At 64.8% G+C, this 57671-nt stretch carries 49 protein-coding genes and 1 riboswitch (2 of these 50 cut by a window edge); of the genes, 15 read left to right on the plus strand and 34 right to left on the minus strand.

The window, feature by feature from the left end:
* From hemE to ACIPK7_RS25885, 11 genes are all read right to left on the minus strand, one after another.
* Positions 1–190, minus strand: partial view of a uroporphyrinogen decarboxylase gene (gene hemE, locus ACIPK7_RS25835; RefSeq protein WP_401091045.1) — the 5' portion only. Its footprint begins 875 nt before the window's first position; 190 of the gene's 1065 nt are visible here — the first part of the coding sequence; the start codon lies at positions 188–190; its stop codon lies off the left edge, out of view.
* A gap of 157 nt (positions 191–347) precedes the next feature.
* A complete protein-coding gene (locus tag ACIPK7_RS25840) occupies positions 348–1766 on the minus strand; it encodes an FAD-dependent oxidoreductase (protein WP_138213938.1) in 1419 nt (472 codons plus the stop codon).
* A 27-nt stretch (positions 1767–1793) separates the two neighbouring features.
* Positions 1794–6239, minus strand: a complete 4446-nt coding sequence (gene gltB, locus ACIPK7_RS25845) for a glutamate synthase large subunit (RefSeq protein WP_401091047.1) — start codon at positions 6237–6239, stop codon at positions 1794–1796.
* 461 nt (positions 6240–6700) lie between these two features.
* Entirely contained in the window at positions 6701–8383 is a 1683-nt protein-coding gene (locus tag ACIPK7_RS25850; protein WP_401091049.1) for an AAA family ATPase, read from the minus strand.
* Positions 8384–8389: 6 nt separating this feature from the next.
* Positions 8390–9496 (minus strand): 3-dehydroquinate synthase, encoded by a 1107-nt coding sequence (aroB, locus tag ACIPK7_RS25855; protein ID WP_401091051.1) that lies wholly within the window; start codon positions 9494–9496, stop codon positions 8390–8392.
* 50 nt (positions 9497–9546) lie between these two features.
* On the minus strand, positions 9547–10065 hold the full coding sequence (aroK, locus tag ACIPK7_RS25860; RefSeq protein WP_401091053.1) for a shikimate kinase AroK: 519 nt from the start codon (positions 10063–10065) through the stop codon (positions 9547–9549).
* A gap of 8 nt (positions 10066–10073) precedes the next feature.
* Positions 10074–12152 (minus strand): type IV pilus secretin PilQ, encoded by a 2079-nt coding sequence (gene pilQ / locus ACIPK7_RS25865; protein WP_401091055.1) that lies wholly within the window; start codon positions 12150–12152, stop codon positions 10074–10076.
* Between the two features lie 53 nt (positions 12153–12205).
* Entirely contained in the window at positions 12206–12730 is a 525-nt protein-coding gene (gene pilP, locus ACIPK7_RS25870; RefSeq protein WP_138213933.1) for a type 4a pilus biogenesis lipoprotein PilP, read from the minus strand.
* Entirely contained in the window at positions 12727–13389 is a 663-nt protein-coding gene (gene pilO, locus ACIPK7_RS25875) for a type 4a pilus biogenesis protein PilO (RefSeq protein WP_401091057.1), read from the minus strand. Before pilO ends, pilP begins: the two co-directional genes overlap by 4 nt.
* Complete coding sequence (gene pilN, locus ACIPK7_RS25880; RefSeq protein WP_192435943.1) at positions 13386–13979, minus strand: type 4a pilus biogenesis protein PilN; 594 nt, start codon at positions 13977–13979, stop codon at positions 13386–13388. The genes pilO and pilN overlap by 4 nt, the downstream gene beginning before the upstream one ends.
* Positions 13979–15043 (minus strand): pilus assembly protein PilM, encoded by a 1065-nt coding sequence (locus ACIPK7_RS25885; protein ID WP_017520515.1) that lies wholly within the window; start codon positions 15041–15043, stop codon positions 13979–13981. The genes pilN and ACIPK7_RS25885 overlap by 1 nt, the downstream gene beginning before the upstream one ends.
* A 186-nt stretch (positions 15044–15229) precedes the next feature.
* Here ACIPK7_RS25885 and ACIPK7_RS25890 point away from each other — a divergent pair, with 186 nt between their 5' ends.
* Together ACIPK7_RS25890 and ACIPK7_RS25895 are read left to right on the plus strand one after the other, a co-directional pair.
* On the plus strand, positions 15230–17659 hold the full coding sequence (locus ACIPK7_RS25890) for a penicillin-binding protein 1A (RefSeq protein ID WP_401091060.1): 2430 nt from the start codon (positions 15230–15232) through the stop codon (positions 17657–17659).
* 176 nt (positions 17660–17835) lie between these two features.
* A complete protein-coding gene (locus ACIPK7_RS25895) occupies positions 17836–18303 on the plus strand; it encodes a hypothetical protein (protein ID WP_401091062.1) in 468 nt (155 codons plus the stop codon).
* Here the strand turns inward: ACIPK7_RS25895 and ACIPK7_RS25900 are convergent.
* From ACIPK7_RS25900 to tkt, 8 genes are all read right to left on the minus strand, one after another.
* Positions 18279–18791: a YgjP-like metallopeptidase domain-containing protein gene (locus ACIPK7_RS25900; protein WP_401091064.1), complete on the minus strand. Its 513-nt coding sequence runs from the start codon at positions 18789–18791 to the stop codon at positions 18279–18281. The genes ACIPK7_RS25895 and ACIPK7_RS25900 overlap by 25 nt on opposite strands.
* A gap of 49 nt (positions 18792–18840) precedes the next feature.
* On the minus strand, positions 18841–19611 hold the full coding sequence (locus tag ACIPK7_RS25905) for a class I SAM-dependent methyltransferase (protein ID WP_151188553.1): 771 nt from the start codon (positions 19609–19611) through the stop codon (positions 18841–18843).
* A 42-nt stretch (positions 19612–19653) separates the two neighbouring features.
* Positions 19654–20082 (minus strand): hypothetical protein, encoded by a 429-nt coding sequence (locus ACIPK7_RS25910; RefSeq protein ID WP_081515413.1) that lies wholly within the window; start codon positions 20080–20082, stop codon positions 19654–19656.
* Positions 20083–20155: 73 nt separating this feature from the next.
* Positions 20156–21220, minus strand: coding sequence for a class II fructose-bisphosphate aldolase (fba, locus tag ACIPK7_RS25915; protein ID WP_401091066.1), 1065 nt, complete (start codon positions 21218–21220; stop codon positions 20156–20158).
* Between the two features lie 120 nt (positions 21221–21340).
* Positions 21341–21676 (minus strand): MliC family protein, encoded by a 336-nt coding sequence (locus ACIPK7_RS25920; protein WP_192435937.1) that lies wholly within the window; start codon positions 21674–21676, stop codon positions 21341–21343.
* Between the two features lie 424 nt (positions 21677–22100).
* Positions 22101–23264 carry a phosphoglycerate kinase gene (locus ACIPK7_RS25925; protein ID WP_401091069.1) on the minus strand — a complete coding sequence of 388 codons (1164 nt, stop codon included), beginning with the start codon at positions 23262–23264 and terminating at the stop codon, positions 22101–22103.
* A 28-nt stretch (positions 23265–23292) separates the two neighbouring features.
* Positions 23293–24339, minus strand: a complete 1047-nt coding sequence (epd, locus tag ACIPK7_RS25930) for an erythrose-4-phosphate dehydrogenase (protein WP_192293181.1) — start codon at positions 24337–24339, stop codon at positions 23293–23295.
* 57 nt (positions 24340–24396) lie between these two features.
* Complete coding sequence (gene tkt / locus ACIPK7_RS25935; protein WP_401091071.1) at positions 24397–26394, minus strand: transketolase; 1998 nt, start codon at positions 26392–26394, stop codon at positions 24397–24399.
* A gap of 224 nt (positions 26395–26618) precedes the next feature.
* Here tkt and ACIPK7_RS25940 point away from each other — a divergent pair, with 224 nt between their 5' ends.
* The 3 genes from ACIPK7_RS25940 (at position 26619) to ligB (ending at position 30644) form a co-directional block, all read left to right on the plus strand.
* A complete protein-coding gene (locus ACIPK7_RS25940; RefSeq protein ID WP_192435934.1) occupies positions 26619–27620 on the plus strand; it encodes a metalloregulator ArsR/SmtB family transcription factor in 1002 nt (333 codons plus the stop codon).
* Between the two features lie 17 nt (positions 27621–27637).
* The gene (metK, locus tag ACIPK7_RS25945) at positions 27638–28828 is read left to right on the plus strand and encodes a methionine adenosyltransferase (protein WP_192435933.1); all 1191 of its coding nucleotides are present in this window, start codon (positions 27638–27640) and stop codon (positions 28826–28828) included.
* A 148-nt stretch (positions 28829–28976) separates the two neighbouring features.
* Entirely contained in the window at positions 28977–30644 is a 1668-nt protein-coding gene (gene ligB / locus ACIPK7_RS25950; protein WP_401091074.1) for an NAD-dependent DNA ligase LigB, read from the plus strand.
* A 5-nt stretch (positions 30645–30649) separates the two neighbouring features.
* Here the strand turns inward: ligB and ACIPK7_RS25955 are convergent, their stop codons facing one another.
* On the minus strand, positions 30650–31954 hold the full coding sequence (locus ACIPK7_RS25955) for a ferric reductase-like transmembrane domain-containing protein (protein WP_401091076.1): 1305 nt from the start codon (positions 31952–31954) through the stop codon (positions 30650–30652).
* Between the two features lie 173 nt (positions 31955–32127).
* On the opposite strand from ACIPK7_RS25955, the gene ACIPK7_RS25960 reads away from it, so the two are divergent.
* On the plus strand, positions 32128–32874 hold the full coding sequence (locus tag ACIPK7_RS25960) for a metallophosphoesterase family protein (protein ID WP_401091078.1): 747 nt from the start codon (positions 32128–32130) through the stop codon (positions 32872–32874).
* Here the strand turns inward: ACIPK7_RS25960 and ACIPK7_RS25965 are convergent.
* Positions 32871–33869, minus strand: coding sequence for an alpha/beta hydrolase family esterase (locus tag ACIPK7_RS25965; protein WP_401091080.1), 999 nt, complete (start codon positions 33867–33869; stop codon positions 32871–32873). The genes ACIPK7_RS25960 and ACIPK7_RS25965 overlap by 4 nt on opposite strands.
* Before the next feature lie 162 nt (positions 33870–34031).
* Here ACIPK7_RS25965 and ACIPK7_RS25970 point away from each other — a divergent pair, with 162 nt between their 5' ends.
* The gene (locus ACIPK7_RS25970) at positions 34032–34430 is read left to right on the plus strand and encodes a DUF1090 domain-containing protein (protein WP_192435928.1); all 399 of its coding nucleotides are present in this window, start codon (positions 34032–34034) and stop codon (positions 34428–34430) included.
* Positions 34431–34497: 67 nt separating this feature from the next.
* On the opposite strand, the gene ACIPK7_RS25975 is transcribed toward ACIPK7_RS25970, so the two are convergent.
* The 3 genes from ACIPK7_RS25975 to ACIPK7_RS25985 form a co-directional block, all read right to left on the minus strand.
* Entirely contained in the window at positions 34498–34965 is a 468-nt protein-coding gene (locus tag ACIPK7_RS25975; protein WP_401091082.1) for a c-type cytochrome, read from the minus strand.
* A gap of 144 nt (positions 34966–35109) precedes the next feature.
* Entirely contained in the window at positions 35110–35496 is a 387-nt protein-coding gene (locus ACIPK7_RS25980) for an MAPEG family protein (RefSeq protein WP_259757786.1), read from the minus strand.
* Between the two features lie 99 nt (positions 35497–35595).
* Positions 35596–36426, minus strand: a complete 831-nt coding sequence (locus ACIPK7_RS25985; protein WP_401091084.1) for an EamA family transporter — start codon at positions 36424–36426, stop codon at positions 35596–35598.
* A 146-nt stretch (positions 36427–36572) separates the two neighbouring features.
* Between ACIPK7_RS25985 and ACIPK7_RS25990 the strand changes: the two genes are divergently transcribed.
* Both ACIPK7_RS25990 and ACIPK7_RS25995 read left to right on the plus strand, forming a co-directional pair.
* On the plus strand, positions 36573–37187 hold the full coding sequence (locus ACIPK7_RS25990; protein ID WP_192435924.1) for a LemA family protein: 615 nt from the start codon (positions 36573–36575) through the stop codon (positions 37185–37187).
* Complete coding sequence (locus tag ACIPK7_RS25995; RefSeq protein WP_401091086.1) at positions 37184–38173, plus strand: TPM domain-containing protein; 990 nt, start codon at positions 37184–37186, stop codon at positions 38171–38173. Before ACIPK7_RS25990 ends, ACIPK7_RS25995 begins: the two co-directional genes overlap by 4 nt.
* A gap of 19 nt (positions 38174–38192) precedes the next feature.
* Here ACIPK7_RS25995 and ACIPK7_RS26000 read toward each other — a convergent pair whose 3' ends face one another.
* The 5 genes from ACIPK7_RS26000 to gcvA all read right to left on the minus strand — a co-directional run bounded on the left by ACIPK7_RS26000 (position 38193) and on the right by gcvA (position 42481).
* Positions 38193–38969 carry an ABC transporter ATP-binding protein gene (locus ACIPK7_RS26000; RefSeq protein ID WP_401091088.1) on the minus strand — a complete coding sequence of 259 codons (777 nt, stop codon included), beginning with the start codon at positions 38967–38969 and terminating at the stop codon, positions 38193–38195.
* Positions 38969–39775 (minus strand): ABC transporter permease, encoded by an 807-nt coding sequence (locus ACIPK7_RS26005; protein ID WP_401091090.1) that lies wholly within the window; start codon positions 39773–39775, stop codon positions 38969–38971. Before ACIPK7_RS26005 ends, ACIPK7_RS26000 begins: the two co-directional genes overlap by 1 nt.
* 83 nt (positions 39776–39858) lie before the next feature.
* The gene (locus tag ACIPK7_RS26010) at positions 39859–40866 is read right to left on the minus strand and encodes an ABC transporter substrate-binding protein (RefSeq protein WP_192402769.1); all 1008 of its coding nucleotides are present in this window, start codon (positions 40864–40866) and stop codon (positions 39859–39861) included.
* A gap of 193 nt (positions 40867–41059) precedes the next feature.
* The gene (locus ACIPK7_RS26015; RefSeq protein WP_138213907.1) at positions 41060–41467 is read right to left on the minus strand and encodes an acyl-CoA thioesterase; all 408 of its coding nucleotides are present in this window, start codon (positions 41465–41467) and stop codon (positions 41060–41062) included.
* A gap of 105 nt (positions 41468–41572) precedes the next feature.
* The gene (gene gcvA / locus ACIPK7_RS26020) at positions 41573–42481 is read right to left on the minus strand and encodes a transcriptional regulator GcvA (protein WP_401091093.1); all 909 of its coding nucleotides are present in this window, start codon (positions 42479–42481) and stop codon (positions 41573–41575) included.
* A 228-nt stretch (positions 42482–42709) separates the two neighbouring features.
* On the opposite strand from gcvA, the gene ACIPK7_RS26025 reads away from it, so the two are divergent.
* From ACIPK7_RS26025 to ACIPK7_RS26050, 6 genes are all read left to right on the plus strand, one after another.
* Positions 42710–43891 carry an acyl-CoA dehydrogenase gene (locus ACIPK7_RS26025; RefSeq protein WP_192435917.1) on the plus strand — a complete coding sequence of 394 codons (1182 nt, stop codon included), beginning with the start codon at positions 42710–42712 and terminating at the stop codon, positions 43889–43891.
* A 135-nt stretch (positions 43892–44026) separates the two neighbouring features.
* Positions 44027–45250 (plus strand): CaiB/BaiF CoA-transferase family protein, encoded by a 1224-nt coding sequence (locus ACIPK7_RS26030; protein WP_192435916.1) that lies wholly within the window; start codon positions 44027–44029, stop codon positions 45248–45250.
* Between the two features lie 215 nt (positions 45251–45465).
* Positions 45466–45578: riboswitch (S-adenosyl-L-homocysteine riboswitch) on the plus strand.
* A 22-nt stretch (positions 45579–45600) separates the two neighbouring features.
* Positions 45601–47010: an adenosylhomocysteinase gene (gene ahcY / locus ACIPK7_RS26035; RefSeq protein WP_192435915.1), complete on the plus strand. Its 1410-nt coding sequence runs from the start codon at positions 45601–45603 to the stop codon at positions 47008–47010.
* 53 nt (positions 47011–47063) lie between these two features.
* Positions 47064–47594, plus strand: coding sequence for an HD domain-containing protein (locus ACIPK7_RS26040; protein ID WP_401091095.1), 531 nt, complete (start codon positions 47064–47066; stop codon positions 47592–47594).
* 54 nt (positions 47595–47648) lie between these two features.
* On the plus strand, positions 47649–48497 hold the full coding sequence (metF, locus tag ACIPK7_RS26045) for a methylenetetrahydrofolate reductase [NAD(P)H] (RefSeq protein ID WP_081515389.1): 849 nt from the start codon (positions 47649–47651) through the stop codon (positions 48495–48497).
* Between the two features lie 154 nt (positions 48498–48651).
* The gene (locus tag ACIPK7_RS26050) at positions 48652–50742 is read left to right on the plus strand and encodes a DEAD/DEAH box helicase (protein WP_401091097.1); all 2091 of its coding nucleotides are present in this window, start codon (positions 48652–48654) and stop codon (positions 50740–50742) included.
* Positions 50743–51008: 266 nt separating this feature from the next.
* Here ACIPK7_RS26050 and ACIPK7_RS26055 read toward each other — a convergent pair whose 3' ends face one another.
* The 5 genes from ACIPK7_RS26055 to ACIPK7_RS26075 all read right to left on the minus strand — a co-directional run.
* Positions 51009–51743 (minus strand): amino acid ABC transporter ATP-binding protein, encoded by a 735-nt coding sequence (locus tag ACIPK7_RS26055; RefSeq protein WP_401091099.1) that lies wholly within the window; start codon positions 51741–51743, stop codon positions 51009–51011.
* A complete protein-coding gene (locus ACIPK7_RS26060) occupies positions 51736–52698 on the minus strand; it encodes an amino acid ABC transporter permease (RefSeq protein WP_401091101.1) in 963 nt (320 codons plus the stop codon). Before ACIPK7_RS26060 ends, ACIPK7_RS26055 begins: the two co-directional genes overlap by 8 nt.
* A gap of 73 nt (positions 52699–52771) precedes the next feature.
* Positions 52772–53569, minus strand: a complete 798-nt coding sequence (locus ACIPK7_RS26065) for a transporter substrate-binding domain-containing protein (protein WP_192435910.1) — start codon at positions 53567–53569, stop codon at positions 52772–52774.
* Positions 53570–53797: 228 nt separating this feature from the next.
* Entirely contained in the window at positions 53798–56371 is a 2574-nt protein-coding gene (gene mdoH / locus ACIPK7_RS26070; RefSeq protein WP_401091104.1) for a glucans biosynthesis glucosyltransferase MdoH, read from the minus strand.
* Positions 56364–57671, minus strand: partial view of a glucan biosynthesis protein G gene (locus ACIPK7_RS26075; protein ID WP_401091106.1) — the 3' portion only. It continues 261 nt past the right edge of the window; the window shows 1308 of its 1569 coding nt (coding positions 262–1569); the start codon falls outside the window, past its right edge; its stop codon occupies positions 56364–56366. Before ACIPK7_RS26075 ends, mdoH begins: the two co-directional genes overlap by 8 nt.

A 57671-nucleotide genomic window follows, 5' to 3' on the forward strand; every position in this document is an offset into this window, starting at 1 on the left:
GCGGCTGCAGGGTCACTTCGCAGGCCATCTGCGGGTTCATGCACAGGCTCATGAAGTCACCGGCCTTGGCGCGGGTGGCGCGGTACTCCGGCAGGTAGCGGCCGGCCTGGCGCATCATCCAGACAGGAGTGACATCGACGGGCTGCTTGAGCAGGGCGCGGAGGAAGCGATCGTTCTTCAAGGCAGTCATAACGGCATCCGGCAAAAAAGTGCGGGTATTTTCGCAAAGCCCAAAAGAAAAGGCACGGCGGGTGCCGTGCCTTTTGTCTATCGCGACAGTTTGTCGCTGCGTCATCCACGAAGGGCGCATAACGCCAGAGGCGTTACCCGCCCTTCGTGGATCGCACTCAGACGCCCAGGTAGTCCAGGATGCCTTCGGCGGCGGTGCGGCCTTCGAAGATCGCGGTCACCACCAGGTCGGAACCGCGGACCATGTCGCCACCCGCGAAGATCTTCGGGTTGCTGGTCTGGTGCTTGAACTGCGAGGCAGCCGGGGCGATGACGCGGCCCTGGCTGTCGATTTCCACCTGGTGCTGGTCGAACCACGGGGCCGGGCTCGGGCGGAAGCCGAAGGCGATCAGCACGGCTTCTGCCGGGATGATTTCCTCGGAACCCGGGATCGGCTCGGGGCTGCGACGGCCACGGGCGTCCGGCTCGCCGAGGCGGGTCTCGACCACCTTCACGCCTTCCACCTTGTCCTCGCCGACGATGGCGATGGGCTGGCGGTTGAAGAGGAACTTCACGCCTTCTTCCTTGGCGTTCTTCACCTCTTTGCGCGAGCCGGGCATGTTCTCTTCGTCACGGCGGTAGGCGCAGGTCACGCTCTTGGCGCCCTGGCGGATGGAGGTGCGGTTGCAGTCCATCGCGGTGTCGCCACCGCCCAGTACCACGACGCGCTTGCCCTTCATGTCGACGAAGTCTTCCGGCGACTTCTCGAAGCCCAGGTTACGGTTCACGTTGGCGATCAGGAAGTCCAGCGCATCGTGCACGCCGGGCAGGTCTTCGCCAGGGAAGCCGCCTTTCATGTAGGTGTAGGTGCCCATGCCCATGAACACGGCATCGTACTCATCGAGCAACTGCTCCATGGTGACGTCCTTGCCGATCTCGGTGTTCAGGCGGAACTCGATGCCCATGCCGGTGAAGACTTCACGACGGCGCGAGAGCACCTGCTTCTCCAGCTTGAACTCGGGGATGCCGAAGGTCAGCAGGCCGCCGATTTCCGGGTTCTTGTCGAACACCACAGGGGCCACGCCATTGCGCACCAGCACGTCGGCGCAGCCCAGGCCCGCCGGGCCCGCGCCGATGACGGCGACGCGCTTGCCGGTGGGCTTGACCTTGGACATGTCAGGGCGCCAACCCATGGCGAAGGCAGTGTCGGTGATGTACTTCTCCACCGAGCCGATGGTGACCGCACCGAAGCCGTCGTTCAGGGTGCAGGCGCCTTCGCACAGGCGGTCCTGCGGGCACACCCGGCCGCAGACTTCCGGCAGGGTGTTGGTCTGGTGGGACAGTTCGGCGGCGGCGAGGATGTTGCCTTCGGAGACCAGCTTCAACCAGTTGGGGATGAAGTTGTGTACCGGGCACTTCCACTCGCAGTACGGGTTGCCGCAGCCCAGGCAACGGTGGGCCTGGTCAGCCGCCTGCTGCGGCTTGAACAGGTCGTAGATTTCCACGAACTCGCGCTTGCGCTGGCGAAGAAGCTTCTTCTTCGGATCCTTGCGCCCGACTTCGATGAACTGGAAGTCATTGTTAAGACGTTCAGACATTTTCAGACCTCATCAAACTTCAGGCGCTTATTGCGGGTTGGCACGAGTGCTGGTCAGCAGGGAACCGAGGCTTGCGGCCTTCGGTTTCACCAGCCAGAACCGACGCAGGTAGTCGTCGAGGTTCTCCAGCAGATGTGCGCCCCACTCACTCGCCGTTTCCGCCACGTACTCGACCAGCACCTTGCGCAGATGGTTGCGCTGGGCCTCCATCGCTTCGCCGCTGATGCGCTGGATTTCCACCAGCTCATGGTTCACGCGGTCGACGAAGGTGTTGTCCATGTCGAGGACATAAGCGAAGCCGCCGGTCATGCCGGAGCCGAAGTTGTAGCCGGTCTTGCCCAGTACGCAGATGAAACCGCCGGTCATGTATTCGCAGCAGTGGTCACCGGTGCCTTCAACCACGGCATGGGCGCCGGAGTTGCGCACGCCGAAACGCTCGCCCGCGGTGCCGGCGGCGAACAGCTTGCCGCCGGTGGCGCCGTACAGGCAGGTGTTGCCGACGATGGCCGATTCCTGCGACTTGAACGGGCTGCCCTTGGGCGGAGTGACGACCAGCTTGCCGCCGGTCATGCCCTTGCCGACGTAGTCGTTGGCATCGCCTTCCAGGTACAGGTGCAGGCCGCCGGCGTTCCACACGCCGAAGCTCTGGCCCGCGGTGCCCTTGAAGCGGAAGGTGATCGGCGACTTGGCCATGCCCTGATTGCCGTGGACCTTGGCGATCTCACCGGAAATCCGTGCGCCAATGGAACGGTCGCAGTTGCAGATGTCCAATTCGTACTCGCCGCCCTTGGCGCCTTCGATGGCCGAACGCGACAGCTCGACCATCTTCTCGGCCAGCAGGCCCTGGTCGAACGGCGGGTTCTTCTCGACTTCGCAGAACTGCGGCTTCTCGGCCGGGATCAGGTCGCTGCCCAGCAGCGGCGTGAGGTCGAGGTTGCCCTGCTTGGGCGTTTCGCCCGGCAGGATCTCCAGCAGATCGGTACGGCCGATCAGTTCTTCCAGGCTGCGCACGCCGAGCTTGGCCAGCCACTCACGGGTTTCGCTGGCGATGAAGGTGAAGAAGTTCACCACCATGTCCACGGTGCCGATGAAGTGGTCCTTGCGCAGCTTGTCGTTCTGGGTGGCCACGCCGGTGGCGCAGTTGTTCAGGTGGCAGATGCGCAGGTATTTGCAGCCCAGGGCGATCATCGGCGCGGTGCCGAAGCCGAAGCTCTCAGCGCCGAGGATGGCCGCCTTGATCACGTCCAGGCCGGTCTTCAGGCCACCGTCGGTCTGCACCCGGACCTTGCCGCGCAGGTCGTTGCCGCGCAGGGTCTGGTGCGCCTCGGCGAGGCCCAGCTCCCACGGGGAACCCGCGTACTTGATGGAGGTGATCGGCGATGCGCCGGTACCGCCGTCATAGCCGGAGATGGTGATCAGGTCGGCATAGGCCTTGGCCACGCCGGCGGCGATGGTGCCAACGCCCGGCTCGGATACCAGCTTCACCGATACCAGCGCCTGCGGGTTGACCTGCTTGAGGTCGAAGATCAGCTGGGCGAGGTCTTCGATGGAGTAGATGTCGTGGTGCGGCGGCGGCGAGATCAGGGTCACGCCGGGCACTGCATAGCGCAGGCGGGCGATCAGGCCGTTGACCTTCCCACCGGGCAGCTGGCCACCTTCGCCAGGCTTGGCGCCCTGGGCCACCTTGATCTGCAGGACTTCGGCGTTGACCAGATATTCCGGGGTCACACCGAAGCGGCCGGTGGCCACCTGCTTGATCTTCGAGCTCTTCAGCGTGCCGTAGCGCGCCGGGTCTTCGCCACCCTCACCGGAGTTGGAGCGGCCGCCCAGGCGGTTCATCGCTTCGGCCAGGGCCTCGTGGGCCTCCGGCGACAACGCGCCGAGGGAGATGCCGGCAGCGTCGAAGCGCTTGAAGATGGACTCCAGCGGCTCGATCTCGTCCAGGCTCAGCGGCTGCTCGCTGGTCTTCACCTTGAGCAGGTCGCGCAGCATGGAGACCGGGCGCTGGTCGACCAGCGCGGTGTATTCCTTGAATTTGGCGTAGTCGCCCTGCTGCACGGCGGCCTGCAGGGTGTTCACCACGTCCGGGTTGTAGGCGTGGTACTCGCCACCGTAAACGAACTTCAGCAGGCCACCCTGCTGGATCGCCTTGCGGTTGTTCCAGGCTTCATTGGCCAGCAGCTTCTGCTCGTTCTCGATGTCGAGGAAGCGCGCCCCCTGGATGCGGCTCGGGGTACCCGGGAAGCACAGGCCGGTGACTTCGTCGGCCAGGCCGATGGCTTCGAACAACTGGGCGCCACGGTAGGAGGCGATGGTGGAGATGCCCATCTTCGAGAGGATCTTCAGCATCCCCTTGGAGATGCCCTTGCGGTAGTACTTGAAGACCTCGTAGAGATCGCCCAGCACTTCGCCGGTGCGGATCAGGTCGGCCAGCACTTCGTAGGCGAGGTACGGGTAAACCGCGGACGCGCCGAAGCCCACGAGAACCGCGAAGTGGTGAGGGTCACGGGCGGTGGCGGTTTCCACCAGGATGTTGGAGTCGCAACGCAGACCGGTCTGCACCAGGCGGTGATGCACGGCGCCGACGGCCAGGGCCGCATGCACCGGCAGCTTGCCGGGGGCGATGTGACGGTCGGACAGCACCAGCAGCACCTTGCCGGCGCGCACGGCTTCCTCGGCCTGATCGGCGATGTTGCGCACGGCCGATTCGAGGCCGACGGACTCATCGTAGTTCAGGTCGATGTGGTGCAGGTCGAAGCCCGGACGCTCCAGGTTCATCAGGGTCCGCCACTTCGCCGGGGAGATCACCGGGGTGGTCAGGATCGCCTGGTTGGCGTGGTGCGGGGACTCTTCGAAGATGTTCTGCTCGATGCCCAGACAGGTTTCCAGGGACATCACGATCGCTTCGCGCAGCGGGTCGATCGGCGGGTTGGTGACCTGCGCGAAGACCTGACGGAAGTAGTCGTACGGCGAGCGGATGCGCTTGGACAGCACTGCCATCGGGGTGTCGTCGCCCATCGAGCCGACAGCTTCCTGGCCCTGCTCGGCGAGCGGGCGCAGCACCTGGTCACGCTCCTCGAAGGTGACCTGGAACATCTTCATGTATTGCTTGAGCTGGTCGCCGTCGTAGCTGGCAACGCCCTGGTCATCGTCCAGAGTGGCCTGGATGCGCAGCGCGCTCTGGCGCAGCCACTGCTTATAGGGGTGGCGCGACTTCAGGCGGTTGTCGATGTCCTCGGTCTGCAGCAGCTGGCCGGTCTCGGTGTCCACCGCGAGGATCTGGCCCGGGCCGACACGTCCCTTGGCGATGACGTCCTCAGGCTTGTAGTCCCACACGCCGATTTCCGAGGCGAGGGTGATGTAGCCGTTCTTGGTGGTGACCCAGCGCGAGGGACGCAGACCGTTGCGGTCGAGCAGGCAGACGGCGTAGCGGCCGTCGGTCAGCACGACGCCGGCGGGGCCGTCCCACGGCTCCATGTGCAGCGAGTTGAACTCGTAGAACGCGCGCAGGTCGGCGTCCATGGTCTCGACGTTCTGCCAGGCCGGCGGAATGATCATGCGCAGGCCACGGAACATGTCCATGCCGCCGGTAACCATCAGCTCGAGCATGTTGTCCATGCTGGAGGAGTCCGAACCCACGCGGTTGACCAGCGGGCCGAGCTCGTCGAGATCGGGCATCCACTCGTTGGCGAACTTGGCGCGACGGGCCTGGGCCCAGTTGCGGTTGCCGGTGATGGTGTTGATCTCGCCGTTGTGCGCCAGCAGGCGGAACGGCTGGGCCAGCGGCCACTTCGGCAGGGTGTTGGTCGAGAAGCGCTGGTGGAAGACGCAAATGGCGGTCTTCAGGCGCTCGTCGGAGAGGTCCGGATAGAAGGCGGCGAGGTCCGCCGGCATCATCAGGCCCTTATAGATGATGGTCTTGTGCGAGAAGCTGCAGATGTAGTGATCGGCGTCCTCGGCGTTGGCCACGGAGGAGCGGCGACGGGAGCTGAACAGCTTGACCGCGAATTCCTGGTCGGACAGGCCTTCACCACCGATGAACACCTGCTCGATCTGCGGCAGGCGCTCCAGCGCCAGGCGACCCAGGACGCTGGTGTCGATCGGCACCTTGCGCCAGCCGACCAGCTTCAGGCCGGCGCGCTCGATCTCGCGATTCATGTTCGCGCGGGCGGCTTCGGCTTTCACCGGGTCCTGGTTGAAGAAGACCATGCCCACGGCGTACTGGGCGGGCAGCTCGGCGCTGAAGGACTCTTGGGCCACGGCGCGCAGGAACTGGTCGGGCTTCTGGATCAGCAGCCCACAGCCGTCCCCGGTTTTCCCGTCCGCGTTGATCCCACCTCGGTGGGTCATGCAGGTCAGTGCTTCGATGGCGGTTTGCAGAAGTTCGTGGCTTGCCTCGCCCGTCATATGGGCGATCAGACCGAATCCGCAGTTATCCTTGAACGTCTCAGGATGGTACAGACCTGCTTTCATAGGGAACTCTCACCGGCAAAACTTTTATAAATTCCAGGGTCTGCTGACGTTTCGCCATCGCCCTGTTTCGCCGTGCAGGCTCGTTTCCCGCGCACCCCAAAGGCTCGGGCCGCATCTATCGTGCAGCGCCGTTGTAGCCCCTGGTTCACCTGGAATGACCGTTCCGCGCGAGGTGCCACGTCTTACCCAACGTGGCGGCGGTTCCGGCCCTGGCCATGACGAAACGTCAGCAGACCCTCTTCAAGCACTTCGCCTGTCTACTCGCTCAAGCGGCAAGTTTCCGATAGGCAAAGGGAGGTCATTGTACACATGGGGAAAGCGACGTCACTGTTTTTTTTGACGCACTGCTGACACCCGATGTCGCATTTTTATAAGAACGCAGCAAAAGACACAAGCCAATAAAAAAGCCGAGCCCCGTGGTACGGGGCTCGGCTTTTTCAGGATTGCGGCAGTGCGACCTTTCAGCGCGCCCCGGCGATGTCCTGCTGGATGCTGGAGAACGGACGGGCCCAGGGCTTGGAGGCCTGGATCTTCGCCGGCAGCTTCTTGATCGCAGCCTGCGCAGCAGTGCGGTCGGCAAAGTTGCCATAGGTCACCACATAGAAGGGCTTGCCCTGCAGGTTCTTGCGGAAGTAGCGATAGTCGCCACCGCCCTGCTGGCTGATGAAGGCCTTGGCGCTGGCTTCGGAGCCGGTGCCAAGCACCTGTACCGAATAGCGCGAACCGGACTGGGCCTGGTACCAGCTGCTGCCGCCGGCACTGCCACCGGTCGCAGCCGCAGGTTTGCTGGCAGCGGTTGCCGGCTTGGCGCTGGCAACGGTAGTAGCGGGCTTGGTCGCAGCCGGCTTGGCAGCCTGGACGGGCTTGGCCGGCGCGGTGGCGGCAGGCTTGACCGGCTCCGGACGCGGCGTGGGCGCAGGCGTCGGGGCTGGCTGGATCGCGACCTGCTGCTGGACGGGAGCCGCCGGCACCGGGTTCAGCGGTTTCGGGCCATTGTTCGCCAGCGGGGTCACCGGCGGCGCGGTGGTGGTCACGGTCGGCGGGATGGCGGCAGAGGGCATGGCGCCTTCGTCAGCATCTTCCTGGCCACCGGCCTGGGCCATGGGTTCACGGATCACCGGCTGGCTTTCACCTACTAGCGGCAGCGGCAGCGGCTGGTTGGAGCCGGCGAATTCCACCGAGGGGCCATTGCCCTGGGCATCCGGCTGCGGCTGCGGAGCAGCGGTGCCGCCCAGCGGCAATTGCGACGAAGTCTGCGCGGCGGCGTTGTTCGCCGTCTCCGGCTTGGTGGTCTTGCCTTGCATGAACCAGGCAGCGATGACGCCAATGGCGACCACGCCGAGGATCGCCAAGTGCTTCTTCGGCAGCTTGAAGCCGGCACCGGCGGCTTTGCGCTCGCCACTGCGGTCAGCCAACATCGCCTCGATCATGGCGTCGCGGGCGGTCTGGTTGATGGTGCCGGGCCAGCCGCCGGATTGCTCGTGGATGTCGGCCAGCAGGTCGGCCGAGATTAGCTCAATGCCCTGCCCCGCACCCTCGAGGCGCTGCGCCAGGTACTCGCGGGTTTCTTCCTCGCCGTATGGCTGCAGCTCGATTGCGTGGAAGCGCTCCTCGCCTTCGGACAGCACTTCGAGGCGCGACAGCAGCTCGGGCTCGCCGAACAGGAAGACGTGCAGGCGCGCTTCGGAGTTGCCAGCCGCGAGCAGCAGGAGGACTTCGAGGGCGTCGTCGCGTAGTTGCTCGGCGTCATCCACCAGCAGGTAGACGTCCTGGCCGGTGATCGCCAGCTGGGCGACCTTGGCGAGGATCGCCTCGATGCTGGTCTGGGTGATGCCCAGGCCTTGCGCGAGCTGGCGCAGCAGAGTGGCTTCATCGGTCACTGAGCGACCGGAAATCACCACACTGGAGACGGCGTCCTTGTTGGTACTGGCCACAAGGGCCTGGCGCAACAGGGTCTTGCCGCTACCCAGCGGACCGGTGACGGCCAGCAGCAGCTGGCTGTAACGCGCCAGGTGGTGCAGCTGCCCCAGTACGGGCTTGCGCTGCGCCGGGAAGAACTTGAACCCCGGAACCCGCGGTGCGAACGGATCGTGGCTGAACTGGTAGTGGGCCAGGAAGGCCTCATCGGCATGCAAGCTGGACATGGGACCTCAGTGTTCTCCTGCCTGACCGACCAGTGTCTGGTAGTCAGCGCGCAGTGTTTCTTCCAGAATCTCACGGGGGAATTCGGCAGTGACGACCGCGCCCCCCAGCCCTTGGAGCAGTACCAGACGCAGACGGCCATCGAGCACTTTCTTGTCGACGGCCATGTGCTCGAGAAAATGCTCGGCGCTCATTTCTTGCGGCGGGACCACCGGTAGCTTCGCCGCGGCGAGCAGGCGGACTCCGCGATCGAGTTCGGCCTTTGTCAGCCATCCCAGCCGATGCGACATCTCAAGCGCCATCACGGTTCCCGCACCCACGGCTTCGCCGTGCAGCCAGACGCCATAACCCATGTGAGTCTCGATGGCGTGGCCGAAGGTATGACCCAGGTTGAGGGTGGCGCGCACGCCGGTCTCCTTCTCGTCGGCGCCGACCACACGGGCCTTGGCCGCGCAGGAGCGCTCGATGGCCTCGGTCAACGCTGTCGCTTCCAGCGCCAACAGAGCATCCATGTGCGCTTCCAGCCAGGTGAGGAAAGGCTCGTCGCAGATGAAGCCGTACTTGACCACTTCCGCCAGGCCCGCCGACAGCTCGCGCGCCGGCAGGGTCTTCAGGGTGGCGGTATCGATGACCACGGCCTGGGGCTGGTAGAAGGCCCCGACCATGTTCTTGCCCAGCGGGTGGTTGATGCCGGTCTTGCCGCCCACCGAGGAATCCACCTGGGACAGCAGGGTGGTCGGCACCTGGATGAAGTCGACGCCACGCTGGTAGCAGGCCGCGGCGAAACCGGTCATGTCGCCGATGACGCCGCCGCCGAGGGCGATCAGAGTGGTCTTGCGGTCGTGGCGCGCAGTCAGCAGGCCATCGAAGATCAGTTGCAGGGTTTCCCACTGCTTGTAGGCCTCGCCGTCGGGGAGCACGACCGTGGTGACCTTGTAGCCGGCCAGGGTCTTCTGCAGTCGATCCAGGTACAGCGGCGCGATGGTTTCATTGGTGACGATGGCTACCTGACGGCCGCGGATGTGCGGCTCGAAGTAGTGCAGATCGTCCAGCAGCCCCTCGCCGATATAGATCGGGTAGCTGCGATCGGCCAGATCGACGTTGAGTGTGCGCATGAAACCCCCGGACAGGAAAGGGGACTAGGATACCGCAGATTGCAGCGCCGTTAATGGCGCTCCAGCTCACGCAGGCGCTCGATGATCTCCAGCACGACGAGCCGCGGAGGCCGCTCGTCGGTTTCGATGATCACATCGGCAATTTCGCGATAAAGCGGGTCGCGCATCTGCATGAGATCACGAAGGATCTGCTCCGGATTGGGCTTCTGCAGCAACGGGCGATTCTTGTCGCGCGCCGTGCGGGAAATCTGCTGCTCGACTGAAGCGTGCAGGTAGATCACCTTGCCGCCGCTTTTGAGGATGAGCCTATTGGCGTCGCGCATGACGGCGCCGCCGCCCGTGGCGATGACCATGCCCCCTTCATCGCACAGCTCGGCCAGCATCGCCTGCTCACGCTCACGGAAGCCAGCCTCGCCCTCGACATCGAATATCCAGGGGATGTTGGCTCCGCAGCGCTGCTCGATCTCTTTATCCGAATCTTTGAAGACGAGGTGAAGCTCTTTGGCGAGAAGACGCCCGATGGTGCTTTTACCAGCACCCATCGGGCCTACCAGAATCAAATTGGACACGACATTGATCAACGGCCGATGGCAATGGCCTGATTATTCATGATCCGCGGGGTAAGGAAAACCAGCAGCTCATTCTTGCTGTCGGTCACATAGTCGTTCTTGAACAGGCGGCCGATCATCGGCACATCGCCCAGGAACGGCACCTTGGCCGTGGACTTGGTCTGGGTGTTGGAGAACACGCCACCGATCACGATGGTTTCACCATCGTTGACCAGCACTTTAGCGTTCACCTCGTTCTTCTTGATCGGCGGTACGCCGTTCAGGGCGTTGGCGTAGTCCGGCTCGTCCTTGTTGACCTTCACTTCCATGATGATGCGGTTGTCAGGAGTGATCTGCGGAGTCACTTCCAGCGACAGTGCCGCCTCCTTGAAGGACACCGAGGTTGCGCCGCTGGAGCTGGCTTCCTGGTAAGGAATTTCCGAGCCCTTCAGGATCTTCGCGGTTTCCTTGTCCGAGGTGACCACCTTCGGCTGCGACACCACTTCACCGTTACCGGTTTTCTCCATGGCGTTGAGCTGGAGATCCAGGATGGTGTTGTTGGTGGTGAAGCCGATGCTGATGCCCGAGGTCGGAGTGGTATTGGAGGTACCCAGGTCAACGAAGGTGTTGCCGGTGCTGTTGGTGCCGCCGGAGACATCGAAGTTGCCGTGACCGGAGAGCGAGCCGCTCCAGTTCACACCCAGCTCCTTGGTGTAGTCGACGTTGGCTTCGACGATGCGCGCCTCGATCATCACTTGGCGCACCGGGATGTCCAACTGGGCGACGATGCGACGCAGCTCGTCCAGGCGATCCTGGGTCTGGTAAGCGATGATGCTGTTGGTGCGGTCATCCACGGTGATCGAGCCGCGGTTGTCGCCCTGCGCAGCCGCCGCAACGCCCGGAGCGCCACCACCACTGCCGGTCACGGAGCTGAACAGCTTGGCAATGTCCGCCGCCTTGGCGTAGTTCACCTGAATCAGCTCACGACGCAGCGGAGCCAGTTCGGAGATCTGCTTCTGCGCTTCCAGCTCCTGACGCTCGCGAGCGGCGATCTCGTCAGCCGGCGCGACCAGCAGTACGTTGCCGACCTTGCGCTTGTCCAAGCCCTTGGTCTTGAGTACCAGGTCCAGCGCCTGATCCCACGGCACGTTCTGCAGGCGCAGGGTGATGTTGCCCTGCACAGTGTCCGAAGCCACCAGGTTCAGGTCAGTGAAGTCAGCGATCAGCTGCAGCACCGAGCGCACGTCGATGTCCTGGAAGTTCAGCGACAGCTTTTCACCGGTGTAGGCGAAGGTGTCCTTCTTGCGCTTCTCGGCATCGTCCTGGGTCAGCGGCTTGATGCTGACGGTCATGCGGTTGTCAGTCTGGTAGACGAGGTAGTCGTATAGGCCGGTCGGTTCAATGGTGATGCTGGCCTTGTCACCCACCGCGGAGGCGTTGACCAGCTGTACCGGGGTAGCGAAGTCCTTCACATCCAGGCGGACGCGCAGATTGTCCGGTAACTGGGTACGCGGGAAGTCCAGGCGAATCTTGCCGCCCTGCTCCTGGATGTCCGGGCTGACAGTCGGATCGGACAGGTCGATGACAACGTTGCCTTCACCCTGCTCGCCACGCTGGAAGTCGATGTTGCGGATCGCCTTGCCAACCGGGACGTAAGGCTTGGGCGCCGCAGGCTTGGCCGCCGGTTCCGAAGTCGGCGCCGCGGAGGCGTAGGAGCTGGAAGTCGCTGCGCCTGCGCCGACCACGACGTACAGGTTCGAACCTTCCGCACGGGTGCTGTAGGGCACGAGGGTCGCCAGATTCACGATCAGACGAGTACGGTCCTTCGCCTCGACCACGGTCAGGCTGCGGGCATTGCCCACGCCCAGTTCGCGGTTCTTGCTGCCCAGTTTGTTCTGCACTCCCGGCAAATCCAGCGCGATACGCGCCGGCTGCTCGATGGTGTAGCCACGCGGCGCGGCCACCGGCTCGTCGAAGCCCAGCTTCAGCTCCACGCGATCGCCCGGCAGTGCCGCCACATCGACACTCTGCAGGTTCGCAGCCAGCAGAGCCGGCGCGAATGCGGCCGCGAGCACGGAAATGCCGAGGCGGGAAAGCTTTCTATTCATCGTCTGAATCCGTCGTGCAGACTGCTGTTTGTTATCCATGTTCATCCCCGCCCTTAGGAGCGTTCCTTGAGAGTCAGACTGCGCGGACGCTCCAGCCAGCCACCCTCACCATCAGGAACGATTTCAATCACGTCGATCTTGGCTTCGTTGATCGCAACGATCTTGCCGTCGTTGCGCCCAAGGTAGTCACCCACTCGTACCCGATGCACCCCACCTGCACCTTTCACGAGAGCAAATACCTGACTGTCCTTGGCCAGGGTGCCGACCATTTCGAAGGTTTCGATGTTGAAGCCTTCGAGGAACTGCTTGACCCGAGTTTCATCGGGCTTGATGACCCTGTTGCCCTTCTGCTTGATCGCCAGGTCGATCTTCACCGGTGGCTGGAAGGGACTGCGCAGGGACGAAGCGCTATAGGTGAAGGCCTCGTAGCTCTGGAACTTGGGCAACGGCTCGATCGTCCCCTTCGGGCGAGCGCGGACTTCGTCCATGTAACCCTGCAGGTCGGCAAAATCACTACCCGAGCCACAACCGTTCAACGTCAGGAGCAGGAAACTGCAAATGATCAGGCGCCCCCTCATTTCTTAGCTCCTGTCTTCGCTCCAGCCGCCGGGGCAGTAACCTTCACGCCCTTGTCGTTGTAGCGATAGGTTTTCGCCAGGATGCTCATGCGCAGCTTGGAGGTGCTGTCGGAGCTCGCCGGTTTGATATCGAAGTCATGCAGCGTGACGATCCGCGGCAGGCTGGCCACGCCACTGACGAAAGTCGCCAGATCATGGTATCCGCCTACGACGCTGATCTGGATCGGCAGCTCGATATAGAACTGCTGGGTCACTTCCGGCAGCAGCTTGATCTCCTCGAACTCCAGGCCGCTACCCAGCCCAGTGCGGGTGATGTCTTCCAGCAGGCCGGGCACTTCGGTATCGCTCGGCAGTTGGCGCAGCAGGGCGCCGAAGGATTCTTCCATCTCCTTCATCTGCCCCTTGTAGGCTTCCAGGTTCGCCGCCTGGAAGGCCTTGGTCGAGAACTGCTGCTTGAGGGTCTGTTCTTCCTCGCGGTTTCGGTCGAGCTGATCCTGCAGGTCCTTCAGATGGAAGTTGTAGCCAAGCGCCAGAACCACGGCCATCAGCAGGATACAGGCGATGACCTTGACGGCTGCCGGCCAGGAACCAAGGTTGTTCAGGTCAAGATCGTTGATATCGATCTTGCGCAAGCTCTCAAGAGAACTGGCCAGACTCATTTTTTGGCTCCTTGCGGGGTGTTCTGCTTGTCCTGCTCCTCGCTGCCGGGCTGGGTCTGCTGCACCGTCAACTGGAAGACGTTCGCCTGATCCAGCGCGCCCTGGGTAACCGCTTTAACTTCGGTCAGGTTCGGCGAAGTCAGCCACTCCGACGAGTCGAGATTGCGCATGAGGTTCGAAACGCGGTTGTTGGACTCGGCCGCGCCGGCAATGGCAATGGACTTCCCGGTCATCTTCAACTGAGTGAAGAAGACGCCATCGGGCAGGGTGCGGACCAGTTGGTCGAACACCCGGCCAATGATCGGGCGGTTGCCCTGCAGGTCCTGAATGATCTTCATCCGCTCCAGCAGTTGCTGGCGACGGGTCTTCAGCTCACTGATCTCCTTGATGCGCGCATCCAGCACGGCGATTTCCTTGCGCAGGAAGTCGTTGCGCGCAGTCTGGTTCTCGATGGCCGAATTGAAGTACTGATCACCCAGGAAAACGATCGCCCCGGAAGCCAGAAGAACGGCACCCAGGATCACCAGGAAGCGCTGCTTGCGCTCCTCGCGCAGTTGCTCCCGCCACGGCAATAGGTTGATGCGTGCCATCAGTCGAAACTCCTCATCGCCAGACCGCAGGCAATCATCAGCGCGGGCGCATCACTGGCCAGCGCACCAGCGTTGACCTTGCCACTGAGCACCATGTCGGCGAAGGGGTTGGCCACCAGGGTTGGAGTACCGATCTTCTGCTGGATCAGGCGATCCAGGTCAGGAATGGACGCAGTGCCCCCCGCCAGCAGGATGTAGTCCACATCGTTGAACTGGCCGGCCGCGAAGAAGAACTGCAGCGAGCGCGACACCTGCTGAACCACGGCGTCCTTGAACGGCTGCAGAACTTCGCTGTCGTAGTCATCCGGAAGACCGCCCTGCTTCTTGGCGAGACCAGCCTCCTCGACCGACAGCCCATAGCGACGCTGGATCTCCTCGGTGAGCTGACGCCCGCCGAACAGCTGCTCACGCGTATAGATAGTGCGGCCATGGTGCAGGACGCTCAGCGTAGTCATGGTGGCACCGATATCGACCACAGCAACTGTGAGCTCGTCGGCATTGCCACCCAACTGGTCTCCCAGCAGACTGAACGCCCGCTCCAGCGCGTAGGCTTCGACGTCGACGACCTTGGCCGTCAGGCCCGCGAGCGCCAGCGCAGCTTCGCGCACCTCGACATTCTCCTTCCGGCACGCGGCGAGAAGAACATCGACGCGATCCGCGTTGCGCGCGGACGTGCCCTGTACCTCGAAGTCGATCGCGACCTCTTCGAGGGGATAGGGGATGTACTGGTCAGCCTCGATCTTGAGCTGATTTTCCAGCTCGTCGTCCGAGAGTCCGCCGTCCATCTCGATGGTTTTAGTGATGACCGCCGAGCCGGCAACCGCGACCGCAGACGTTTTCACTGCGGTCCGCGCCTTGGCGACCACACGTGACAGCGCCTGGCCGACACCCTCCAGCTCAGCGATGTTCTTTTCTACCACTGCATTGGGCGGGAGCGGCTCGACAGCATAGGCCTCTACCTTGTAGCGGCCTCCAGAGCGGCTCAATTCGAGAAGTTTGACCGAAGTCGAACTGATGTCTATCCCCAGCAGCGTGTTCGCTTTCTTATTGAAGAGCCCTAGCACGACTGATTTCCTATCAGCATCCGAGACTTACGGACGATTTATGTTTTTCCACATTAGATACCAGACTTGACAGCTTCGCAAATGGCTCGCCAGCAAAAAAACTGCTTATAATGTGATCAGCTTTTCCCTTTTTACCGCGCCATCCGCTTAACTCTTTCTTTTCCCTGGAAATCCAAGACCTTCCCGATGCGCCTGCTGAAGTTTCTGTGGTGGACATGCGTCACCATTATTTGTGGAGTGCTGCTCAGTTTCAGCGGCGCCTATCTGTACCTCAGCCCGAACCTCCCGTCCGTGGAGGCCTTGCGCAACGTGCGATTGCAGATGCCGCTGCGCGTGTACAGTGCTGATAACAAATTGATAGCAGAGTTTGGCGAGATGCGCCGAACGCCGATTCGATTTGCTGAAATCCCCCCGGATTTCACCCACGCACTGTTATCGGCTGAAGATGACAATTTCGCCAACCATTATGGCGTGGACGTCAAAAGCCTGATGCGTGCTGCCGCGCAATTATTGAAGACCGGGCACATCCAGACCGGCGGCAGCACCATTACCATGCAGGTGGCGAAGAACTACTTCCTCACCAACGAGCGGAGTTTCTCCCGCAAGATCAACGAGATCCTGCTGGCTCTGCAGATCGAGCGCTCGCTCACCAAGGACGAGATCCTCGAGCTCTACGTCAACAAGATTTACCTGGGCAACCGCGCCTACGGCGTCGAAGCCGCCGCCCAGGTCTATTACGGCAAGTCCATCAAGGACCTGAGCCTGGCGCAGATGGCGATGATCGCCGGCCTGCCCAAGGCACCGTCGCGCTACAACCCACTGGCCAACGCCGCACGCAGCCTGGAACGTCGCAACTGGATTCTCGAGCGCATGCTCAAGCTCGGCTTCATCGACCAGCCGCGATATCAGGCCGCCATCCAGGAGCCGGTTGGTGCGTCCTACCACGTGCAGACACCGGAACTGGCAGCGCCCTATATCGCCGAGATGGCCCGCGCCGAACTCGTCGGCCGCTTCGGTGGCGACGCCTACACCGAGGGCTATCGGGTCTACACCACGGTGCGCAGCGATCTGCAGGAAGACGCCAACACCGCCCTGCGCGAAGGTCTGCAGGATTACGACCAGCGACATGGCTATCGCGGCCCCGAGACGCGCCTCCCCGGCAAGACTCGTGATGCCTGGCGCCAGGCTATCGCGCAGCAGCGCCCGCTCGGCGGCCTGGAACCGGCCATCGTCACCCAGGTCGAGAAGAGCGGCGCCATGGTCATGACCCGCGACGGCAAGGAAGAAGCCCTGAGCTGGGACGGCATGAAGTGGGCCCGCCCCTACCTGAGCAACAACAGCATGGGGCGCATGCCCAGCCAGCCCAGCGATGTGGTGCAGGCCGGCGACGTAATCCGCGTGCAGCGCAAGGATGACGGCTCGCTGCGCTTGACCCAGGTGCCGGCCGCGCAAAGCGCCCTGGTGTCGCTCAACCCGCAGGACGGCGCGATCATGGCGCTGGTCGGCGGCTTCTCCTTCGAACAGAGCAACTACAACCGCGCCACCCAGGCACGTCGCCAGCCCGGCTCCAGCTTCAAGCCGTTCATTTACAGCTGTGCGCTGGATAACGGCTTCACCGCCGCCTCGCTGATCAACGACGCGCCTGTGGTGTTCTACGACGAGTACCTGGACAAGGTCTGGCGGCCGAAGAACGATACCAACACATTCCTCGGCCCGATCCCCATGCGCGAGGCGCTGTACAAGTCACGCAACATGGTGTCGATCCGCATCCTCCAGGCCCTGGGCGTCGACCGCGCACGCAACTGCATCAGCAAGTTCGGCCTGAACAAGGACGACCTCCCGCCGAACCTGTCCATGGCCCTTGGCACCGCGACTCTGACTCCCATGGAGATCGCCAGCGCCTGGACCGTCTTCGCCAACGGCGGCTTCAAGGTTGCGCCCTACATCGTGCAGCGCATCGAAAGCCGAGACGGGCAAGTGCTGTACCAGGCCAACCCGCCGAGCATTCCGCAGAACGAGGAACAGGCGCAGGCGCAGCCACAACCGGCCGCCACCGACGCCTTCGGCAACGACGACCCGAGCCAGGCCAAAACCACCATCGAGCCAGCGGCGGCCGAGCGCGTCCTCGATGCGCGCACTGCGTACATCATGACCAGCATGCTGCAGGACGTGATCAAGCGCGGCACGGGGCGGCGCGCACTGGCGCTCAAGCGCGATGACCTGGCAGGCAAGACCGGCACCACCAACGAATCGAAGGACGCCTGGTTCTCCGGCTTCAACGCCGACTTCATGACCACCGTCTGGGTGGGCTTCGACCAGCCGGAAAGCCTCGGCCGCGCCGAATACGGCGGCAACGTCGCCCTGCCGATCTGGATGCGCTTCATGGGAGCAGCGCTGAAAGACAAGCCGTCGCACCTGTTGCCCGAGCCGCCCGGCCTGGTCAGCCTGCGCATCGATCCGGTCACCGGCCGTGCGGCGCCTCCTGGCACCCCGGGCGCGTACTTCGAACTGTTCAAGAACGAAGACACGCCGCCGTCGATGAACGAACTGGCGCCCGGCAGCGCCCCCGGTAGCGGCATGCCGGCAGACGAAGAAGCGCCGATCGATCTGTTCTGACAGAAAGGCCCCTCCCCGGAGGGGCCTTCTCATTTTCGGGAATCGTTCCCGACAAAATTATGGCATTTAGCCAAGTCATTGATTAATCTGGGCTTTGCGGCGGCGAACAACCCCAGGCGACCGACCCCATCCGGCGCGTCAGGGGCTTCCCGCGGCAACTTCATCAGGAGGTTCGGATGCCACGCGCCCTGCCCGGCTGGCTGTTCTGCCTGATCGCCCTTCTGCTTGGCGCGCCCCTGCTGCGCCTGCTCGCACAACCCCGCTCGCTCGAACCCGCACCCGATCTCGTCTATCTCGATCAGTTATTCTCGGTACTGATCGCCAGCGCCGGCCTGACGGGATTGCTGATCGCCTTCCTGCTGCACCTGGCCGGGCGAATCCTGGCCGCACTGGCGCTCCTGGTGCCGGCAATCGCTCTTTGCGCATGGCACCTCACCCATACCCACCTCGGGCCGGTTTCGCCCACGACGGAGCAGTACGAATGGCTGCTGGCAGGCCTGGCGACCTATGCGCTGGTGCTGGCGGGCGTCAATTGGCTGAACCGGGGCGAGAGCGGCCCGCGCACGGCGCTGCGCTATCTGGGCTTCGCCCTGCTGCTGCCGTGGTGCCTGGGGCTGCTCTACCTGGGGCGGCTGTACTTCTGAGGCAGGTCGCGCCAGGTCAGGTAGACACGCAGGTCGAACTCCAGCTGGTGATAGCCGGGCAGCATGTGCTCGCAGAGCTGGTAGAAGGCCTTGCTGTGATCGCGCTCCTTCAGATGCGCCAGTTCGTGGACGACGATCATCTGCAGGAATTCGGGGGCCGCGTCCTTGAACAGCGAGGCGACGCGGACTTCCTTCTTCGCCTTGAGCTTGCCGCCCTGCACGCGGGAGATCGCCGTGTTCAGGCCCAGCGCGCGCTGCACCACATCCAGCTTGTTGTCGTAGAGCACCTTGTCCACCGCGGGAGCGGTGCGCATGTACTGCTGCTTGAGGTCCATGGCGTAGCCGTACAGCGCCTTGTCGCTCTGCACGTCATGACGACCCGGATAGCGGCGCTCCAAGTACTCGCCGAGGCGCTCCTGCTCGATGAGCTGGCGCACCTGATCCTGAAGTTGTGGCGGATAGGCCTGGAGATAGCGAAGCGGCTGCATGGGATACGACTGGCGGAGGAAGCGTCCGCCAGTCTACCGCATTCCCCGGTCAGGCCAGCGCGCGGGTGCTGTAGGCCTCGGTGCGATAGGGGAAGGCGACTTCGCTGCGCCCCTTCAGCGCCGGGTGCGTGGCGATCAGTTCGTGAAGTTGCTCGGCGACCCGCTGCTTCTGCTCGTCGGGCAACGCCGCGATGAAGCTCACCGACAGGGTACGCGCGACAATCACCTGCTCCGGCGGGCCGATGTGCTGGTAGCTGAATTCGCGCAGGCGCAGGTCTTCGAAGCGCGACCCGGCAAAGGCGCGGCGCCACTGCCCGGTGTGGAAGCGCGGCGTGCTGCCTTCGTAGCGTTCGAGAATGCGCGTCACCTGGGCAACCCAGTCGACACGCTCGTCGCGCACATTCCAGACCAGCCCGAGATGGCCGCCCGGTCGCAGCACGCGATGGATTTCCTCCAGCGCCCGCTCGTCGGCGAACCAGTGGAAGGCCTGGGCACAGGTCAGCGCATCGACGCTTTCCGTCACCAGCGGCATCGCCTGGGCCGTGCCGTTGAGCACCTTCACAGCGGGCAAGGAAGCACCGAGCTGCTCCCGCATGGCCGCCACCGGCTCGATGGCCGTGACCTGCGCACCAGTGCGCAGCAACAGGGAAGTGAACTTCCCGGTACCGGCACCGAGGTCGACCACTTCCGTGTCGGCACCTATGCCCAGCTCCTCGCCGAGCCAGCCCAGCAGCTCGTCGGGATAGTCCGGGCGCCCGTGGGCGTAGGCCTTCGCCTCGCGGGAGAAACCTTCCTGCGCACTGCCATGTACATCCGTCATCTTGCCTCCAGAGCCGGTCCGGCCCGCCTCGAGCACCAGCGCTCAGCGGAACCGGCAGGCCTTGCCGTCGAGAGTGGTCTTTCCATCAAGGTAACTACGGTAGCAGCTGAGCAGACGCGATTCCTTGATACGGCAGCGCTTCTGCCGGCACTCGCTGGAGAACTCGAAGCGCCCACCATCCGGATCGGCCAACTGGATGCGGATCGCCGGCCAGCCTTTCTTCGGTGCCTTCTCCGGCGTACTGAGCACGCGGTTCTCGTTTTCCACCAGGGCTGCGCCCGCCTCGGCATAGTCGAAGACGAACAGCAGGGTGCGCGAGGTCTTCAACGTGCATTCCTGGTGAGTCAGGCAGTTCTGCGCGTCCACCGGCAGGTCCACCGGCGGCTTGGAAGGCGGCGCGACAGGCGCGGTCGGGCGCAGCGAGCAACCGGCGAGCGTCAGCAGCAGGACACAAAGCAAGGCACGCAGCATCGGCGGCTTCCTTCTGGCGGATACGAAAGAGCCCCGCGGGGCGGGGCTCTTCAGGGACAAAGCAGTAGCGGGATCAGTTGATCTTCGCGACCAGCTCACCCTTGGCGTAACGCTGGAACATGCCTTCCAGGGAGATCGGCTTGATCTTCGAGGCATGGCCGGCGGTGCCGAAGGCTTCGTAGCGGGCGATGCAGATATCACGCATGGCGACGATGGTCTTGGCGAAGAACTTGCGCGGGTCGAACTCGCTCGGCTGCTCGGCCATCATGCGGCGGATGGCACCGGTGGAAGCCAGGCGCAGGTCGGTATCGATGTTGACCTTGCGCACGCCGTGCTTGATGCCTTCGACGATTTCCTCGACCGGCACGCCGTAGGTTTCCTTGATGTCGCCGCCGAACTCGTTGATCACCTTCAGCCACTCTTGCGGCACCGAGGAGGAGCCGTGCATCACCAGGTGGGTGTTGGGGATGCGCTTGTGGATTTCCTTGATGCGCTCGATGGAGAGCACGTCGCCGGTTGGCGGCTTGGTGAACTTGTAGGCGCCGTGGCTGGTGCCGATGGCGATGGCCAGGGCGTCGACCTGGGTCTTCTTGACGAAGTCGGCGGCTTCTTCCGGGTCGGTCAGCAGTTGGCTGTGGTCCAGCACGCCTTCGGCGCCAACGCCGTCTTCCTCGCCGGCCATGCCGGTTTCCAGGGAGCCGAGGCAGCCCAGCTCACCTTCCACGGACACGCCGCAGGCGTGGGCGAAGGCAACGGTCTGCTGGGTGACGCGGACGTTGTACTCGTAGTCGGCCGGGGTCTTGCCGTCTTCCTTCAGCGAGCCGTCCATCATGACGGAGGAGAAGCCCAGCTGGATGGAGCGCTGGCAGACGTCAGGGCTGGTGCCGTGGTCCTGGTGCATGCACACCGGGATGTGCGGGAATTCTTCGATGGCCGCGAGGATCAGGTGGCGCAGGAAGGGCGCACCGGCGTATTTGCGGGCACCAGCGGAGGCCTGCACGATCACCGGGGAATCGGTCTTGTCGGCCGCTTCCATGATGGCGCGCATCTGCTCGAGGTTGTTGACGTTGAAAGCCGGAACGCCGTAGCCGAACTCGGCGGCGTGATCCAGCATTTGGCGCATGCTGATGAGTGCCATGGTCTTCGCTTCTCCCAGAAGTCAGGCTCGGTTACACGAGCCCCTTAAATACATGTTTGGAAGCCTGCCGCAGGGGCAGGCCGTGTTCAAGTCTTCCGGCGCATGCCGGACAGTCGGCGCTCAGCGCGCCTGGCAACCACGACCAATCAGGTCGTTGCTCTCGACCCAGTAGACCAGGCCCTGGTCACCTTTGATGCTCAAGCCGATCAGCCCGTCGCTATAGAAAGCGCCGGAGCCGCCGGGTTCCTCTTCCAGGTGATGAACCACGTCGTCCTCACCCAGCTTCAGGTCGACGACCGACTTGCTGGGGTCGACGTAGCGCCATCGCACCTCGGCCTCGCTGTCGCAGACCCAGTGGTTCCAACTGCCCTTTGAGGCAGTGCTGCCGCCTGTCGAGTGGCTGGAACAACCCGCCACCAGCGCAAGCGCCAGGGTCGGGACGAGATAACGCAGCATCGGGCGACTCTCCTTCGGGCGGACGCGCCGCCGGATATCCAATACGCCAGATTGCCCGTCCCGCCGCAGGAACGCCAGTGCCGCCTGTACTCACGCACAGGCGGCACTCTCGGATCGTTATCCCGACCGGCCACCCCTGTCTCAGGGACAGTTCACCGGCTTCTGGTCGGGCGTCGGATCGCCGCTGCTCTGGCTATCCACCCGTTCGCGGTTCTGGTCCGAAGGCACCATGACCGAAGGCGGGCTCATCACTTCACAGGTACTGGGAGCTCCACCGCTTCCGGCACAGCCGACCAGCACGAGGCAAAACGACAACAGAGGGACGACAGCTCGCATGACCGTTCTCCTTGACATCCGTACAAGGCTTGTGACCCGGGGATGCCGCAGAGGTTTGCTTTACTGTCGCCCGGCGGTGTCGCCAGGATCAGGCCTTGGCGCGCTGCTCCAGCACTTCCACGGCCGGCAGGACCTTGCCCTCGACGAACTCGAGGAAGGCGCCACCACCGGTGGAAATGTAGGAGATCTGCTCGCCGATGCCGTACTTGTCGATAGCCGCCAGGGTGTCGCCACCGCCGGCGATGCTGAAGGCGGTGCCTTCAGCGATGGCCTTGGCCAGGGTTTTGGTGCCTTCGCCGAACTGGTCGAACTCGAACACGCCGACCGGACCGTTCCACAGGATGGTCTTCGAAGTCTTCAGCAGCACGGCGAACTGGGCGGCGGTCTTCGGACCGATGTCCAGGATCATGTCGTCGTCGGCCACGTCAGCGATGTCCTTGACGGTGGCAACGGCGGTCTCGGCGAACTCCTTGGCAACCACGACGTCCACCGGCAGCGGAACGCTGACCTTGGCGGCGATGGCCTTGGCGGTGTCGACAAGATCAGCTTCGTACAGGGACTTGCCGACCTTATGGCCCGCCGCAGCGAGGAAGGTGTTGGCGATGCCGCCGCCGACGATCAGCTGGTCGCAGATCAGCGCCAGGCTGTTGAGCACGTCGAGCTTGGTCGAGACCTTGGAGCCGGCGACGATGGCCGCCATCGGGCGTGCCGGGTTGCCCAGGGCCTTGCCCAGGGCTTCCAGCTCGGCAGCCAGCAGCGGGCCAGCCGCGGCGACCTTGGCGAACTTGGCTACGCCGTGGGTCGAGCCCTCGGCGCGGTGGGCGGTGCCGAAGGCGTCCATAACGAATACGTCGCACAGGGCGGCGTATTGCTGGGCCAGCTCGTCGGCGTTCTTCTTCTCGCCCTTGTTGAAGCGCACGTTCTCGAACAGCACGACTTCGCCCGGCTTCACTTCGACGCCGCCCAGGTAGTCCTTGACCAGCGGCACGGCGCGGCCCAGAGCATTGGACAGGTAATCGGCGACCGGCTGCAGGCTGTTCTCTTCGGAGAATTCGCCTTCGGTCGGGCGGCCCAGGTGCGAGCAGACCATCACCGCCGCGCCCTTCTCCAGGGCCAGCTTGATGGTCGGCAGCGAGGCCAGGATGCGCGCGTCGCTCTTGACCACACCGTCCTTCACCGGAACGTTGAGGTCTTCGCGGATCAGTACGCGCTTACCTTGGAGGTCGAGGTCGGTCATCTTCAACACGGTCATGACAGTCAGTCCTGTTGGGGCTGTTTGATTAACGTTCGGTAGCGGCGACCCGCAGGAAGTGCCCTGCGGTGTCGAGCATGCGGTTGGCGAACCCCCACTCGTTGTCGAACCAGGCCAGCACGTTCACCAGGCGGGGGCCGGAAACGCGGGTCTGGCTGCCATCGACGATGGCCGAATGCGGGTCGTGATTGAAATCGCAGCTGGCGTGGGGCAACTCGGTATACGCCAGCAGGCCTTTCAGCGGGCCTTCGGTGGCGGCCTGGCGCAGCACGCGGTTGATCTCCTCGGCGGATGTATCGCGGGAGACCTGCAGCGTGATGTCCAGGGCCGAGACGTTCACCGTCGGCACCCGAATGGCTTTGGCCTGGATTCGCCCGGCGAGTTCCGGCAGCAGGCGCTCGATGCCCCGCGCCAGCCCCGTGGACACCGGGATCACCGACTGGAAGGCCGAGCGCGTGCGGCGCAGGTCTTCGTGGTGGTAGGCGTCGATCACCGGCTGGTCGTTCATCGCCGAGTGGATGGTGGTGATCGAGACGTACTCGATGCCCACGGCCTCGTTCAGCAGCTTGAGCAGCGGCACGCTGCAGTTGGTGGTGCAGGAGGCGTTGGATACCAACATCTCAGCGCCGGAAAGGCCTTGCTGGTTGATGCCGAAGACCACGGTGGCGTCGATGTCCGCCTCGCTGGCCATCGGCTGCGAAAACAGCACCCGCGGCGCGCCTGCACCGAGGAAGCGCTCGCCGTCGGCGCGGGTGTTGTAGACGCCGGAGCATTCCAGCACCAGATCGATGTCCAGGGCGCGCCAGTCGATGGCCTCGGGTTCGGCTTCGCGGAACACCTTCACGCAGTCGCCGCCCACGTGCAGGCAGCCGTCGGCCACACTCACCTCGCCGGGGAAGCGGCCGTGGGTGGAGTCGAAGCGGGTCAGGTATTCCAGGCTGGCCAAGTCCGCCAGGTCGTTCAGCGCGACGATGGAGAAATCAGCCTTGGCGCCGCGTTCGTGCAGGGCACGGAACACGCAGCGGCCGATACGGCCGTAGCCGTTGAGGGCAACTCGGTAAGGGCGCTTGGACATTGTTATCCCTTGGTGATCGCTGCCGGGGCTTGGTGCCCCGGCAGGTTCGGGCGCTCGTCAGGCTTCAAGCAGCTCGGCGGCGACTTCCAGCACGTTCTCGACGGTGAAGCCGAAGTGCTCGAACAGCGCCGGGGCCGGGGCCGATTCACCGAAGGTGGTCATGCCGATGACGCGGCCTTCCAGGCCGACGTACTTGTACCAGTAGTCGGCGTGGGCGGCTTCGATGGCGATGCGCGCGCCGACCTGCACCGGCAGCACGGCCTGCTTGAAGCCGGCGTCCTGCTGGTCGAAGACGCTGGTGGACGGCATGGAAACCACGCGCACCTTGCGGCCTTCGGCGCTGAGCTTGTCGAACGCCTGGACGGCCAGGCCGACTTCGGAGCCGGTGGCGATCAGGATCAGTTCCGGCTCGCCGTCGCAGTCCTTCAGCACGTAGGCGCCACGGGCCACGTCGGCCAGCTGGGCGGCGTCGCGCGGCTGGTGCGGCAGGTTCTGGCGGCTGAAGATCAGCGCGGACGGACCATCAGCACGCTCGATGGCGTACTTCCAGGCCACTGCGGATTCCACGGCGTCGGCCGGGCGCCAGGTGTCCAGGTTCGGGGTCAGGCGCAGGCTGGCCAGTTGCTCGATCGGCTGGTGGGTCGGGCCGTCTTCGCCCAGACCGATGGAGTCATGGGTGAACACGTAGAGCACGCGCTGCTTCATCAGGGCGGACATGCGCACCGCGTTACGGGCGTACTCCATGAAGATCAGGAAGGTCGCGCCGTAGGGGATGAAGCCGCCGTGCAGGGCCACGCCGTTCATGATGGCGCTCATGCCGAACTCGCGTACGCCGTAGAACATGTAGTTGCCGTTGGCATCGTCGGCGGTCACCCCCTTGCAGCCCTTCCACAGGGTCAGGTTGGAACCGGCAAGGTCGGCGGAGCCGCCCAGCAGTTCCGGCAGCAGCGGGCCGAAGGCGTTCAGGGCGTTCTGGCTGGCCTTGCGGCTGGCGATGGTCTCGCCCTTCAGGGCGACATCGGCGACGTAGGCGGCGGCCTTCTCGGCGAAGTCCGCTGGCAGTTCACCGGCAACACGGCGCTCGAACTCGGCGGCCAGTTCCGGGTGCGCAGCCTGGTAGGCGGCGAAACGCTTGTTCCACTCGGCTTCACGGGTGGCGCCGATGTCCTTGGCGCTCCACTCGGCGTAGATGTCCGCCGGGACTTCGAACGGCGCGTGGTTCCAGCCCAGCGCGGCGCGGGTGGCGGCTACTTCGTCGACGCCCAGGGCGGCGCCGTGGCTTTCTTCCTTGCCCTGTTTGTTGGGCGAGCCGAAGCCGATGATGGTCTTGCAGCAGATCAGAGTCGGCACGTCGCTCTTGCGGGCGGTCTCGATGGCGGTCTTGATCTCGTCGGCGTCATGGCCGTCGACGTTGCGGATCACCTGCCAACCGTAGGCTTCGAAGCGCTTGGGGGTGTCATCGGTGAACCAGCCGTGGACTTCGCCGTCGATGGAGATGCCGTTGTCGTCGTAGAAAGCGACCAGCTTGTTCAGGCGAAGGGTGCCAGCCAGCGAGGCGACTTCATGGGAGATGCCCTCCATCATGCAGCCGTCGCCCAGGAAGGCGTAGGTGTAGTGGTCGACGATGCTGTGGCCGTCGCGGTTGAACTGGGCAGCCAGCACCTTTTCGGCCAGCGCCATGCCCACGGCATTGGCGATACCCTGGCCCAGCGGGCCGGTGGTGGTCTCGACGCCGGCGGTGTAGCCGTACTCCGGGTGGCCCGGGGTGCGCGAGTGCATCTGACGGAAGTTCTTCAGGTCATCGACGGTGACGTCGTAACCGGTGAGGTGCAGCAGCGAGTAGATCAGCATCGAGCCGTGGCCGTTGGACAGCACGAAGCGGTCACGGTCGGCCCATTGCGGGTTGCTCGGGTTGTGCTTGAGGTAGTCGCGCCAAAGCACCTCGGCGATATCCGCCATGCCCATGGGGGCGCCGGGATGGCCGCTGTTGGCTTTCTGCACGGCATCCATGCTCAGTGCGCGGATGGCGTTGGCTCGCTCACGACGGCTGGGCATCGCTAATCTCCTGCGGGGGCTGCTTCGAAAGATCGAAGGGAATGAAAAAAGGCCGGTATTTTCGCCCAGCCGGGCCCCGCGGGGCAATGACAGATCGGCAGATGCCTGATGCAAGGCACGCGCTTGGGGGGTGCAACTGGTCAAAAACCACTCATCAGCCAATATCAAAACTTTTTGATACAGCTATTGCCCACCCTGAAAGCCGCGACTAGACTGCGCGACCTATGAGTCTGCGCCTGCCCGAAATACGCCACGACGATTGCGATCAACTGGCTGCCCTGTGCAAGGCCGGCGGCGATCCGCTGCGGCTGAACGTGCTGCGGGTGCTGGCCAACGATTCGTTCGGAGTCCTGGAGCTGGCGCATATCTTCGGTGTCCGCCAGTCGGGCATGAGCCACCACCTGAAGGTGTTGGCCCAGGCCGGCCTGGTCGCCACGCGCCGCGAAGGCAACGCGATCTTCTATCGCCGCGCCCTGCCCCAAGGCGAAAGCCTGGGTGGCACGCTGCACGGTGCGCTGCTCGAAGAAGTGGACGAACTGGCGCTGGCCGACGACGTCAGCGCCCGCATCGATGGCGTACATGCCCAGCGTGCCGCCGTCAGCCGCGACTTTTTCGCCCGCAGCGCGGAGAAGTTCCAGGCGACCCAGGACCTGATCGCAGGACTGCCGCAATACCGCGAAAGCGTGCTGGCGGTGCTCGATGCCTTGAGCTTCGCCCCTGGCGCTACGGCGCTGGAAGTCGGCCCCGGCGACGGTGGATTCCTCCCCGAGCTGGCCCGGCGTTTCGATCAGGTCACGGCGCTGGACAACAGCGAGACCATGCTCGAGATGGCGCGGCAACGTTGCGCCAGCGCAGGTTTGAACAACGTCCGGCTGCGGCTGGGCGATGCCTTGCAGGACGTCGACGACGCGGCGGACTGCGTGGTGCTGAACATGGTGCTGCACCATTTCGCCGCACCGGCAGAGGCCGTGAAGCAGTTGGCCCACCTGGTGAAACCCGGTGGCAGCCTGCTGGTGACCGAACTCTGCAACCACGACCAGAGCTGGGCGCGCGAGGCCTGTGGTGATCTCTGGCTGGGGTTCGAACAGGAAGACCTGGCCCGCTGGGCCGACGCCGCCGGGCTCGCGTCCGGCGAAAGTGTGTACATCGGTTTACGCAATGGCTTTCAGATCCAGGTACGGCACTTCGCCAAACCGGATTCGCGAAGCGTCCTCACCCACCGGTAAATGATAGGAACCGTTAGATGAGCGAATACTCTGTTTTCACCTCCGAATCCGTCTCCGAAGGCCATCCGGACAAGATCGCGGACCAGATTTCCGATGCCGTGCTCGACGCCATCATCGCCAAGGACAAATACGCCCGCGTGGCCTGCGAAACCCTGGTGAAGACCGGTGTCGCGATCATCGCCGGTGAAGTCACCACTTCTGCCTGGGTCGACCTGGAAGACCTGGTGCGCAAGGTCATCATCGACATCGGCTACAACAGCTCCGACGTCGGCTTCGACGGCGCCACCTGCGGCGTGCTGAACATCATCGGCAAGCAGTCGGTGGACATCAACCAGGGCGTCGACCGCGCCAAGCCGGAAGACCAGGGCGCTGGCGACCAGGGCCTGATGTTCGGCTACGCCAGCAACGAAACCGACGTACTGATGCCCGCGCCGATCTGCTTCTCCCACCGTCTGGTGGAGCGCCAGGCCGAGGCCCGCAAATCCGGCCTGCTGCCGTGGCTGCGCCCGGACGCCAAGTCTCAGGTCACCTGCCGCTACGAGAACGGCAAGGTGGTCGGCATCGACGCCATCGTCCTGTCCACCCAGCACAACCCGGAAGTCAGCTACAAGGACCTGCGCGAAGGCGTGATGGAGCTGATCATCAAGCAGGTGCTGCCGGCTGAACTGCTGCACAAGGACACCCAGTTCCACATCAACCCGACCGGCAACTTCGTGATCGGCGGCCCGGTGGGCGACTGCGGCCTGACCGGTCGCAAGATCATCGTCGACTCCTACGGCGGCATGGCCCGTCACGGCGGCGGCGCGTTCTCCGGCAAGGACCCGTCCAAGGTCGACCGTTCCGCGGCCTACGCCGGCCGCTACGTGGCCAAGAACATCGTTGCCGCCGGCCTGGCCGAGCGCTGCGAAATCCAGGTGTCCTACGCCATCGGCGTGGCCCAGCCGACCTCCATCTCGATCAACACCTTCGGCACCGGCAAGATCAGCGATGACAAGATCATCCAACTGGTCCGCGAGCACTTCGACCTGCGTCCGTACGCGATCACCAAGATGCTCGACCTGCTGCACCCGATGTACCAGCCGACCGCGGCTTACGGCCACTTCGGTCGCAACCCGTTCGAGATGACCTACGGTGACGACACCTTCACCGCCTTCACCTGGGAGCGCACCGACAAGGCTGCCGCCCTGCGTGACGCCGCCGGCGTGTAAGACCCGGCAGCAGGAAAAGCCCCGCCTCGGCGGGGCTTTTTCGTTTCTGTTCTCCCACAAAACCTCGCGAAAAATCCATGTCCTTCTCGGCATCGAGCGCTGCTTTCCGGTCCTAGCCTTGCGGGTTTCCGCCATCCGGACGCTCGCCATGCCTCGCCTCGCCCTAGTTTTCCTGCTGAGCCTTCCCCTCGTCGCCAACGCTTGTCCCGACTGGCCGGCCGAGCAGGTCCTCCGTCAGGTCGACGCGCTCCGCATACAACTGGAACAGTGGGATAACGCCTACCATCGTGACGGCCAATCACCGGTCGCCGACGAACTTTACGACCAGGCCCGCGAGCGCCTGCGTCAATGGCAGGCGTGTTTCCCGCAGGTCGTTTCCGCCCCCGAATCACCGCTGGCCAATAGCACTGGGGAGGTTCGGCACCCCTTCGTCCACACCGGCCTCGACAAACTTCCCGACGCCTCGGCCGTAGATACCTGGCTGGCCAATCGCAGCGATCTCTGGGTGCAGCCCAAGGTCGACGGCGTGGCGGTCACGCTGATCTACCGCAACGGCCGGTTTACCCGGGCGATCAGCCGCGGCGACGGTACACGCGGGCAGGACTGGACCGCCAATGCACAACGGATCGCCGCAATCCCCAAGGAACTACCCGACACACGCGATACGCTGGTCCTGCAAGGCGAGCTTTACTGGCGCCTGCCACAGCATGTGCAGGCGCTGAAGGGCGGAGCGGGTGCACGCGGCAAGGTCGCCGGACTGATGGCGCGCAAGGAGCTTGGCGATGAGGGCACGCAGATCGGCCTGTTCATCTGGGAATTGCCAGACGGACCGCTGGAGATGGCCGAGCGCCTGGCACGCCTGCGCCAACTGGGATTCGGCGACAGCGCCGAGCTGACCAAGGCGGTGGCGGGGCGACCCGAAATCGAAGCCTGGCGCGAACGCTGGTATCGCCAGCCCCTACCGTTTGCCAGCGACGGCATCGTCATCCGCCAGGGCCGCCGGCCACCGGGCAAGGCCTGGAGCGCACAGGCACCTGGCTGGGCAGTGGCCTGGAAGTACGCCCATCAACAGGCACTGGCCGAAGTGAGGCGCGTGGAGTTCAAGGTCGGCCGCAGCGGGCGGGTTACACCAGTGCTGCATCTCGCCCCGGTGGAGCTGGATGGACGGACCATCCAGCGCGTCGGCGCCGGCTCGCTCAAGCGCTGGCGCAGTCTCGACATCCGCCCCGGCGATCAGGTCGCCGTCGCCCTCGCCGGACTGACCATCCCTCGCCTGGACGGCGTGGTCTGGCGCTCGCCAATTCGCCCCGAGATGGTTGTGCCGGCGGACGAACAGTTCAACGCCCTCTCCTGCTGGCAGCCCACCGAGGGCTGCGCGGAACAGTTTCTCGCCCGCCTGCAATGGCTGAGCAGCAAGAACGGTCTGGGACTATCGGGCGTCGGTCCGGGCACCTGGCGGCGCTTGCACGAAGCCGGCCTGCTGTCGGGACTGCTCGACTGGATGACGCTGACCCCGGAACAACTGAGCCAGGTGCCCGGCCTGGGCGAGCGCAGCGCCGCTAGCCTGCACCAGCAGTTCCAACTGGCTCGCCAGCGCTCGTTGGTTGTCTGGTTGCGCGCTCTCGGTGCTCCCTCCCCGAGCGCCCATCCGGCGGGAGAGGACTGGTCCGCACTGGCCGCCCGCAGCGCGCCGCAATGGCAGGAGCAACCGGGCGTCGGCAAGATCCGCGCGGCGCAATTGGAAGCCTTCTTCAAGGCGCCGGAAGTCGTGCAACTACGCGAGCGGTTGCACGACCTCGGTGTCGCCGGCTTCTGAGCGCCTCAGCGCATCTGGAAGGCTTCCTGATGGAAGCGGCTGCCCGGCATGCCTTGGCGGCGCAGGTCGCGGCGCAGCAGTTCGGCAAGCGCCTGCGGACCGCAGAACCAGACGCTCGGCCAGCGCCCCTGCGCTCCGGGCTGCAGGCCAAGGTCCGCCGCCTGCAGGTAACCCTCGCTTTCGCTGTAATGCACGCGCAGATCGATGCGCGGCAACTTCGCGCACAACTCACGCAGCCGGCCCGCGTAGATGGCATCGGAGGGCGAGCGCACGCAATACAGCAGCCTCACTTCCGGGCAGTCCTCCGGCCGCGCCTGGAGCGACTCGAGCCAGGCCAGGAATGGCGTGATGCCGATACCACCGGCGATCCACACTTGCCGCTCGCCCTTGTCGCGGCGGAAGTCGAAGCGGCCGTAGGGGCCTTCCACCTTCACCGGATCACCGACCTTCAGGGCATCCTGAAGACGCTGCGTGTAGTCGCCGAGCGCCTTGATGCTGAAGCGCACCTCGCCGTTGCCCTGATCGCCGCTGGAGAGGGTGAAGGGATGCTGCCCCTCCAGGCGATCACAGGTGAGGAAGGCGAACTGCCCGGCACGGTGCTGCCAGCGGCCCTGCAGCTTGCACGTCACGTCCAGCATGCGCTCGCCGGGGCGCTCGATCGCTACGACGACGCCTTCATGGGTGCGCCGGCGGCCGATCTGCCCGGTCAGCGCCCAGAGCGCGCAGAGGCTGCCCACCACTGCACAGAGGGCCACCAGCCAGCCCACCGGCTGAGCCCAGTAGCCGGCTGGCGCCAGCACCACGCCATGGAAGGCGAGCACCAGGTAAACCACCGCGAGGGTTTTGTGGACGTAGCGCCACAGGTGGTAAGGGAAGCGCTGCCAGAGGGTGATGACCAGCATCGCCGCCAGCAGCCAGGCGGACCACTCGCCCAACTCCTTGGCCGAGCCACGGAACTCGTCGAGGAAGGTTTCCACCCGAGGCCCCTTGGCCGGCTTGGCGATGAACTCGGCAAGCAGCGGCCCGCCCAGTTCCATCAGGTAGTGCAACAGGCCCAGCACGATGGCCAGGATGCCCGCCCACTTGTGCGCGCGGTACATGCGGTCGAGGCCGTCCAGCGGCTTTTCCAGCCAGACCGGGCGCACCGCCAGCAGCATGATCAGTGACATCAGCGCGAAGGATGCGACGCCGGTAAAGAGTATCGCCTGCTTGCGCAGAACCCAGATGTCCAGGGTTGCCGGCGGGTCGACGAACAGCGCCAGGCCAAAGGTGGCCGCGACGGCCAGAAGTACGATCCAGATAAGTTTCATGAGTCCTCCTTGGGGCGCCAAAGCAGCGAACCCAAGCGGAAGCTGAAGGAACCTTCTGAATTATCCCTTAATTTCGAAAGGTCTTTAGGCGGGCAACGGCGATGCCATGATTTATGTCAAAAGCATTGTCCTTCGTTATGCTCGGAACATCCTCCTTAGACCAATGACATGCCATGCGTCTGCGAGTCCTATCTGACCTCCACCACGAACACTTTCCCAACGGCCGCCGCGAACTACCGCGGGCATCCGCGGATGTCGTTGTGCTGGCCGGCGACATTCACGAGCACCTGCAAGGCCTGCACTGGGCGCGCGAAGAGTTCCCGGACAGTGAAATCATCTACGTCGCCGGCAACCACGAGTTCTACAATTCCGACCTGCCCGAACTGACGCAGTCCATGCGCAACCTGGCACAGGTGCTGGATATCCGCTTCCTCGAGAAGGATGCGGTGATCCTCGGCGGCGTGCGTTTCCTCGGCACCACCCTGTGGACGGACTTCCAGCTCTACGGCGAACACGCGTCGGAACTGGCCTGCGAGCAGGCGCAATTGCTGATGCCCGATTTCACTACGGTGGATTACTTCGCCCAGCCCTTTACACCGCAGATGAGCCGCGAACTCTGCGGCGCCAGCTGCGAGTGGCTGGCGGCAGAGCTGGATCAACCCTTCGCCGGCCAGACCGTGGTGGTGACGCACCACGCGCCCAGCGCTCGCTCCATTCCCTCACACTACGTCGGCGACGCCCTGTCGCCCGCCTTCGCCTCAAACCTGGAAGGCCTGGTCGAACGCTGCGACCTGTGGATTCACGGGCACGTGCATGAGTGCCTGGACTATCAGGTCGGCCAGGGTCGGATCATCGCCAACCCCGGCGCCTACCCCGGCGAGGACAGCGGCTTCGATCCCTGTCGGGTGATCGAACTCTAGAACGGCGGCTCAATGCGTGGCGGCTCGGCAGGCGCCAGCTCGCTGAAGAAGCGCCAGATCTCGGCCGGCCCGTCCAACTGCGGGTCGACCTGGCCAAGCAGGCGCGGCGGCCGGTACAGCGGCTGCGAAATCAGGTGCCCGCCGCCGAACACCGTCACCAGCTCCACGGGCGGCCCGTCGCCGGTGGCCCAGCGCTGCCGCTGCGTCCACACCGGCCCCGGCTGGGTCAGCTTGTCCACCTGCGGCTCGCCGCCCTGCCCGTTTCGCCGCGCCAGCGCGAGGGCAGATTCCTCGGCGGAGAGCACGTTGCCGCGATCACCGAAGCCGAACAGCGTGACTCTGCCCCCCGCGTAGGGATTGATGGGGTCCCGTGTGCCGTTCATCAACAGCGCCGCCTTGGGCCTTTCGGCGGGATGGCAGGCGTCGTTGTCAGTGGCCGGCAGACTGGCGGCCACGGCGGCAACGCCATCAACCTTGTCCGGCGCCTCGGCCGCCAGCCGCAACGCCATCTGCCCGCCGTTGGAGTACCCCGTGACGAACACCCGCTCGGGGTCGACGCCACGCTCGCGCTGAAGGCTATCGATCATCTGCGAGAGGAAACCGACATCGTCGATGTTCAGGCGTCGCGCGCTGTAGGAAGCAACTCGTCGACAGTCGTTCCAGTGCCCTTCGAAACCATCGGGATAGAGCACCAGGAAACCATCGCGATCAGCCAGGGCATCAAAGCGGTAGCCGCTGTCACGGCGCATGCGCTCGCCGTTGCTCTGCGAGCTGTGCAGGACCACCAGCAGCGCCGGGCGCACGGCCAGTTTCTGCGGCACGTAGAGGACATAGCTGCGGCGCCGTTCGCCCTGGCGCACCGAGGCATCCTCGCTGCTGCCGGTCAGCACCGGCTGCAGCTTCAGCTCACCGGGCACGTACCACCAGCCGCCCACCAGCAGCGCCAGCACCAGCAGCGCGATGAGTGCCTGCACGATCCGCATCGCCACCCGCATACCGCCTCTCCTTGCCCGCCTGGCGGGCCTTGCGAGTCCCGGCTTTCTCCTGGCAATCGAACGAGGGCGATTGTCCTGGGGCAGCCCCTCGCCGCACCGTCCATGGCAAACTCTAGCCGTTGACTCCAACGTCATAGTGTTTGGTAACCAAGGACTCCGAAAATGTTCCGAAGCTCTGCCCTGATGGCCGCCGCTCTCGCCCTCGGCTGCGCAAGCCCGCTGTTTGCCGCCGAGGCCGCCAAACAGCCACTGACCGGCTGCGCCGCCAAGCGCGCCGCCATCGAAACCCAGCTCGAGCAGGCCAAGGCCCAGGGCAACGGCAACCGCGTCGCCGGCCTGCAGACCGCCCTGGAGAAGGTAAAGACCTACTGCACCGACGCCAGCCTTACGCAGGAGCGCAAGCAGAACGTGCTGGACGCGGAGAAGGACGTCGCCCAGCGCGAAAAGGACCTGCGCAAGGCGATGAACAAGGGCGACGCGGACAAGATCGAGAAGCGCAAGGACAAGCTGGCCGAGGCCCGCGCCGAACTGGAGCAGGCCAAGCGCGAGCTGGAGGAGTAAAGCCCTATTTGGCGGGTCACGCTGACTGTAGGAGCGAGCCTGCTCGCTCCTACAAAGGACTACGGCGTTAGAGCGCGCGGAATTTCTTGTGGCAGGCTTCGCAGGCGTCTTCCACCGCGGCAAAGTCCTTGCGCACGCCCTCAGGCGTCGGCGCGGCATTGCGGGTGTTCTCGCCCAACGCGCGGACGGCCTGCTGGAAGGTCTTGGCGTCGGCCTGGAACTCCAGCTGGCGCTGCCAGATTTCCGCCTTGGCGCGGGTGTCGTCGCTTTCCACCTGGTCAGCCGGCGGCTGGGTGCTGGGGAAATACTGCCAGGGCTTGTCGGCCAGCTCGCCGAGCTTGGTCGAGTTCGCGCGGAACTTGTCCGCATCGAAGGGGATGCGTCCGCGCAACATGCCGCCCATATCCTCGCTGGTCTTGAGCATCTCCTTGAACACCGCCTGGCGCTTGTACTCCGGCGAGTTGGGGTCCTGGCGATGGCAGCCGGCGAGCGCCGTGCCGGCGAGCAGCAGAACGAGCAGGGTCTTCAACTTCATGGGGGACTCTTGTAGGACGGCTATTCACGGAAGCGCCGGATTATCCGCCCCGATTTCCGAATGTTCCAGACCACGCCCAAGCAGCTGCGGCCATCCGCCGCAGCCGTGCATCTTTCGTTCAGCCGCCGTTCAGGCGCGCACGGATCAGGCCGAGACGACGAAGATTGCGATGATCAGGCCCATGCCGAGGAACCAGACCAGCGAGCGCAGCAGCGCCAGATCGGCGATATAGAAGATCAGGTAGAGCAGGCGGCTGGTGACCCAAGCGATGGCCAGGCGGTCGATGGTGGCCGGCTCGGCGTTGTTCACCACGTAGGCGATGATCACCGCCGCGGCGAAGGCCGGGGTCACCTCGAAGCTGTTCATCTGGAAGGCGTTGGCGCGCTTGCGATAGCCCTCCAGGGTGGCGAGGAAGGTACGCGGGTCGTGGTTCTGCCGGGGGCCGAAGCCACCGCCGGTGAACTTGGCGATGCTGGTGCCGACGTAGGGCAGAAAGATCGCGATCAGGACGCACCAGAAGGCAATGGGCATGGGGAAGTCTCGTCGAGGGGAAAGCGCGCAGCTTAGGCCATCGCCCCACACCACGTCCTTGACCGGCTTGGCGACGCGTGGCGTAGCCGGGGCCAATCCTCAGAGCTTCATCACCAACATCCCCGCCAGCACCAGGCTGCACGCGGCCAGACGCGGCAGGCCGAAGGGCTCCTTGAGGAAGCGCATGCCGAACAGCACCACCAGCAGCACGCTGGTCTCGCGCAGCGCGGCGGCCTCGGCAATGGAGCCCATCTGCATGGCCCAGAGCACCAGCCCGTAGCTGAGCAGCACGCAGAAACCGACGCTCAGGCCGAGCTTCCAGTCGTTGATCCAGAACTTGGCGAAGGCCCGCGTTCGCCCAACCAGCGCCACCAGCGGAAACGGCAGGCCAGACAGCAGCGACAGCCAGACCAGGTAGTCCAGCGGTCTGGGCCAAAGCTTCAGTGCGTTGCCGTCGGTCCAGGTGTAGCTGCCGATGCAAACGCCCATCAGCAGCACGGTGGGATAGGCGATCCACGGCAGCTTCGAGCCGCCCCCACCCTTGAGCAGGAACAGCATGCCGACCGGGATCAGCAGGATGCCGAGGATCTGCCTGTCGGTCAGGTGCTCGCCGCCGAAGGTCAGCGTCAGCGCCAGCACCACCAGGGGAGACAATCCGCGCATCAGCGGGTAGACCAGCCCCAGGTCACCGACCTTGTAGGCCTGGATCAGTAGAACCCGGTAGACCAGTTGCAGCGACACGGCGGCCAATAGCCAAGGCCAGACCTCGGCGGGTGGAATCTCGATCCAGGGCAGCAGGGCCAGGCCGGCCGTCAGGCCGACCATATCCATGCAGGCGACTACCAGCAGGCGGTCGTTGCTGAATTTGACGAGGGTGTTCCAGGTAGCGTGCAGCAGGGCGGCCAGCAGCACCAGGGTAGTGGCGAGCACGAAAACGAACTCCTGGTATAGACCAAGCCGATTCTACCCCGAGCCACCCCATGGCCGGCAAGCATCGGCTGATTCGGACATTTCCATCTGACTCGTCAGCCGGAACTGGCCTAGACTGGGCCTTTTCGCCAGCACGAGCGCCTGCCATGCCCCGTTTGATCAAGTTCCTTACCGGCTACATCCTGGTCACCCTGCTCTCCGGCTGCGGCTATAACGCCATGCAGGCCGGCGACGAACAGGTGAAGGCCGCCTGGTCGGAAGTGCTCAACCAGTACCAGCGCCGCGCCGACCTGATCCCCAACCTGGTCAGCACCGTGAAGGGCTACGCCTCCCATGAAGCCAGCGTGCTGACCCAAGTGACCGAGGCCCGTGCCAAGGTCGGCAGCACCACGCTCAACGCCGACCAGCTCGGCGACGAGGCTGCCGTGAAGCGTTTCCAGCAGGCCCAGGGCGAACTCAGCTCGGCGCTCTCGCGCCTGCTGGTGGTCACCGAGAACTACCCGCAGCTCAAGGCCGACGGCCTGTTCAAGGATCTGTTGACCCAGCTCGAAGGCACCGAGAACCGCATCACCGTCGCCCGCGGCCGCTACGTGAAGTCGGTGCAGGAATACAACGTGATGATTCGCCAGTTCCCGCAGGTGATCACCGCGAAGATCTTCGGCTACCAGCCCAAGGCCAACTTCAGCGTCGAGAACGAAGCCGCCATCTCCACCGCGCCTAAAGTGGACTTCGGCAACGCGCCGGCGCAGCCCGCGCAATGACCCTGCCGCGCTGGCTGCTGGCCGCCCTGCTGCTGTGCTGGGCGGGCCTGCTGCAGGCGGCGCCGGTCGCCATCCCGCCGCTCAGCGCCCGTGTCACCGATCTCACCCAGACCCTCGACGCGGGCCAGCGCACGCAGCTGGAAAGCCAGCTCGCCGGCCTGGAGCAGCGCAAGGGCGCGCAGATCGCCGTACTGCTGATCCCCAGTACCGGCGAGGACAGCATCGAGGACTACGCGGTCCGCGCCTTCGAACAGTGGAAGCTGGGCCGAAAGGGCGTGGACGACGGCGTGCTGCTGGTAGTCGCCAAGAATGACCGCGCGCTGCGCATCGAAGTCGGCTACGGCCTGGAAGGCACCATCACCGACGTGCAGGCCGGGCGCATCATCCGCGACACCATAGTCCCGCACTTCAAGAGCGGTGACTTCGCCGGCGGCATCCAGGCCGGCGTGGACAGCCTGGTAACGCTGATAGAACCGCCAGCGGCGGCCCCTGCCGAGCCCGATGCGGGCGCAGCGGATCAGCTGCCGCAGACGGGGCCGGTGACGGGCTACAGCGACGCCTACTCCAACCGCAACGCCGGCGCTGCCGAGGAAATCCCGCCTGCGCGTCTGCTCGGCCTGCTCGCTCTGCTGGTGGGTGTGCCGCTGCTGTGCCTGCTGTTCCCGGTGCAGTGGTTGCGCCAGCGCAGCATGGGCCGCTACCTGCTGTGCAGCGCCCTGGTCGGCGGCGTGGCCTCGGCGGTCCTGCTGTTCAGCGAAGCCAACCCCGAAGCCCTGCAGCAGCAGATGATCGGCTCCTTCTCGATCCCGCTAGTGCTGTACATCTTCTTCCTGCCGCCGATGTGGCTGACCTCGGGCGTACTGCAACTGCTACTGATGATCATCAGCTCGATCAGCCGTGGCGGTGGTGGGCGTGGCGGCGGTGGCGGTGGCTTCCGTGGCGGTGGTGGCTCCAGCGGCGGTGGCGGGGCCTCCGGCCGCTGGTAAGCGCAACTACCGCTGAGAACTACAGGGCGGCGACGCCCTGTTCTTCCTCGCGGATCGAGCGCAGCACCTGGCGCTGCAGATCGATGAACTCGGCGCTGGCAGCCATGTCCTCGTGGCGCGGGCGGCCGAGCTTCACATCGAAGGTGGCCTTGATCCGGCCCGGCCCCAGGCCCATCACCACGATGCGGTCGGAGAGGTAGACCGCCTCCTCCACGTCATGGGTGACGAACATCACGGTCAACCGGTGGGTTTCCCAGATGCGCGTGAGCAGTTCCTGCATCTGGTGGCGGGTCATCGCATCCAGCGCGCCGAAGGGCTCGTCCATCAGCAGGATCTTCGGCCGGTAGGACAGCGCACGGGCAATCGCCACGCGCTGCTTCATGCCGCCGGACAGTTCGTTCGGATAGGCCTCGGCGAACTTCGTCAGCTTCACCAGTTCCAGGTGCTCATCGGCGATCTCGCGGCACTGCGCGCGGGACAGGCCGGCCGCCTTGAGGGCGAACTCGACGTTCTGCCGCGCAGTGAGCCAGGGCAGCAGGGTGTAAGACTGGAACACCACGCCACGGTCCAGGCCGGGACCGGTGATCGGCACGCCGTCCACCTTCACGCTGCCGCTGTCGAATTCCTCCAGGCCGGCAGCAATGGACAGCAGCGTGCTCTTGCCGCAGCCCGAGGTGCCGACGATGGAAACGAACTCGTTGTCCGCCAGGGTCAGGTCGATGTTGCGCAGCACCTCGCGGCGTTCCTTGCCGACCGCGAAGCTCTTGTTCAGGCCGGAGATTTCCAAAGTCGCCATCAGCTGCGTCTCCGGTTGTAGCGGAACAGGACCTTCTCGCCGGCGCGCATGGCCTGGTCGGTGACCAGCCCGAGGAAGCCCAGCAGAAGGATGTAGCCGATGATGGTGTCGGTCTGGAAGAAGCGCTGGGACACTGTGATGCGGTAGCCCAGGCCCGAGGTGGCGGCCACCAGTTCGGCCAGCACCAGCCAGGTCCAGGCCCAGCCGAGGCTGATCCGCAGCGCGTCCCAGATGCCCGGCAGGGCGCTGGGCAGGACGATCCTCAGGAGGATGCGGCGGTCCGGCATGCCGAGGGTACGGCCGAGGCCGACGAAGTCCGCCGGCACGCGCTTGATGGCATCCATCACCATCAGCACCTGCTGGAAGAAGGTGCCGATCCAGATGATGAGGAATTTCTGGAAGTCGCTGGTGCCGGCCCAGAGGATGGTCAGCGGGACGAAGGCGACCACCGGCATGTAGCGCACGAAGTCCACCAGCGGCTCGGTGGCGGCTTTCCAGAAGCCGTAGCAGCCGGCGAACACACCGATCACGATGGACATCGCCGAAGACACCAGGAAGGCCACGGCGATGCGGTACACGCTGACCTTCAGGTCCGACCACAAGGTGCCGTCGGCGGCCAGCTTGAGCATGCGCGCCCAGACGTCGCCGGGCGCCGGCAGGAAGATCTTCGGTACCGCGCCGCTGGCGCCGGCCAGCCACCAGAGCAGTGCCAGCAGGACGAACACGGCGCCGCCGATGAGCAGGAAGTGGCGCTGCGCGATCGGTTTGCCGATGGTGAACAGCGGGTTGGATTTGCGGACTTTCATGTCGGGCTCGTCGAACGGAGAAAGACGCGCGCCGGCTCAGGGCCGGCGCGCGCCGTGTCTCGGAAGATCAATGAATCAGAGGATCAGAGCGCCTCGACGAAGCGCGCGTCGATGGCCTGCGCCGGGGTGACCGGCTGCTGCAGGATGCCGGCTTCGCTGGCGGCCTTCTGGATGTGCTCGAACGAACCCTTCTGGAAGGCGCCCTTCAGCTCAGCCTGGTTTTCCTTCACCGAGTAGAAATGCACGCCGTCGAAGGCGCTGGTCAGCTCGGACTCGTCGGCTCCCACGCCCTTGGCGATGGCGGCGCGGCCTTCGGCGCCCTTCTCGTTGTAGTGCTTGAGGCCTGCTTCCCAGCTCTTGATCAGCGCCAGCACCTGGCCGGGACGCTCCTTCAGGACCTCGTCGCGGACCACGAACACGTCGCTGATGATGCCCGGATCATCCGAGCCCTTGTACAGCAGGTTGACCTTGGGGTTCTGCTGCTTGGCGGCGGACAAGTAGGGCTCGTAGGTCACGGCGGCCGGAACCTGGCCGGCGATCAGCGCGCTGCCGGCGTTGGCGGCGGGCATCGGCACCGGCTGCACGTCGGCGATGGTCAGGCCGGCCTTGCGCAGGGCGCTGTGCAGGAGGATGTCGCTGGTGGTGCCTTCTTCGTAGGCGACCTGCTTGCCCTTGAGGTCGGTCAGGGTCTTGATCGACGGGTCGACGATCAGCGCGTCGGCGCTGGTGCTCTGGTCCAGCAGCAGGACGATCTTCACCGGCAGGCCGGCGGCGACCATGGCCATGGCGGTGTGGGTGGCGAGGTTGCCGCCATCGATCTGGCCGCTGGCCAGGGCGGCGTTCATGTCTTTGTCTTCGGTGAAATTGACCAGCTCGACCTGCTCCAGGCCATTGGCCTTGAAGGCGCCCGCCTGTTCGGCGACATACCACTGGCCGTAGCCCAGCCAGGGCTGCATGCCCATCTTGAAGGTGCCGGCCTCGGGCTTGGTGTCGGCCTTGATCGCTGCGGCGTGCGCGACGCCAGTCAGCAGAAGGCTGGCACAGGTGGCCACTGCCAGTTGGCGCAGCGCGGATGCGAAGGTGGTGTGCATGGTCTCTCCCCGGTCATTGTTTTGCAGGCACATTCCGGTGAATGCGTGCTGCTGGATCGGCGGGGAGCGTGCGTCGGCCCATGCCCGCCGTGGGCGGGCACAGGCTCACATTCAATCGGCGCAAATGCAAAGGTTTTCGCCGCCGTTCGGCTTGGCTCCGGGCACGCTGGCAATCACCTCGGCGAGTCATCCATCAGGGCTGGGGAATGGCGTCGTCCTTGAACTGGTCCTTGATGTAGAGGATCTCGGTGCGACCGTGGGGCGCCGGCTGGCCGTCCGGGCCGATGTTGACGAAGACCATCTTGTCGACCGTGAGGATGCTCTTGCGGGTGATCTTGTTGCGCACTTCGCAGCTCAGGGTAATCGAGGTGCGGCCGAACTCGGTGGCGGTGATGCCCAGTTCGATGATGTCGCCCTGGCGCGCGGAGCTGACGAAGTTGATCTCCGAGATGAACTTGGTGACCACGCGCTGGTTGCCCAGCTGGACGATGGCGTAGATCGCCGCTTCTTCGTCGATCCACTTCAGAAGACTGCCGCCGAACAGGGTGCCGTTCGGGTTGAGGTCTTCAGGCTTGACCCATTTGCGGGTATGGAAATTCATGGAAGCTCCTTCTTGGGAGGTTGCGCCTCGTGAGCGCGATGACGGGGAAAGCCCCGCCAGCTATGCAAGTCTGGACCCGGCCGGCGCCTGTCTGCTTGTCATGGCTCAGCCAAGGCCGGCTTCGGCGCGATAACGGGCGGCCTCATCCACCAGCCAGTCGCGGAACGCACCTAGGGTCGCCGACTCCACCTTGCGTTCGGGAATCATCAGGTAATAGGCATTTTCGCTCAAATAGGCATGTTGCATCGGCACGATCAGCCGGCCGTCGGCCAGCTCCTGCTGGATCAGCATCGGCGGGATCAGCGCCACGCCCATGCCGTGCATCGCTGCCTGGGCGAGCATGGAGAACAGTTCGTAGCGGGTGCCGCTCATGTCGTGCGCCACGCTCATCCCCAGCGAGCCGAACCACTGGCGCCAGGCGTAGGGCCGGGTGGTCTGCTGCATCAGCGGCAGCTCGGCGATCTGCGCCGCGGACAACTCCCGTTGCCCACCCAGCAGCCCGGGGCTGCACACCGGCACCGGGTTCTCATGCATGAGGAAGTTGGCGACCGTACCGGACCACACGCCATCGCCGAAATACAGCGCGGCGTCGAACTCGGTGTCAGCGAAGAGGAACGGCCGGGTGCGGTTGGTCAGGTTGACCGTGACTTCCGGGTGCAGGCGCTTGAAGTCCTTCAGCCGCGGCAACAGCCACTGGGTGGCGAAGGTCGGCACCACCGCCAGCTCCAGCGTGCCGCCGCCCTGCTGCCCCATCACCGCCAGGGTATCGCGCTCCACAGCGTCCAGGCGCTGGGCGACGCGACGGCTGTAGTTGAGCCCCGCCTCCGTCAGCTTTACGCCGCGCCGCGAGCGGCGGAACAGCTCAACGCCGAGGAATTCCTCCAGCGTGGCGATCTGCCGACAGATGGCGCTCTGGGTCAGCGACAGTTCGTCGGCAGCCTTGGTGAAGCTCTCGTGGCGAGCGGCGGATTCGAAGGCCACCAGCGCCGCGGTGGTCGGGATCTTGCGTCGCATCGAATGCCTCTTCGGAATATCGAGATGCGCAGGATTCGCCAGAAATACCTGAAATAGAGGCTCAAGCCCACAGTTTCTCAGCAACCCGGCAGTTACGGAGTGACAAAATAGCACAACAGCGTGCGAATTAGTCGGTTGCCCGGCTTCCCGACGGCTGACTAGGATGACCCACACCCAACCCGCCTAGACTTGTGCGGGTCTTTCACTGTCTGCGTTCGAGGTTTCTCCATGGCGACCAAAGCAAGCTTCAACTGGGAAGATCCGCTGCTGCTGGATCAGCAACTCACCGAAGAAGAGCGCATGGTGCGCGACAGCGCCCAGCAGTTCGCCCAGGACAAGCTGGCCCCGCGCGTGCTGGAAGCCTTCCGCCACGAGCAGACGGACCCGGCGATCTTCCGCGAGATGGGCGAAACCGGCCTGCTCGGCGCGACCATCCCCGAACAGTACGGCGGCAGCGGCCTGAACTACGTGTGCTACGGCCTGATCGCCCGTGAAGTCGAGCGCATCGACTCCGGCTACCGCTCGATGATGAGCGTGCAGTCCTCCCTGGTGATGGTGCCGATCAACGAATTCGGCAACGAAGCCACCAAGCAGAAATACCTGCCGAAACTGGCCAGCGGCGAATACATCGGCTGCTTCGGCCTGACCGAACCGGACCACGGTTCCGACCCGGGCTCGATGATCACCCGCGCCAAGAAGGTCGACGGCGGCTACCGCCTGACCGGCGCCAAGATGTGGATCACCAACAGCCCGATCGCCGACGTCTTCGTGGTCTGGGCCAAGGATGACGAAGGCCAGATCCGCGGCTTCGTCCTCGAGAAAGGCTGGGAAGGCCTGTCCGCCCCGGCGATCCACGGCAAGGTCGGCCTGCGCGCCTCGATCACCGGCGAGATCGTGATGAACAACGTGTTCTGCCCGGAAGAGAACGCCTTCCCGGACGTGCGCGGCCTGCGCGGTCCGTTCACCTGCCTGAACTCCGCCCGCTACGGCATTTCCTGGGGCGCCCTGGGCGCCGCCGAAGCCTGCTGGCATACCGCTCGCCAGTACACCCTGGACCGCAAGCAGTTCGGCCGCCCGCTGGCCGCCAACCAGCTGATCCAGAAGAAACTGGCGGACATGCAGACCGACATCGCCCTCGCCTTGCAAGGCTGCCTGCGCCTGGGCCGGATGAAGGACGAAGGCACCGCCGCCGTCGAAATCACCTCGATAATGAAGCGCAACAGCTGCGGCAAGGCTCTGGACATCGCCCGTCTGGCCCGCGACATGCTCGGCGGCAACGGCATCTCCGATGAGTTCGGCGTCGCCCGCCACCTGGTCAATCTGGAAGTGGTGAACACCTACGAAGGGACCCACGACGTCCACGCGCTGATCCTCGGCCGCGCCCAGACCGGCATCCAGGCGTTCTTCTAAACGCCTCACTCCAGCCCGGCTCTCATCGAGGGCCGGGCTGGCGACCGTTTACCTCTCGCCCGAGAGGCCCCGGGGAGGACCGTGGCGTCCCCGCACTGCGCCCTCCCCGCCCCTATTCACGTTGCAGGTGATTGCATGTCCGGCGCCCTTTCGCACATCCGTGTCCTCGACCTCTCCCGCGTTCTCGCCGGCCCCTGGGCCGGACAGATCCTCGCCGACCTCGGCGCGGAAGTGATCAAGATCGAGCGCCCCGGCAGCGGCGACGACACCCGCGCCTGGGGCCCGCCGTTCCTCAAGGACAGCGATGGCCGCGACACCAGCGAAGCGGCGTATTACCTGTCGGCGAACCGCAACAAGAAATCCCTGACCATCGACTTCACCCAGCCCGAAGGCCAGCGCCTGGTACGCGAGCTCGCCGCCAAGGCCGACATCGTGCTGGAGAACTTCAAGGTCGGCGGCCTGAAGTCCTATGGCCTGGACTATGAGTCGCTGAAAGCGCTCAACCCGAAGCTGATCTACTGCTCGATCACCGGCTTCGGCCAGTTCGGCCCCTACGCCAAGCGCGCCGGCTACGACTTCATGATCCAGGGTCTGGGCGGCCTGATGAGCCTGACCGGCCGCTCCGACGCCGAGGAAGGCGCCGGCCCGGTGAAGGTCGGCGTCGCACTGACCGACATCCTCACCGGCCTGTACTCGTCCACCGCGATCCTCGCCGCCCTCGCCCACCGCGACGTCAGCGGTATCGGCCAGCACATCGACATGGCGCTGCTGGACGTGCAGGTCGCCTGCCTGGCCAACCAGACCCTGAACTACCTGACTACCGGTAACCCGCCGCGTCGCCTGGGCAACGCGCACCCGAACATCGTGCCGTACCAGGACTTCCCCACCGCCGATGGCGACTTCATCCTCACCGTCGGCAACGATGGCCAGTTCCGCAAGTTCGCCGAAGTGGCGGGCCACCCGGAATGGGCCACCGACGAACGCTTCGCCACCAACCAGGCGCGCGTGGCGCACCGCGAGGTGCTGATCCCGCTGATCCGCCAGGCCACCGTCATGCGCACCACCGCCGAGTGGATCGCCGTGCTGGAACAGGCCAGCGTGCCGTGCGGCCCGATCAACGACCTGGCGCAGGTCTTCGCCGACCCGCAGGTGATCGCCCGAGGCCTGCGCGTGGACCTGCCGCACCCGCTGGCCGGCAGCGTGCCGCAGGTGGCCAGCCCGATCCGCCTGTCCGAGACCCCCGTGGAATACCGCAATGCCCCGCCGACCCTCGGCCAGCACACCCAGGAAATCCTCGAAGGCGTGCTGGGCCTGGACCAGGCGGCCATCGGCAAGCTGCGCGACGACGGCGTGATCTGAGCCAACTGACAGCCGGTGCCCGCTCCCGCGGGCGCCCAACGATCCCCGCCACGACGCCCGCGCCAGGGTTTTCACGGCCCCTGGCGCGGGCGCGACGGGGATCCCGGCCGCGATCCAGTGCGCGAACGCGACCAAAAGCCTTTGGCTTGTCATGCGCCATGGCTATAATCCGCAAGCTTCAATAATGGCCGGCGCTGTCCGGCTGTTCCCGCCACCTGTCCGAGGGGCGCTGCAGCAGGTCGATTCGCTTCGACATGTCAGGCTCGGATGGGGCGCGTCACGGTCGGCATCCGCCGATCGCCAAACGCATCAACGGCGCCCATTCGCAGACAACGAATGGAGAGTTACGCATGAGCGCTGTCATGACGCCTGCCGGTTTCACCGACTTCAAAGTCGCCGACATTTCCCTGGCCGCCTGGGGCCGCCGCGAGCTGATCATCGCCGAGTCCGAAATGCCGGCTCTGATGGGCCTGCGCCGCAAGTACGCCGCCAGCCAGCCGCTGAAAGGCGCGAAGATCCTCGGCTGCATCCACATGACCATCCAGACCGGGGTACTCATCGAGACCCTGACCGCGCTGGGCGCCGAAGTGCGCTGGTCGTCCTGCAACATCTTCTCCACCCAGGACCAGGCCGCTGCCGCCATCGCCGCCGCCGGCATCCCGGTATTCGCCTGGAAAGGCGAGACCGAGCAGGAGTACGAGTGGTGCATCGAGCAGACCATTCTCAAGGATGGCCAGCCGTGGGACGCCAACATGGTGCTGGACGACGGCGGTGACCTGACCGAAATCCTGCACAAGAAATACCCGCAGATGCTCGAGCGCATCCACGGCGTCACCGAAGAGACCACCACCGGTGTGCACCGCCTGCTCGACATGCTCAAGGCCGGCACCCTGAAAGTCCCGGCGATCAACGTCAACGACGCTGTGACCAAGAGCAAGAACGACAACAAGTACGGCTGCCGTCACAGCCTGAACGACGCCATCAAGCGCGGCACCGACCACCTGCTGTCGGGCAAGCAGGCCCTGGTGATCGGCTACGGCGACGTGGGCAAGGGCTCCGCCCAGTCCCTGCGTCAGGAAGGCATGATCGTCAAAGTGTCGGAAATCGACCCGATCTGCGCCATGCAGGCCTGCATGGACGGCTTCGAGCTGGTCTCCCCCTACAAGAACGGCCTGAACGACGGCACCGAAGCCAGCGTTGACGCCGCCCTGCTGGGCAAGATCGACCTGATCGTTACCACCACCGGCAACGTCAACGTCTGCGACGCCGGCATGCTCAAAGCGCTGAAGAAGCGCGCCGTGGTGTGCAACATCGGTCACTTCGACAACGAGATCGACACCGCCTTCATGCGCAAGACCTGGGCCTGGGAAGAGGTCAAGCCGCAGGTGCACAAGATCCACCGCACCGGCGCCGGCGAATTCGATCCGGCCAACGATGACTACCTGATCCTGCTGGCCGAAGGCCGCCTGGTGAACCTGGGCAACGCCACCGGCCACCCGAGCCGCATCATGGACGGCTCCTTCGCCAACCAGGTGCTGGCGCAGATCTTCCTGTTCGAGCAGAAGTACGCCGACCTCTCCGCCGAGAAAAAAGCCGAACGTCTGACCGTCGAAGTACTGCCCAAGAAGCTCGACGAAGAAGTGGCCCTGGAAATGGTGAAAGGCTTCGGTGGTGTGGTCACCCAGCTGACCCCGAAACAGGCCGAGTACATCGGCGTGACCGTGGAAGGCCCGTTCAAGCCGGACACCTACCGCTACTGATGTGCCGGAGGGCAGACGAGCAATCGTCTGCCCTCTTTGCCATCTGGTGCCCCATGGATCTGCAGGACAGCTACAACCAGGCCTGGCTCTTCGCCACCGGCGCTCACGCCGGGCAGACGCTGACCGCCTCGTCGCTGCCCTACGCAGTCCACCTGGCGATGGTAGCCAATGAAGTGATGGCGGCCGACCGCGAAGCGCCCATCCAGCGCCTGGCGGAAACCGTCCAGATCGCCCTGCTGCACGACGTGCTCGAAGACACCCCGGTGCCCTTCGAGGAACTGCAGACGCGTTTCGGCGAGTTCGTCGCCGACGGCGCCCAGCGCCTGAGCAAGATGGTGAATGGCGAGAAACTGCCATTCGACATCTACCTCGAAAGGCTGGCGACCGGCGCGCCGCAGTATGCGATCGTCAAGCTGTGCGACCGGATCACCAACCTGCAGCCGCCACCCTCGACCTGGGCGCGGAGCAAGATCGCCGAATACCATGTTCAGTCGCAGCGCATCCTGGCCGTCCTCGGCCATGCGCACGAGCCCAGCGCCGAGCGACTGCGCACGAAGATAGACAACTACCGCCGTTACTTCTGAAGTCGACGGCACATGCCGGCAGCCACGCGATGACGGGGCGCCGAAGGAACGACCATGAGTCAGAAAGAACGCCGTTTCAGCTTCGAGTTCTTCCCCGCCAAGACCGAAGCCGGCCATGAAAAACTGCTGGCCACCGCAAGCCAGCTGGCCGCGAAAAAGCCCGACTTCTTCTCCTGCACCTATGGTGCCGGCGGCTCCACCCGCGACCGTACCCTGACCACCGTGCTGCAGCTGGATGGCGAAGTGAAGGTGCCGACCGCACCGCACCTGTCCTGCGTCGGCGACACCAAGCCCGAGCTGCGTGCCCTGCTGGCCCACTACAAGGATGCCGGCATCCGTCGCATCGTCGCCCTGCGCGGCGACCTGCCCTCGGGCATGGGCATGGCCAGCGGCGAGCTGCGCTACGCCAACGAACTGGTGGAATTCATCCGCGCCGAAACCGGCGATCACTTCCACATCGAAGTTGCCGCCTATCCGGAAGTTCACCCGCAGGCGCGCAATTTCGAGGATGATTTGGCGAATTTCGTGCGCAAGGTCAAAGCCGGCGCCGACTCTGCCATCACACAATACTTCTTCAACGCCGACAGCTACTTCCATTTTGTCGAGCGTGCGGAGAAACTCGGTGTCAGCATTCCGGTCGTACCGGGTATCATGCCGATCACCAACTACACCAAACTGGCCCGCTTCTCCGACGCCTGTGGCGCGGAAATCCCCCGTTGGATTCGCAAGCAGCTGGAAGCCTACGGCGACGACATCGCCAGCATCCAGGCCTTTGGTGAGCAGGTCATCACCGACATGTGCGAACGCCTCCTCGAAGGCGGCGCACCCGGTCTGCATTTCTACACCCTGAACCAGGCTGAACCCAGCCTGGCGCTCTGGAACAACCTCAAGCTCCCCCGCTGAGGATCATTGCTCCGGGCTTACCGTCCGCGATCCCGGCCAGCGCAACGCCGGCGTATCGTGGACGGGGTGCTTCCAGCCATCGGCTGAGCGCTCGCCCCGAGCCTGAAATCACGCGCCCTCGAGCCGGCAGGTCGCCGGCCTACAGGAACCCCGCATGTCCTTTACTTCCCTCGGTCTCTCCGAGGCCCTGGCTGGCGCCGTTGAAGCCGCCGGCTACGCGCGCCCCACTCCCGTTCAGGAACGCGCCATCCCCGCCGTACTGCAAGGCCGCGACCTCATGGTTGCCGCCCAGACCGGCACCGGCAAGACCGGCGGCTTTGCCCTCCCGGTACTCGAACGCCTGTTCCCCGAAGGCCACCCGGACCGCGAGCACCGCCACGGCCCGCGCCAGGCCCGCGTCCTGGTACTGACCCCGACCCGTGAGCTGGCTGCCCAGGTGCACGACAGCTTCAAGGTCTACGCCCGTGACCTGCCCCTGAAAAGCGCCTGCATCTTCGGCGGCGTCGGCATGAATCCTCAGGTGCAGGCCATGTCCAAGGGCGTCGACGTCCTGGTCGCCTGCCCCGGCCGGCTGCTCGACCTGATCGGCCAGGGCAGCGTCGATCTGTCCCGCGTGGAAATCCTCGTCCTCGACGAAGCCGACCGCATGCTCGACATGGGCTTCATCCACGACGTGAAGAAGGTCCTCGCCAAGCTTCCGGCCAAGCGCCAGAACCTGCTGTTCTCGGCGACCTTCTCCAAAGACATCATCGACCTCACCAACAAGCTCCTGCACAACCCGGAGCGCATTGAGGTCACCCCGCCGAACACCACCGTCGAGCGTATCGAGCAGCGTGTGTTCCGCATTCCGTCGGTACAGAAGCGCGCGCTGCTGGCGCACCTGGTGACCATGGGCGCCTGGGAACAGGTGCTGGTGTTCACCCGCACCAAGCACGGCGCCAACCGCCTGGCCGAGTACCTGACCAAGCACGGCCTGCCGGCCGCCGCGATCCACGGCAACAAGAGCCAGAACGCGCGCACCAAGGCGCTGGCCGACTTCAAGGCCAACGACGTGCGCATCCTGGTCGCCACCGACATCGCCGCCCGCGGCCTGGACATCGACCAGTTGCCCCACGTGGTCAACTACGAGCTGCCCAACGTCGAGGAAGACTACGTTCACCGCATCGGCCGTACCGGCCGCGCCGGTCGTACCGGTGAAGCCATCTCGCTGGTGGCGCCGGACGAGGACAAGCTGCTCAAGGCCATCGAGCGCCTGACCAAGCAGCGCATCCCCGATGGCGACATGCAGGGCTTCGACCCTGATACCGTGCTGCCGGAAGTCCAGCAGCCCGAGCCGAAGGAAGCCCCGCAGCGCCAGCCGCGCAAGGACAAGGCCAAGCGCGGCGAGCGCAAGGACCGCAACAAGGACAAGCCGCAGCAGGCCCAGGGCGAAGAACAACAGCACGCCGCCCCCGCCGCTGAAGGCGAAGCCGCCGACGGCGACAAACCCGCCGGCAAGCGCCGCCGTCGCGGCGGTCGCGGCAAGAAGAAGGGCGACGGCCAGGGCGGCGACGCTCAACCAAACGCCAACACTCAGGCTCGTGAGCCGCGCGAACCCCGTCAACCGCGCCAGCCCCGCCAGCAGCAAGACCAGCAGGGCCAGGGACGTCAGCAGCAGGCCAAGCCGGCTCGCGCACCGAAAGCCGACGGCAACCGCGACCCGGAAGAATTCCTCGACGACGACTTCGACAACTTCGGCAACCGCGCCGACTACGTCAGCCCGTTCCCGGACAAGGACCAGCAACGCGGCCAGCGCCGCCGTGGCGGTCAGGGGCAAGGCGCAGGTCAGGGCCAGAACCAGGGTCAGCAACGCGCCCGCGGCCAGGGTGGTCAGGGCGGCGGCCAGGGTGGAAGCGGTCAAGGCCGCAGCCAGGGCCAAGGTCAAGGACAAGGCCAGGGCCGTGCTGCCAAGAAGCCTGGCGCCGGCGGTCGTGGACAAGGCCAGGGCGGCAACGGCCAGGGCAAACAGGGGCAGGGGCAAGGCCAGCGCAAGCGTGGCGGCAAGGCTCCGGCTTCGCGCATGAACGACGCCCCGCTGCGCGAGCCGAGCGAGTACGGCGCCGCCAAGCCGACCCGCCAGCCGGTAGTGATCAACAAGCGCGACCTGGTTCGCACCGACCGCTTCCCGACGCCGGAGCAGTTGGAAGAACTGGAACCGCGCCGCAAGACCGAGCGTCCCGCGCTGCTGACCCGCAACCGCGAGTGATGCTGTAGAAGAAACCGCCCTCCGGGGCGGTTTCTTTTTGCCCGCGATTTGTCGCCGATACACCCTGTGATCCTACAAAAGCCCTGCACCTCACCTGCCCGCGTAGGGCGCATAACGCCTACGGCGCTATGCGCCGCCCTGGCGGATAACCCGTTCCGGATTATTCACCCTACGGGTGCCAGCGGCTGATCACAGAGAACAGACTTCCCCTCCGGGCAGGCACAAAAAAGCCGCCCGAAGGCGGCTTTTTGAGCAGTGCATGAAACTCACAGTACCTGCCGCAGGAAGCTCTGCGCGCGCGCATCCTTGGGCTGGGCGAAGAATTCCGCCGGAGCGGCGTCTTCCAACAGCTTGCCGTGATCGAAGAACAGCACGCGGTCCGCCACTTCACGGGCGAAGCCCATCTCGTGAGTCACGCAGACCATGGTCATGCCTTCCAGCGCTAGGGTCTTCATCACGTCCAGCACCTCGCCGACCATCTCCGGGTCGAGCGCTGAGGTGGGTTCATCGAACAGCATCACCTTCGGCTCCATGCACAGCGCACGGGCAATCGCCACACGCTGCTGCTGGCCGCCAGAGAGCCGCGACGGGTACTCGTTGGCCTTCTGGCCGATGCCGACCTTGTCCAGCAACGCACGGGCCTTGGCCTCGCGCTCGGCCTTGCCGCGCTTGCGCACGACTTTCTGCGCCAGGCACAGATTCTCCAGCACGGTCATGTGCGGGAACAGGTTGAAGTGCTGGAACACCATGCCGACTTCGCGGCGGTAGGCGTTGATGTCGGTCTTCGGGTTGGCAAGGTCGACGCCGTCGATGCTCACCGAGCCGGAGTCGAACTCTTCCAGGCCGTTGAGGCAGCGCAGGAAGGTGGACTTGCCCGAACCGGACGGCCCGATCACCACCACCACTTCGCCCTTGGCCACGCCGGTGGTGACGTCATCCACCGCGCGCACGACCTGCCCGCGAGTGTCGAAGACCTTGGTCAGGTTACGCACTTCAATCACTTTGGCCGAGCCTCCGCTCCAGGCGCCCCGCCAGATGCGACAGCGGCAGGTTGATCACGAGATAGAGCGCGGCGACGCAGAACCAGATCTCGAAGGTGGAGAACGAGGTGGTAATCGCCTCGCGGCCGCTCTTGGTCAGCTCGGTGATGGCGATCACCGAGACCAGGGAAGTGTCCTTGACCAGGCTGATGAACTGCCCGGCCAGCGGCGGCAGCACGCGCTTGAAGGCCTGCGGCAGGATCACGTGGCGCATCGACTGCGCAGCGTTCAGACCCAGGGAGCGCGCGGCTTCGTCCTGACCACGGGCGATGGACTGCACGCCGGCGCGGACGATCTCAGCGACGTAGGCGCCGGTGAACAGTGCCAGCGCGGCCACCCCGGCGAACTCGCGGGACAGGTTCAGCACGGTGCCGATGAAGAAGTAGAAGATGAAAATCTGTACCAGCAGCGGCGTGCCGCGCACCAGTTCGACGTAGAGGGTCGAGAGGTCGTGCAGGGTCGGGTTCTTCGACAGGCGGCAGAGACCGGTGAACAGGCCGATGAACAGGCCCAGCGCGCCAGAAACGAAGGAAATCCAGACCGTGGTCCACAGGCCCCAGGCCAGCGGACCGGCGGCCCAGTAACGGGTCGCGCCGACCACATCGCCCTCGGCGACGTCGTCGTTCTCGGCGAACTGCAGACTGTCGGCGGCCACGGTGAGCACCTGTTGCTTGCCGTCGTCGTCCACCAGGGTGACGCGGGCCTTGTCGCCCTGATCCTCGATCTTTTCCACCCGCGAGATGCTGTCCGCACGCTGCGGTTCTTCGGCCTGGTAGGCGAAGTACTGCGGGACGCGGTTCCAGCGCCACTCGTAGGAAATCAGCGAAGTGGAGTACCAGAGGGCCAGGCCGATCAGCAGGAGGATCAGTCCGGTCAGCCCGTGCCAGGGCCAGGTTGCGCGTTTCGTTCTAGCCACGAATCTCTACCGTGAAAATGCGAACGCGCAGGCTTGGGGCCTGCGCGTCGGGTCGATCTGAGTCAGACGCGGATTATTCCATGTCCTTGAGCCAGTCGGTGTTCTTGAACCACTTGTCGTGAATGCGATCGTAGGTGCCGTCTTCACGGATCTGCTTGAGGAAGTTGTTGATGAAGTTGATCGAGTCGTAGTCGCCCTTCTTCAGACCAAAGGCCAGCGGCTCGTAGGTGAACGGCTGATCCAGGTGCACCAGCTTGCCGGCGCCGAACTTGCTCACGCCGACGACGTTGTAGGGCGAGTCGTAGATGAAGGCGTCGGCCTTGCCGTTGACCACGTCCATGACTGCTTCGGGCTCGTTGTCGAAGCCATGGTATTGGGCCTTGGACAGCTGCTTCTTGGCGACGAATTCGCCAGTGGTGCCGATCTTCGAGGTGATGCGGTATTTCGCGTCGTTCAGGTCCTTGTAGGACTTGATCTCACCTTGCAGTTCCTTGCGGATCAGCAGGGTCTGGCCGACCACGATGAAGGGATCGGAGAAGTTCAGGCGCAGGTTGCGTTCCTGGGTCAGGGTCATGCCCGAGCCGATCATGTCGAACTTGTCGGTAAGCAGGGCCGGGATGATGCCGTCATAGGCGGTGGAGACCAGCTCCAGCTTGACGTTCATGGATTTGGCCATGGCCTTGAGCAGGTCCACTTCGAAACCGACGATCTGACCGCGCTTGTTGGTCATCTCGAACGGCATGTAGGTCGGGTCCATGCCCACGCGCAGCGTGCCGCGCTTGGCCGCTTCATCGATGGCGCCGGCCTGAGCCGCGCTCACGCTGACCAGGGCGCAGACGCCCATCACCAGCGATGCCAGGTACTTTTTCATCCCCATACTCCCAAGCAAGTGAAAGAACTTGTTGTTTTTTCCAGCGATCGAATCGCGCGCGACCAGGCATGCCGGGCACAGAAGGGTGCGAAGCGTACCCCATGCGGCGGATATCTCAATCTTTTCTGGATAGCTGGCGAAGGGTACCAGCAGCGGTGCGTGGGGAAAACAGGCTAAACCGCCACGCCTCCCTCGCCCCGGACGGGACGGGACGAGGGAGGCGCTGGGTCAGGATTGCGCGGCGGGTAGTGCCATGGCGCCCTGCTCCGCGACCGGCGCCAAGGGCACCGCCGGGGCATGGGCGTCGGCCTTCAGCGATTGCCGCCAAGGGCCGATCCACTGCTCCTTGTCACCCTGCCAGAGCGCCAGATGCAGGCGCGACAGCGCCACCGGGTCGCTCAGCAGCGCCAGGCGACGGTTGCCGTCGAGCTGCTCGGGGCCGGCTTCCAGCGCCTTCTCGACCAGTGCAGTGCGGGTCGCTTCGATGGCGGCGGACTGACCGTGACGGGCAGTGCCCATGGCGCATGCCAGGGCATTCAGTACCGGGTCGACGGCGGAACGGACGAAGCCGTCCTTCAGAGCCTGCCAGCGATTCTGGTAGGTGTACTCGTCGGTGGCGCGCAGCTCGCGGGGAGTGTCGTATTCCTCGGGGATGAGGAACAGCTTCTCGTCGCGCGAGGCCAGGCCCAGCTTGACCCGGCTGCTGATCACCGAAACCGGGATCGACAGCATCAGGGCGCCGACGATGGGCGACAGCCACCACAGGAAGCGCGGGTTCAGCCACGCGACCAGCAAGGCCCAGCACAGGCCCAGCAAGGTCTGCAGGCCGTGGCGGCGGATCGCCTCGCTCCACGGGGTATCGTCGTCGTCACGCTGCGGCGACTTCCACTGGGCTTCCCAGCCGAGGAACGCGGCCAGCACGAAGCGAGTGTGGAAGAGCATGCGCACCGGGGCGAGCAGCACGGAGAAGAACATCTCCAGCAGCATGCTCAGGGTCACCTTGATCACACCGCCGTAGCCCTTGGCGCCCTTGGCCCAGATCAGCATGACGCTGAGCAGCTTGGGCAGGAACAGCAGGGTCAGGGTGGTGGAGAACAGGGCGATGGCCTTTTCCGGGTGCCACTGCGGCCAGATCGGGAACAGCTGGCGCGGCTCCAGGAAGTACTGCGGCTCCATCAGCTGGTGCACCGCCAGCAGCGCGGTGGACAGCACCAGGAAGAAGAACCACAGCGGCGCCGACAGGTAGGACATCACGCCGGTGAGGAACACCGCGCGGTGCACCGGGTGCATGCCCTTGACCAGGAACAGGCGGAAGTTCATCAGGTTGCCGTGACACCAGCGGCGGTCACGCTTGAGCTCGTCCAGCAGGTTGGGCGGCAATTCCTCGTAGCTGCCCTCCAGGTCGTAGGCGATCCACACGCCCCAGCCGGCGCGGCGCATCAGCGCGGCTTCGACGAAGTCGTGGGAGAGAATCGCGCCAGCGAAGGAACCCTTGCCCGGCAACGGCGCCAGGGCGCAGTGCTCGATGAAGGGTTTCACCCGGATGATCGCGTTGTGTCCCCAGTAGTGGGATTCGCCCAGCTGCCAGAAGTGCAGGCCGGCGGTGAACAGCGGGCCGTAGACGCGGGTGGCGAACTGCTGCATGCGCGCATAGAGGGTGTCCATGCCCGACGCCTTGGGCGCGGTCTGGATGATGCCAGCCTCGGGGTTGGCCTCCATCAGGCGCACCAGCTTGGTCAGGCAATCGCCGCTCATCACGCTGTCGGCGTCCATGACGACCATGTACTTGTACTGGCCGCCCCAGCGACGGCAGAAGTCGTCGATGTTGCCGCTCTTGCGCTTCACCCGGCGGCGGCGGCGGCGGTAGAAGATGCGACCAAAGCCCAGGGCTTCCTTGCACAGCTCGATCCAGGCCTTTTCTTCGGCCATGGCGATGTCGGGCTGGTTGGTGTCGCTGAGCACGAAGAAGTCGAAGCGATCCAGCTCGCCGCTGGCCGCCACCGACTCGTAGGTCGCCCGAAGGCCGGCGAAGACGCGTGGGACGTCCTCGTTGCAGATCGGCATGACGATGGCGGTCCGCGCATCGGCGGCGATCGGCTCGCTGCCCGCGCTGCTGCCGGAGATGCGGTAGCGGTCGCGACCGGTGAGCAGCTCCCAGAAGCCCATCAGGGCGGTCCAGAAACCTGCCGAGACCCAGCAGAAGAGAATGGCGAAGAGCGCTAGCACACCGAACTGGATGGCATAGGGCAGCACCTGTTCCAGGGTCTGCAGCCAGGTCTGGCGGTTGATCTCTTCGAGATCGACGAAGGCCCAGCCCTGGTAGGGCAGGATGCCTTTCATGTAGTAGGTGGCGACGCTGGTCTGGCCGAGCATGAGCAGGACCAGGATGAACCGGCGCAGCGACCCGACGCGCTGCCAGCGCGCCTTGGGCAGGTCACGGGCGGGCTTGGCCGGGTTGCTGCGCCCCGTCAGGCGGCGCCAGCCGCGCATGATCGGGTTGGTGCGCCAGGGTTCGGGGATCACCTTGGTGCGCTGGATCGGCGGCGCGGCCTTGAGGTAGGTGCGGCCGTTGTCGTCCATGCCCAGCATCTGGGCATCGTCGAGATCCTGGCCGTAGCCATGGCGCAGACGCGCACCAACCGAAGCCAGTGCAGCGTCGTCACCCAGGGCATCGCCAGCGAGTTGCTCGTGCAACTCGCTGAAGGAACCGGCCTTGGCCAGCCGCTCACGCTCCTGCGCCGAAAGGGGCAGGTGCGCGAGGTAGTCGGCCACCGGCGCGGTGGTAGCGGTGGAGTTATTCATCGGCAGGCAGCTGGTAGCTCCAGGTTTCGGAAATGGTCTGGCCACCGTTTACCAGGGCAGCACGCATTTCCGTCGGCTTCTTCGGATCCTTGACCTTGATCCGCAGGGTCAGACGCCAGCCCTGGGTCACTGCGTTGTAGCGCAGGCTGTTTTCCTTCACTTCAGCGTTGTCGTCGGTGCTCACCTGGGTGCTCACCGGGGCATCGCCTGCCAGCGCCTTCAGAGTCGGGCCGACGAAATCGACGACCAGGGCGACGCTGCCATCAGGCTGGCGGATCAGGTTCTTCTGCTTCACGTCACCGACCGAGCGCAGGGTCTGCATGACCCAGGCGTTCTTCGGATCGTGCAGGGCCTGCTCGTCCTTGGTCCAGCGCATGCGGTAGGCGAAGTCCAGCGGCTCGCCGGCTTCCGGGCGCTTCTCGGGGTTCCAGAAGGCAACGATGTTGTCGTTGGTCTCGTCCGGAGTCGGGATCTCTACCAGCTCGATGGTGCCCTTGCCCCAGTCGCCCTGCGGTTCGACCCAGGCGGAAGGACGCAGGTCGTAGCGGTCGTCGAGGTCTTCGTAGCGGGAGAATTCACGGCCACGTTGCAGCAGACCGAAGCCACGCGGGTTCTCGACGCTGTAGGCGCTGACGGACAGGTGTTTCGGGTTGTTCAGCGGGCGCCAGATCCACTCGTCGTTGCCAGCATGGATCTGCAGGCCAGTGGAGTCATGCAGCTCCGGACGGAAGTTGTGCTCCGCCGAAGGCTGGTTGGAGCCGAACAGGAACATGCTGGTCAGCGGCGCCAGGCCCAGCTTGGTCACCTTATCGCGCAGGAACACGCGGGCCTTCACATCGACCACGGTGTCATTGCCCGGACGGATGGTGAAGCGGTACGCGCCGGTCGCACGGGGCGAATCCAGCAGCGCGAAGATCACCAGGTGCTTGTCCTTGGGCTTGGGCTTCTCGATCCAGAACTCGCGGAAGCGCGGGAATTCCTCACCCGACGGCAGCGCGGTGTCCAGCGCCAGGCCACGGGCGGACAGGCCCCACCACTGGTCCTTGCCGATGATGCGGAAGTAGCTCGCACCCAGGAAGGTGGCGATCTCGTCCTGCTTGTCAGGCGAGTTGATCGGGTACAGCAGGCGGAAGCCGGCGTAGCCCAGGTCTTTAGTGGCATTGGCGTCGAACTTCAGGGAACCGAAGTCGAAACGGGAGGGATCGTACTTGATCTCCTTGACGTCGGTCGCCGTGACTTCGTTGATCTTCACCGGGGTATCGAAGTGCATGCCCTGATGATAGAAGCTGATCTTGAAGGG

The organism is Pseudomonas sp. NPDC086581 (assembly GCF_044746165.1).
Classification (GTDB): Bacteria; Pseudomonadota; Gammaproteobacteria; order Pseudomonadales; family Pseudomonadaceae; genus Pseudomonas.

Bases quoted from the DNA above. Each gene is read 5' to 3' on its own strand.
- ACIPK7_RS25840 (WP_138213938.1), bottom strand. From the start codon at position 1,766: ATGTCTGAACGTCTTAACAATGACTTCCAGTTCATCGAAGTCGGGCGC.
- gltB (WP_401091047.1), bottom strand. From the start codon at position 6,239: ATGAAAGCAGGTCTGTACCATCCTGAGACGTTCAAGGATAACTGCGGA.
- ACIPK7_RS25850 (WP_401091049.1), bottom strand. From the start codon at position 8,383: ATGTCCAGCTTGCATGCCGATGAGGCCTTCCTGGCCCACTACCAGTTC.
- aroB (WP_401091051.1), bottom strand. From the start codon at position 9,496: ATGCGCACACTCAACGTCGATCTGGCCGATCGCAGCTACCCGATCTAT.
- pilQ (WP_401091055.1), bottom strand. From the start codon at position 12,152: ATGAATAGAAAGCTTTCCCGCCTCGGCATTTCCGTGCTCGCGGCCGCA.
- pilP (WP_138213933.1), bottom strand. From the start codon at position 12,730: ATGAGGGGGCGCCTGATCATTTGCAGTTTCCTGCTCCTGACGTTGAAC.
- pilO (WP_401091057.1), bottom strand. From the start codon at position 13,389: ATGAGTCTGGCCAGTTCTCTTGAGAGCTTGCGCAAGATCGATATCAAC.
- pilN (WP_192435943.1), bottom strand. From the start codon at position 13,979: ATGGCACGCATCAACCTATTGCCGTGGCGGGAGCAACTGCGCGAGGAG.
- ACIPK7_RS25890 (WP_401091060.1), top strand. From the start codon at position 15,230: ATGCGCCTGCTGAAGTTTCTGTGGTGGACATGCGTCACCATTATTTGT.
- ACIPK7_RS25895 (WP_401091062.1), top strand. From the start codon at position 17,836: ATGCCACGCGCCCTGCCCGGCTGGCTGTTCTGCCTGATCGCCCTTCTG.
- ACIPK7_RS25900 (WP_401091064.1), bottom strand. From the start codon at position 18,791: ATGCAGCCGCTTCGCTATCTCCAGGCCTATCCGCCACAACTTCAGGAT.
- ACIPK7_RS25905 (WP_151188553.1), bottom strand. From the start codon at position 19,611: ATGACGGATGTACATGGCAGTGCGCAGGAAGGTTTCTCCCGCGAGGCG.
- ACIPK7_RS25910 (WP_081515413.1), bottom strand. From the start codon at position 20,082: ATGCTGCGTGCCTTGCTTTGTGTCCTGCTGCTGACGCTCGCCGGTTGC.
- fba (WP_401091066.1), bottom strand. From the start codon at position 21,220: ATGGCACTCATCAGCATGCGCCAAATGCTGGATCACGCCGCCGAGTTC.
- ACIPK7_RS25920 (WP_192435937.1), bottom strand. From the start codon at position 21,676: ATGCTGCGTTATCTCGTCCCGACCCTGGCGCTTGCGCTGGTGGCGGGT.
- ACIPK7_RS25925 (WP_401091069.1), bottom strand. From the start codon at position 23,264: ATGACCGTGTTGAAGATGACCGACCTCGACCTCCAAGGTAAGCGCGTA.
- epd (WP_192293181.1), bottom strand. From the start codon at position 24,339: ATGTCCAAGCGCCCTTACCGAGTTGCCCTCAACGGCTACGGCCGTATC.
- tkt (WP_401091071.1), bottom strand. From the start codon at position 26,394: ATGCCCAGCCGTCGTGAGCGAGCCAACGCCATCCGCGCACTGAGCATG.
- ACIPK7_RS25940 (WP_192435934.1), top strand. From the start codon at position 26,619: ATGAGTCTGCGCCTGCCCGAAATACGCCACGACGATTGCGATCAACTG.
- metK (WP_192435933.1), top strand. From the start codon at position 27,638: ATGAGCGAATACTCTGTTTTCACCTCCGAATCCGTCTCCGAAGGCCAT.
- ligB (WP_401091074.1), top strand. From the start codon at position 28,977: ATGCCTCGCCTCGCCCTAGTTTTCCTGCTGAGCCTTCCCCTCGTCGCC.
- ACIPK7_RS25955 (WP_401091076.1), bottom strand. From the start codon at position 31,954: ATGAAACTTATCTGGATCGTACTTCTGGCCGTCGCGGCCACCTTTGGC.
- ACIPK7_RS25960 (WP_401091078.1), top strand. From the start codon at position 32,128: ATGCGTCTGCGAGTCCTATCTGACCTCCACCACGAACACTTTCCCAAC.
- ACIPK7_RS25965 (WP_401091080.1), bottom strand. From the start codon at position 33,869: ATGCGGGTGGCGATGCGGATCGTGCAGGCACTCATCGCGCTGCTGGTG.
- ACIPK7_RS25970 (WP_192435928.1), top strand. From the start codon at position 34,032: ATGTTCCGAAGCTCTGCCCTGATGGCCGCCGCTCTCGCCCTCGGCTGC.
- ACIPK7_RS25975 (WP_401091082.1), bottom strand. From the start codon at position 34,965: ATGAAGTTGAAGACCCTGCTCGTTCTGCTGCTCGCCGGCACGGCGCTC.
- ACIPK7_RS25980 (WP_259757786.1), bottom strand. From the start codon at position 35,496: ATGCCCATTGCCTTCTGGTGCGTCCTGATCGCGATCTTTCTGCCCTAC.
- ACIPK7_RS25990 (WP_192435924.1), top strand. From the start codon at position 36,573: ATGCCCCGTTTGATCAAGTTCCTTACCGGCTACATCCTGGTCACCCTG.
- ACIPK7_RS25995 (WP_401091086.1), top strand. From the start codon at position 37,184: ATGACCCTGCCGCGCTGGCTGCTGGCCGCCCTGCTGCTGTGCTGGGCG.
- ACIPK7_RS26000 (WP_401091088.1), bottom strand. From the start codon at position 38,969: ATGGCGACTTTGGAAATCTCCGGCCTGAACAAGAGCTTCGCGGTCGGC.
- ACIPK7_RS26005 (WP_401091090.1), bottom strand. From the start codon at position 39,775: ATGAAAGTCCGCAAATCCAACCCGCTGTTCACCATCGGCAAACCGATC.
- ACIPK7_RS26010 (WP_192402769.1), bottom strand. From the start codon at position 40,866: ATGCACACCACCTTCGCATCCGCGCTGCGCCAACTGGCAGTGGCCACC.
- ACIPK7_RS26015 (WP_138213907.1), bottom strand. From the start codon at position 41,467: ATGAATTTCCATACCCGCAAATGGGTCAAGCCTGAAGACCTCAACCCG.
- gcvA (WP_401091093.1), bottom strand. From the start codon at position 42,481: ATGCGACGCAAGATCCCGACCACCGCGGCGCTGGTGGCCTTCGAATCC.
- ACIPK7_RS26025 (WP_192435917.1), top strand. From the start codon at position 42,710: ATGGCGACCAAAGCAAGCTTCAACTGGGAAGATCCGCTGCTGCTGGAT.
- ACIPK7_RS26030 (WP_192435916.1), top strand. From the start codon at position 44,027: ATGTCCGGCGCCCTTTCGCACATCCGTGTCCTCGACCTCTCCCGCGTT.
- ahcY (WP_192435915.1), top strand. From the start codon at position 45,601: ATGAGCGCTGTCATGACGCCTGCCGGTTTCACCGACTTCAAAGTCGCC.
- ACIPK7_RS26040 (WP_401091095.1), top strand. From the start codon at position 47,064: ATGGATCTGCAGGACAGCTACAACCAGGCCTGGCTCTTCGCCACCGGC.
- metF (WP_081515389.1), top strand. From the start codon at position 47,649: ATGAGTCAGAAAGAACGCCGTTTCAGCTTCGAGTTCTTCCCCGCCAAG.
- ACIPK7_RS26050 (WP_401091097.1), top strand. From the start codon at position 48,652: ATGTCCTTTACTTCCCTCGGTCTCTCCGAGGCCCTGGCTGGCGCCGTT.
- ACIPK7_RS26065 (WP_192435910.1), bottom strand. From the start codon at position 53,569: ATGAAAAAGTACCTGGCATCGCTGGTGATGGGCGTCTGCGCCCTGGTC.
- mdoH (WP_401091104.1), bottom strand. From the start codon at position 56,371: ATGAATAACTCCACCGCTACCACCGCGCCGGTGGCCGACTACCTCGCG.